At 52.1% G+C, this 57,671-nt stretch carries 51 protein-coding genes, 1 tRNA gene and 1 pseudogene (1 of these 53 running past the window's edge); 44 read left to right on the top strand and 9 right to left on the bottom strand.

All coding sequences use genetic code 11. The features are described from left to right. On the bottom strand, positions 1 to 426 hold the 5' portion of the coding sequence (locus C7459_RS06740) for a C40 family peptidase (protein ID WP_170119317.1). 330 nt of this gene lie to the left of the window's left edge; 426 of the gene's 756 nt are visible here — the first part of the coding sequence; it begins with the start codon at positions 424 to 426; its stop codon lies off the left edge, out of view. Positions 427 to 541: 115 nt separating this feature from the next. Then, positions 542 to 1,519 (bottom strand): asparaginase, encoded by a 978-nt coding sequence (locus C7459_RS06735; RefSeq protein ID WP_146200963.1) that lies wholly within the window; start codon positions 1,517 to 1,519, stop codon positions 542 to 544. A 125-nt stretch (positions 1,520 to 1,644) separates the two neighbouring features. On the opposite strand from C7459_RS06735, the gene C7459_RS06730 reads away from it, so the two are divergent. The 4 genes from C7459_RS06730 to ypeB all read left to right on the top strand — a co-directional run bounded on the left by C7459_RS06730 (position 1,645) and on the right by ypeB (position 4,842). Beyond that, complete coding sequence (locus C7459_RS06730) at positions 1,645 to 2,331, top strand: PrsW family glutamic-type intramembrane protease (protein ID WP_170119316.1); 687 nt, start codon at positions 1,645 to 1,647, stop codon at positions 2,329 to 2,331. A gap of 65 nt (positions 2,332 to 2,396) precedes the next feature. Beyond that, positions 2,397 to 2,561 carry a hypothetical protein gene (locus C7459_RS23225; protein WP_170119315.1) on the top strand — a complete coding sequence of 55 codons (165 nt, stop codon included), beginning with the start codon at positions 2,397 to 2,399 and terminating at the stop codon, positions 2,559 to 2,561. Between the two features lie 124 nt (positions 2,562 to 2,685). Then, entirely contained in the window at positions 2,686 to 3,489 is an 804-nt protein-coding gene (gene sleB / locus C7459_RS06725) for a spore cortex-lytic enzyme (RefSeq protein WP_109687689.1), read from the top strand. A 27-nt stretch (positions 3,490 to 3,516) separates the two neighbouring features. Continuing rightward, positions 3,517 to 4,842, top strand: coding sequence for a germination protein YpeB (gene ypeB / locus C7459_RS06720; protein ID WP_245884429.1), 1,326 nt, complete (start codon positions 3,517 to 3,519; stop codon positions 4,840 to 4,842). 95 nt (positions 4,843 to 4,937) lie between these two features. Here ypeB and C7459_RS06715 read toward each other — a convergent pair whose 3' ends face one another. Beyond that, positions 4,938 to 5,654 carry an N-acetylmuramoyl-L-alanine amidase family protein gene (locus C7459_RS06715; protein WP_109687687.1) on the bottom strand — a complete coding sequence of 239 codons (717 nt, stop codon included), beginning with the start codon at positions 5,652 to 5,654 and terminating at the stop codon, positions 4,938 to 4,940. Between the two features lie 142 nt (positions 5,655 to 5,796). On the opposite strand from C7459_RS06715, the gene C7459_RS06710 reads away from it, so the two are divergent. The 12 genes from C7459_RS06710 to C7459_RS06655 all read left to right on the top strand — a co-directional run bounded on the left by C7459_RS06710 (position 5,797) and on the right by C7459_RS06655 (position 21,998). Then, positions 5,797 to 6,474, top strand: coding sequence for a flagellar brake protein (locus C7459_RS06710; protein ID WP_109687685.1), 678 nt, complete (start codon positions 5,797 to 5,799; stop codon positions 6,472 to 6,474). 89 nt (positions 6,475 to 6,563) lie between these two features. Beyond that, a complete protein-coding gene (locus tag C7459_RS06705) occupies positions 6,564 to 7,070 on the top strand; it encodes a hypothetical protein (RefSeq protein WP_109687682.1) in 507 nt (168 codons plus the stop codon). Positions 7,071 to 7,168: 98 nt separating this feature from the next. Next, entirely contained in the window at positions 7,169 to 7,849 is a 681-nt protein-coding gene (gene cmk, locus C7459_RS06700) for a (d)CMP kinase (protein WP_211320353.1), read from the top strand. Positions 7,850 to 7,863: 14 nt separating this feature from the next. After that, positions 7,864 to 8,472, top strand: a complete 609-nt coding sequence (locus C7459_RS06695) for a lysophospholipid acyltransferase family protein (RefSeq protein WP_109687680.1) — start codon at positions 7,864 to 7,866, stop codon at positions 8,470 to 8,472. Positions 8,473 to 8,575: 103 nt separating this feature from the next. Further along, positions 8,576 to 9,754, top strand: a complete 1,179-nt coding sequence (gene rpsA / locus C7459_RS06690) for a 30S ribosomal protein S1 (protein ID WP_109687678.1) — start codon at positions 8,576 to 8,578, stop codon at positions 9,752 to 9,754. 49 nt (positions 9,755 to 9,803) lie between these two features. Beyond that, a complete protein-coding gene (fni, locus tag C7459_RS06685; RefSeq protein WP_109687676.1) occupies positions 9,804 to 10,862 on the top strand; it encodes a type 2 isopentenyl-diphosphate Delta-isomerase in 1,059 nt (352 codons plus the stop codon). 22 nt (positions 10,863 to 10,884) lie between these two features. Next, positions 10,885 to 11,595 (top strand): DUF1028 domain-containing protein, encoded by a 711-nt coding sequence (locus tag C7459_RS06680; RefSeq protein ID WP_109687674.1) that lies wholly within the window; start codon positions 10,885 to 10,887, stop codon positions 11,593 to 11,595. Between the two features lie 228 nt (positions 11,596 to 11,823). Continuing rightward, entirely contained in the window at positions 11,824 to 13,461 is a 1,638-nt protein-coding gene (locus C7459_RS06675; protein WP_109687672.1) for a hydroxysqualene dehydroxylase, read from the top strand. A gap of 46 nt (positions 13,462 to 13,507) precedes the next feature. Then, positions 13,508 to 18,841, top strand: coding sequence for an AAA family ATPase (locus C7459_RS06670; RefSeq protein ID WP_109687670.1), 5,334 nt, complete (start codon positions 13,508 to 13,510; stop codon positions 18,839 to 18,841). A gap of 10 nt (positions 18,842 to 18,851) precedes the next feature. Further along, on the top strand, positions 18,852 to 20,525 hold the full coding sequence (locus C7459_RS06665; protein ID WP_109687668.1) for a PPC domain-containing protein: 1,674 nt from the start codon (positions 18,852 to 18,854) through the stop codon (positions 20,523 to 20,525). A gap of 8 nt (positions 20,526 to 20,533) precedes the next feature. Beyond that, positions 20,534 to 20,875 carry a DUF3307 domain-containing protein gene (locus C7459_RS06660; RefSeq protein WP_109687666.1) on the top strand — a complete coding sequence of 114 codons (342 nt, stop codon included), beginning with the start codon at positions 20,534 to 20,536 and terminating at the stop codon, positions 20,873 to 20,875. A 4-nt stretch (positions 20,876 to 20,879) separates the two neighbouring features. Further along, positions 20,880 to 21,998: an HD-GYP domain-containing protein gene (locus C7459_RS06655; protein WP_109687664.1), complete on the top strand. Its 1,119-nt coding sequence runs from the start codon at positions 20,880 to 20,882 to the stop codon at positions 21,996 to 21,998. A 479-nt stretch (positions 21,999 to 22,477) separates the two neighbouring features. Here C7459_RS06655 and C7459_RS06650 read toward each other — a convergent pair whose 3' ends face one another. The 3 genes from C7459_RS06650 to C7459_RS06640 all read right to left on the bottom strand — a co-directional run bounded on the left by C7459_RS06650 (position 22,478) and on the right by C7459_RS06640 (position 25,591). Continuing rightward, positions 22,478 to 22,909 carry a DUF4760 domain-containing protein gene (locus C7459_RS06650; RefSeq protein ID WP_245884427.1) on the bottom strand — a complete coding sequence of 144 codons (432 nt, stop codon included), beginning with the start codon at positions 22,907 to 22,909 and terminating at the stop codon, positions 22,478 to 22,480. 5 nt (positions 22,910 to 22,914) lie between these two features. Beyond that, on the bottom strand, positions 22,915 to 24,165 hold the full coding sequence (locus C7459_RS06645; RefSeq protein ID WP_109687660.1) for an MFS transporter: 1,251 nt from the start codon (positions 24,163 to 24,165) through the stop codon (positions 22,915 to 22,917). Positions 24,166 to 24,229: 64 nt separating this feature from the next. After that, positions 24,230 to 25,591 (bottom strand): coproporphyrinogen-III oxidase family protein, encoded by a 1,362-nt coding sequence (locus C7459_RS06640; protein ID WP_109687658.1) that lies wholly within the window; start codon positions 25,589 to 25,591, stop codon positions 24,230 to 24,232. A gap of 325 nt (positions 25,592 to 25,916) precedes the next feature. Here C7459_RS06640 and C7459_RS06635 point away from each other — a divergent pair, with 325 nt between their 5' ends. The 17 genes from C7459_RS06635 (at position 25,917) to C7459_RS06555 (ending at position 42,394) form a co-directional block, all read left to right on the top strand. Further along, positions 25,917 to 26,567, top strand: a complete 651-nt coding sequence (locus C7459_RS06635) for a YphA family membrane protein (RefSeq protein ID WP_109687656.1) — start codon at positions 25,917 to 25,919, stop codon at positions 26,565 to 26,567. Then, positions 26,560 to 27,450 carry a YIEGIA family protein gene (locus C7459_RS06630; protein ID WP_109687654.1) on the top strand — a complete coding sequence of 297 codons (891 nt, stop codon included), beginning with the start codon at positions 26,560 to 26,562 and terminating at the stop codon, positions 27,448 to 27,450. The genes C7459_RS06635 and C7459_RS06630 overlap by 8 nt, the downstream gene beginning before the upstream one ends. A gap of 21 nt (positions 27,451 to 27,471) precedes the next feature. Further along, positions 27,472 to 27,666, top strand: coding sequence for a capping complex subunit for YIEGIA (locus C7459_RS06625; protein ID WP_245884426.1), 195 nt, complete (start codon positions 27,472 to 27,474; stop codon positions 27,664 to 27,666). A 124-nt stretch (positions 27,667 to 27,790) separates the two neighbouring features. Then, the gene (der, locus tag C7459_RS06620; RefSeq protein ID WP_109687652.1) at positions 27,791 to 29,128 is read left to right on the top strand and encodes a ribosome biogenesis GTPase Der; all 1,338 of its coding nucleotides are present in this window, start codon (positions 27,791 to 27,793) and stop codon (positions 29,126 to 29,128) included. A 57-nt stretch (positions 29,129 to 29,185) separates the two neighbouring features. Then, positions 29,186 to 30,229, top strand: a complete 1,044-nt coding sequence (locus C7459_RS06615) for an NAD(P)H-dependent glycerol-3-phosphate dehydrogenase (RefSeq protein WP_109687650.1) — start codon at positions 29,186 to 29,188, stop codon at positions 30,227 to 30,229. A 59-nt stretch (positions 30,230 to 30,288) separates the two neighbouring features. Then, positions 30,289 to 30,672, top strand: a complete 384-nt coding sequence (gene gcvH, locus C7459_RS06610) for a glycine cleavage system protein GcvH (protein WP_109687648.1) — start codon at positions 30,289 to 30,291, stop codon at positions 30,670 to 30,672. A gap of 23 nt (positions 30,673 to 30,695) precedes the next feature. Then, a complete protein-coding gene (locus C7459_RS06605) occupies positions 30,696 to 31,523 on the top strand; it encodes a lipoate--protein ligase family protein (protein ID WP_109687645.1) in 828 nt (275 codons plus the stop codon). 317 nt (positions 31,524 to 31,840) lie between these two features. Continuing rightward, on the top strand, positions 31,841 to 33,319 hold the full coding sequence (gene spoIVA, locus C7459_RS06600) for a stage IV sporulation protein A (protein ID WP_109687643.1): 1,479 nt from the start codon (positions 31,841 to 31,843) through the stop codon (positions 33,317 to 33,319). A 127-nt stretch (positions 33,320 to 33,446) separates the two neighbouring features. Continuing rightward, positions 33,447 to 33,719, top strand: coding sequence for an HU family DNA-binding protein (locus C7459_RS06595; RefSeq protein ID WP_109687641.1), 273 nt, complete (start codon positions 33,447 to 33,449; stop codon positions 33,717 to 33,719). Between the two features lie 146 nt (positions 33,720 to 33,865). Beyond that, complete coding sequence (locus C7459_RS06590) at positions 33,866 to 35,467, top strand: acetate--CoA ligase (protein ID WP_245884424.1); 1,602 nt, start codon at positions 33,866 to 33,868, stop codon at positions 35,465 to 35,467. 123 nt (positions 35,468 to 35,590) lie between these two features. Next, entirely contained in the window at positions 35,591 to 36,469 is an 879-nt protein-coding gene (locus C7459_RS06585; protein WP_109687638.1) for a DUF1028 domain-containing protein, read from the top strand. Between the two features lie 125 nt (positions 36,470 to 36,594). Then, positions 36,595 to 37,917: a hypothetical protein gene (locus C7459_RS06580; RefSeq protein ID WP_146200962.1), complete on the top strand. Its 1,323-nt coding sequence runs from the start codon at positions 36,595 to 36,597 to the stop codon at positions 37,915 to 37,917. A gap of 69 nt (positions 37,918 to 37,986) precedes the next feature. Then, a complete protein-coding gene (locus C7459_RS06575; protein WP_109687634.1) occupies positions 37,987 to 38,754 on the top strand; it encodes a fumarylacetoacetate hydrolase family protein in 768 nt (255 codons plus the stop codon). A 163-nt stretch (positions 38,755 to 38,917) separates the two neighbouring features. Continuing rightward, positions 38,918 to 38,994: transfer RNA gene (locus C7459_RS06570), tRNA-Pro, on the top strand. A gap of 164 nt (positions 38,995 to 39,158) precedes the next feature. Continuing rightward, positions 39,159 to 40,199, top strand: coding sequence for a tyrosine-type recombinase/integrase (locus tag C7459_RS06565; RefSeq protein WP_109687632.1), 1,041 nt, complete (start codon positions 39,159 to 39,161; stop codon positions 40,197 to 40,199). A gap of 437 nt (positions 40,200 to 40,636) precedes the next feature. After that, positions 40,637 to 41,941, top strand: coding sequence for a hypothetical protein (locus tag C7459_RS06560; protein ID WP_109687630.1), 1,305 nt, complete (start codon positions 40,637 to 40,639; stop codon positions 41,939 to 41,941). Positions 41,942 to 41,950: 9 nt separating this feature from the next. Beyond that, on the top strand, positions 41,951 to 42,394 hold the full coding sequence (locus tag C7459_RS06555; RefSeq protein ID WP_109687628.1) for a hypothetical protein: 444 nt from the start codon (positions 41,951 to 41,953) through the stop codon (positions 42,392 to 42,394). 771 nt (positions 42,395 to 43,165) lie between these two features. On the opposite strand, the gene C7459_RS06550 is transcribed toward C7459_RS06555, so the two are convergent. After that, positions 43,166 to 43,708 (bottom strand): hypothetical protein, encoded by a 543-nt coding sequence (locus tag C7459_RS06550; RefSeq protein WP_109687626.1) that lies wholly within the window; start codon positions 43,706 to 43,708, stop codon positions 43,166 to 43,168. Positions 43,709 to 44,758: 1,050 nt separating this feature from the next. Here C7459_RS06550 and C7459_RS06545 point away from each other — a divergent pair. The 11 genes and pseudogenes from C7459_RS06545 (at position 44,759) to C7459_RS06495 (ending at position 55,902) form a co-directional block, all read left to right on the top strand. Beyond that, the gene (locus C7459_RS06545) at positions 44,759 to 45,946 is read left to right on the top strand and encodes a helix-turn-helix domain-containing protein (protein WP_146200961.1); all 1,188 of its coding nucleotides are present in this window, start codon (positions 44,759 to 44,761) and stop codon (positions 45,944 to 45,946) included. Beyond that, positions 45,947 to 46,078 (top strand): hypothetical protein, encoded by a 132-nt coding sequence (locus tag C7459_RS23960; protein ID WP_281272745.1) that lies wholly within the window; start codon positions 45,947 to 45,949, stop codon positions 46,076 to 46,078. 176 nt (positions 46,079 to 46,254) lie between these two features. Beyond that, complete coding sequence (locus tag C7459_RS06540) at positions 46,255 to 47,547, top strand: helix-turn-helix domain-containing protein (RefSeq protein WP_109687622.1); 1,293 nt, start codon at positions 46,255 to 46,257, stop codon at positions 47,545 to 47,547. Next, the gene (locus C7459_RS06535; protein ID WP_109687620.1) at positions 47,544 to 48,119 is read left to right on the top strand and encodes a hypothetical protein; all 576 of its coding nucleotides are present in this window, start codon (positions 47,544 to 47,546) and stop codon (positions 48,117 to 48,119) included. Before C7459_RS06540 ends, C7459_RS06535 begins: the two co-directional genes overlap by 4 nt. Positions 48,120 to 48,135: 16 nt before the next feature. Further along, the gene (locus C7459_RS06530; RefSeq protein ID WP_109687618.1) at positions 48,136 to 48,606 is read left to right on the top strand and encodes a tyrosine-type recombinase/integrase; all 471 of its coding nucleotides are present in this window, start codon (positions 48,136 to 48,138) and stop codon (positions 48,604 to 48,606) included. A gap of 59 nt (positions 48,607 to 48,665) precedes the next feature. Continuing rightward, positions 48,666 to 49,145: pseudogene (locus C7459_RS23795) on the top strand (tyrosine-type recombinase/integrase). Positions 49,146 to 49,377: 232 nt separating this feature from the next. Further along, positions 49,378 to 50,646 (top strand): hypothetical protein, encoded by a 1,269-nt coding sequence (locus C7459_RS06515; RefSeq protein WP_109687612.1) that lies wholly within the window; start codon positions 49,378 to 49,380, stop codon positions 50,644 to 50,646. A gap of 129 nt (positions 50,647 to 50,775) precedes the next feature. Beyond that, positions 50,776 to 51,444 (top strand): hypothetical protein, encoded by a 669-nt coding sequence (locus tag C7459_RS06510; RefSeq protein WP_109687610.1) that lies wholly within the window; start codon positions 50,776 to 50,778, stop codon positions 51,442 to 51,444. A gap of 537 nt (positions 51,445 to 51,981) precedes the next feature. Then, positions 51,982 to 53,694, top strand: a complete 1,713-nt coding sequence (locus tag C7459_RS06505) for a hypothetical protein (protein WP_109687608.1) — start codon at positions 51,982 to 51,984, stop codon at positions 53,692 to 53,694. Positions 53,695 to 53,979: 285 nt separating this feature from the next. Continuing rightward, positions 53,980 to 55,503: a pre-toxin TG domain-containing protein gene (locus C7459_RS06500; protein ID WP_109687606.1), complete on the top strand. Its 1,524-nt coding sequence runs from the start codon at positions 53,980 to 53,982 to the stop codon at positions 55,501 to 55,503. Positions 55,504 to 55,515: 12 nt separating this feature from the next. Further along, positions 55,516 to 55,902 carry an immunity 22 family protein gene (locus tag C7459_RS06495; RefSeq protein ID WP_109687604.1) on the top strand — a complete coding sequence of 129 codons (387 nt, stop codon included), beginning with the start codon at positions 55,516 to 55,518 and terminating at the stop codon, positions 55,900 to 55,902. Between the two features lie 270 nt (positions 55,903 to 56,172). On the opposite strand, the gene C7459_RS06490 is transcribed toward C7459_RS06495, so the two are convergent. Then, a complete protein-coding gene (locus C7459_RS06490; protein ID WP_146200960.1) occupies positions 56,173 to 56,970 on the bottom strand; it encodes a hypothetical protein in 798 nt (265 codons plus the stop codon). A gap of 58 nt (positions 56,971 to 57,028) precedes the next feature. After that, the gene (locus C7459_RS06485) at positions 57,029 to 57,223 is read right to left on the bottom strand and encodes a hypothetical protein (protein ID WP_109687600.1); all 195 of its coding nucleotides are present in this window, start codon (positions 57,221 to 57,223) and stop codon (positions 57,029 to 57,031) included. Between the last annotated feature and the right edge of the window lie 448 nt (positions 57,224 to 57,671).

The raw sequence follows: 57,671 nt of genomic DNA, 5'->3' as shown, positions 1-57,671 counted from the left end.
GACATAGCGGTATGTGTCGGCGACCAGTCTCCGCTTGACGAGCGCGTGTGACAACGCGGTGCGTGTCAACGGACCATATGTACCTGTGACGGGCACGCCGTATACCGCTTGAAACCTTTTCACCGCAGCGGCTGTGTACCAACCATAGTATCCGGTGGCGTGTGGGTAGGTGAAGAAGCCTAGCGTGGCGAGGTTTCGTTGCAACAGCGTCACCGATGCACCGCGTGAGCCATAGTGCAAGTTGACCGCTTGTGCCGGAACCGCTTCCTCCTCAAAGCCCGGCATCGCATTGGCCCATGCCGTCGCCAGATCGTGAGCGGCTTCCGTCGTCTCCGGTCGGGGGGAAGCCAGCGCTTGCTGTCCTGAATCGGTTAGCAACATCGTGGCGAGCAACAGGCCGATCAGCCCTTTTTTGGCAGAGTTCATGAGTGCCAATACCTCCTCTGAATTGCAAAACTCTCCCCCTACCATGCCCGCAACCCGCTCTGCACATGCAAAAAAGCCGTGACCACCTCGGTGGCGCACGGCTTTTTTGGGAGTATTATTCTTGGTCGAAGTACTTGCTGAGATCTGCAATCACAGGCGTTTCGCGCAACGCGGTCATCAATTTGATCCGCGCTTTTTGCCCGTTCAGGCCGTTGGAGAACAAAACCCCCAAGTCGAGGAGTTGCTTGCCTCCGCCTTCGTAGCCGTAGACGTCCTGCACAATTCCATTGTAACAGCGCGACACCAACACGACCGGGATGTCTTGGGCCAGCGCTCGTTTGATACCCGGCACAACGCCCGGAGGCACGTTGCCAGCGCCTAACGCTTCGATGACGATCCCCTTGGTTCCGTGATCGAGCAGGCAGTTGATCAGCAGGTCATCCATGCCGACCGCCATCTTCAACAGGCCGACTTCAGCGACGAGGTCGTCGACCGGGATGTGGGCGTGCGGTTTCGGCACGTGGCGGATCTGTACCGTCCGCTTGTCGAGGAACCCGATCGGCCCGACCGTGGGGGATTGGAACGTGGCTACGTTTGACGTGTGCGTCTTGGTGACGAAGCGCGCGGCATGAATGTCATCGTTGAAGACGACGAGCACGCCTTGTCCATGCGCTTCCTTGGAAGCGGCAGCGCGCACGGAGTTGAGCAGGTTCAACGGGCCATCGGCACCCAATTCATTGCTGGAGCGCATCGCACCTGTGACGATCACCGGTTTGCCAGGCGGCAGGATCAGGTCGAGGTAGTACGCGGTCTCTTCGAGCGTGTCGGTGCCATGTGTGATCACAATTCCGTCCACATCATCGCGCTGTAGGCGTTCCAGCACGGCACGTCCCAGCTCTCCCATCATCGCGGGGGTTAAGTGCGGACTGGGTACATTGCTAATGGCTTCGACCGAAACGGTCGCGTATTCAGCGAGCTTCGGCACGGCATGGGTCAGATCGGCGGCATTGGCGACGGGACGAACGGTCTGTGTCTGGGGGTCTTCGATCATCGCGATCGTGCCACCGGTTGTCATAATGATGATATGTTTCAAGAAAACATCCACCTCTCGTGGTTTGCATACGGGCTTTAGTGGATATTATGCCCTTCACCTGTACGCCGTGTCAAAGCAGGAATTTAAATCGTCGAGTCAGAATCTATAAGCGGGAGGGGTCTGCCTTGAACATTGTCTTGCTTATCGGGTGTGCAGTGGCACCTGCAATTGCCCTCATGTCCTTTTTCTATATTCGAGATCGCTATGACTCGGAACCGTTACAGTTGGTCGGCAAGCTGTTTTTGGTCGGCATGTTGTCCGCGCTGCCGGTGATGTATTTCGTGAAGTGGGTCAGTACGTCGATCAGTTCCCCGTATGTGCACACGATTCTCGTGGTCGCCGTGGTGGAGGAGCTCTCGAAGTTGTTGCTGACCTATTGGTTTGCGGTGCGCCACCATGAGTTTGACGAGGAGTATGATGGAATTGTGTATGCTGTCGCGACCTCGCTCGGGTTCGCGACCATCGAGAACATCATCAAAGCTCTGGCGCTCGGGTGGGATGTGATTCCGTTTCGCACGCTGTTCACGGTGCCAGGTCACGCACTATTTGGTGTGATCATGGGGTACTATTTGGGCAAGGCGAAGTTCACCACATCACGCCGCAAGCGGGTGCTCCTCGGTCTGCTGGCCTTCGGGTCGCCTTGGCTGGTACACAGCACGTATGATTCGTTGCTGATCTCCGAGCAGACGTGGCTCATCGCGTTGTCGATCCCGTTCATGGTCGGCCTCTGGATCAACGGCCTGCGCAAAGTGCGCGAGGCGGCGGAACGTTCGCCTTTTAAACCGCTGGAGAAAAACGCACCCGATGTATAAACCGACATCGGTGTGGCTACACTGTCTCTCATCACTTCATGCAAGTGCAAGGAGGCGGACTGTAGATGCCGGAACAAATCGACCGTGTCAAAGTACACATTCGTTGCAAGCAATGTGGCGAATCGTTCATTCTGCGTGGCGCACGCGACTACCGAGGTCACATCGACACCGGATTCAAGCGTTGCCTGTGCGACAACGAGACGCAATTTGATATCGAACCCCTCATCTAAATTGCGGGGTGTTAAAAAAGGGAGGGCCCGACGGGGCTCTCCCTTTTTTTGCCTCGGATACAGGGTGGGTACTTTCTCCACAATAAGACAAGCACACCGATTTCACACAGATGGAGGGGGTACTATGAGGAAAAAGTGGAGGTTGCTGATGGCGGCCTTGACTGTGGCGACGGCAGTTGCTTGTGTGGCCGTAGAGCCTGGGCTGGTGCAGTCAGGCACTCATGAATCCACGTTTACGCAACGTACTCTCGTACGAGGCAGCGCCGGTACCGATGTCCGCGAACTGCAAGGTCGACTCAAGTTCCTCGGCTATTATAAGGGCAGTCTGGACGGTTCGTTTGGGTACGGTACATACTGGGCCGTTCGCAATTTTCAGTACAAGTTTGGCATGAAGGTCGACGGCGTCGTCGGCAGCACCACCAAGACCAAGCTCGTAGCGGCCAGTCGCGGGTACAACCCGAACCAAGCGACTGCTTCGATTCAGCGAGCACAGGGCGGAGGAACTGCGAAGAAACCGGCCAGCAAAGCGACGGCTACCGCTACCCCGACACAGTCCTACGGCGGCAAAAACGTCTCCGCCAACGACATGAAATTGCTTGCCAACGCCGTCTACGGTGAGTCGCGTGGGGAAGTGTACATCGGGCAAGTGGCGATCGCGGCGGTCATCCTGAACCGCATGGACAACCCGAACTTCCCGAATACGGTTCCGGGGATCATCTTCCAACCCGGCGCGTTCACCGCGGTCGCAGATGGTCAGATCTGGCTCAGCCCGAACGACCAAGCGAAAAAGGCTGTCAACGACGCCCTGCGTGGATGGGACCCGTCAAGCGGCGCGATCTACTACTTCAACCCCGCGACGGCTACGTCCAAGTGGATCTGGGGCCGTCCGCAGATTAAACGCATCGGCGCACACATCTTTTGCCGATAGCACCTTGTAGAGAGAGGAGGGCTCTGCATGATGTTCTCTCGTATCACGTCCTTTGTTGTCGTCTTGGCGCTGGTGGTGGCCGGGTTCTGGGGCTACCGCGAGCATCGTGAAAAACAAGCGCTGCTGCTCAAAGCGGAAAACCAATACCAGCGCGCGTTCCATACTTTGAGTGACCATATGAACCTGTTACAAGACGAGCTCGGCAAGTCGCTCGCCGTCAACTCGAAATTGCAATCGACCTCGTCGCTGACCGAAGTGTGGCGACTATCCGCACAAGCGCGCAGCGATGTGGGTGAACTCCCGCTGTCCCTGATGCCGTTCAACAACACGATGAATTTCCTCAATGATGTGGGGAACTTCTCCTATCGGGTCGCCGTCCACAAAGACGAGAAGCAACCGCTGACCGATCAGGAATGGAACACGCTGCAGACGATGTACAACCGCTCCAAAGGGTTGGAAAAGCAACTGTCCAGCCTCCAGACGGCCGTCATCCAGAAAAACCTGCGCTGGATGGACGCGGAACTTGCCCTCGCGCAGACTGACAAAAAAACGGACAACGTGATCGTCGACGGCTTCAAAGCGATGGAAAAGCAAGTTCGCAACGCCAAGCCGCTCAATTTTGGCCCGACCGCCAACGCGTTGAAGACGCGCAACAACACAGATGTGAACAAACTGAGCGGCACGGCGGTCAACCCACAAGGGGCGGCGGAAGCAGCAGCTCGCTTCCTCGGACATGCCAATACACAGGGCATCTCCGCCAAGCGCAACGGGCAAGGCAATCTCTATCCTTCCTACTCGGTCACCGCCAAACTGCCAGGTGACGGTCAAGCCTACATGACGATCACCGAAAAGGGGGGCCACATCACCAACTACATGAACAATCGCGGAGTCGGCGATCCGAAGCTCGACCTCGATCAAGCGTCAGCGAAGGCTACCGCGTATTTGAAACAAAAGGGGATTGCGGGGGACACGATCATCCGCATCGACCAGTACGACAACGTTGGGGTCTACGAGATCGTGCCAACACAGGACGGGGTCCGCATCTACCCAGAGAAAACCACCGTCAAAGTCGCGCTCGACAACGGCGAAGTGGTCGGTCTGGTCGCACAGGATTATGCGTTCAACCACGTGGCGAACCGGCAGATACCGGCGGCCAAGATCTCCGAAGCGGAGGCGCGCAAGTTCGTCTCACCGAAAGTGCAAATTCAAGAGACGCACAGATCGATCGTGCTGGACGATCTAGGTCGCGAGCAATTCTGCTACGAGTTCATCGGCACGATGGACAACGACACCTACAAGGTCTACATCAGAGCGCTCGATGGCAAGGAGATCGGTGTTGAGAAGCTCAAGTAACTGGACAATCAGACAGCGTAACAAAGAGAGGGCCGGTCGCAACCGGGCCCTCTTTTTATGAACCTAGCGTTTGGGCGCTCGATTCTTTTTGGCGGTTACTGTTGCGTTTGCAGCCAACGTTCAACGCCTGTAGCAATCGCTTCAGCGAGTTGCTTTTGGTAATCGGCTGTATTCAGCCGAGCTTTCTCCTCGGAGATGTTCAGGTAGCCGCACTCGATGATCAGGCTGGGAATATCCTGTTTGCGCAGGAGGTAGTAGGTGCCGGGCTTGCTGTCGCGCTTGGACATTTCCGGCACTTGGTGGAGTTCCGCTTGTACGAGCGCGGCCAATTCCTTGGTTCCTTCGTTTTGCTTGGAGTAGAACACCTCTGCACCACCGCGTGTGGCGAGGGGCGAGTTGTTGATGTGCAGAGAGATAAACATCGTGGCTTGTTGTTCTTGGGTCATCTCGATGCGCTTGTCGAGGTCGCTGCGCTTGGAGGAGCTTCCTTTGCTGCCGTCGTTCGCGTAGTCGATATCCGACTCTCTGGTCATCGCGGTCTGGATGCCGCGCGCTTGTAGGGAGGCGTTCAACTGATGAGCGATCGCCAGCGTAATGTTTTTTTCCTCAATCCCGCCTGCCATGACACCGGGGTCGTAGCCGCCATGTCCAGGATCGATCATCACAAATGCAGGAAGCGGTGGCACGGTGGCATGTCGACCGACGATGGAATAGGAGGTCGTGGTGAAGACGAGCAGCAAGATCAGCGGTAGGAGCAACCTGCGAAAGCGCGGCAACCGCATGGTATGAAAAAAGATGGGGTGACGTTTCAAGGAAGTACCTCCCGTCCACAAGTTTCTGTACACTCTATTCAAAGGTCGTCCGCAACATTCGTCTCTTTCATTAAGGTAGAAACGTATCTGAAAATGTTATATACTTTTCATAGGTCGATACTCACCGGAGCGTGGTTTAAATATGGCATACCCAGTGATTGGGCAGAAAATCAACATCGAAGTGAAAGACGGCTCCTACGTGGGTCGCTACTCAGCACGGGTTCAAGACATGGAAAAGACAAAGATCTTTATCGACCTGCCGATGAAACTTGAAGCGAAGTCGCCGACCGTGTTGCCAGAGAAGATGACAATTATGGTGCGATATCGGTCGATTGACGGGGCGCAATGCAGTTTCGTCACCGTGGTTCTAGGTCGTGAAAAGCGCAACATCGACCTTTTAGGTCTGCACAAACCGAAAATCGAGGATGTACATCGCCAGCAACGCCGCGAGTTTTTGCGTGTGCCATTTCATCTCGACTTGGACTTGGTGTATATGGATTCGGTCACCAAGAGCATCATCACAGCCCAAGCGCGGGGGCAGGACATCTCCGGTGGAGGTCTGTCCTTTGCGATCCCGGCAGACTTGCCGATGCAAGCGAACGACATCATCGGATTCCGTTTCCGCATGAATTTAGAAGGCAAGGGCTACGACATCGTCGGCAAGGCGCGGGTGATTCGGATCGCGCCACCGAATGAAACAGGCTACAAAGCCGTCTCGTTGAAGTACTTCGAACTCAATGAGACAGACCGACAATTGATCGTCCAGTACTCCTTCAAACGTCAGATCGAGATGCGTGAGAAGGGCGTGCTCGGCAACTAAATTGCATACGAACGCGTGGCGCCGACGAACTCCAAGTATGAAACCCCCGGGACTAGCATAGGATGAGAAGTATCCGGGGGTGGTACAAGATGGATCAACGTCGGCGTCTTACATATGAAGAGCGTTTTCTGAAATCCTACGAGCGGTTGGAAAAGCCACTCTCTCGCATCGTGTTGTTGGGCTTTGTGCTGATCGTCGTCGCTCAAGTGTTGCTGGCGTTCCCGTCGGGACGGCATCTGCTCTCCTTGACCGACCGGCTGGAGGGCACACGCCAAAGCGGCGGTGTCATGCCGACCGCTGCACAGAGCGATGAACCTACACAAGTCACGATCACCAACGTCGACCAGCAGCAAGCATGGCCGAACATCTGGGTCAAACTCAATGGCGTGCCGGTCGTCAACTTCATGAAGTCGGAAGTCACCGTGCCCGTCAAGGAAGGCGATGTCCTGACGCTGGACTCCTCCAGCGTGGAGGGAGTTTTCCGGTTTCAAATTGATCACAACAGCCCGCACATCTCGTTTCCAGTGCCAGGAACGCTGGTCGAGTCCAATCAGGACCGTGCAGCGGAAGTCGGTCCGATTCACTTGATGAAATAGGGCCTTTTTGGTACTATCATAGTTGAGAAAACTTGCAACAAGCGGGCGCTGGCCTGCTTTTTGTCTATTTGGTCGCAACTTGGAGGCATAAACTACTGATGAATACTTTACGCGTGGCACTCGATGGACCGGCTGGCGCTGGGAAAAGCACCGTAGCCAAACGTGTGGCTGCAGCTCTTGGGGTGGCTTACGTCGATACAGGTGCAATGTATCGGGCTATCACTTGGAAGGCTTTGCAAAAGGGAATTGGACTTCATGATGAGGCAGCGCTCAACGAAATGGCCCATACCATTCACATCGATTTCAAGCCGCAACCTGAACGGCAAGCCGTCTTTGTGGACGGGCAAGAAGTAACAGACGCGATCCGCACCTTCGAAGTGACGAACAACGTATCGGCCGTCTCCGCAGTGGCTGGCGTCCGAGATGCGATGGTAAAACTTCAGCGCGACATCGCTTCCCGAACCGGCGTGTTGATGGACGGACGTGACATCGGCACCGTGGTGTTGCCCAACGCTGATGTGAAAATTTGGCTGACCGCTTCAGTCGAAGCGCGTGCGATGCGCCGCTACCAAGAGATGCTCAACAAGGGTGTGGAGTGTGACCTTGAACAGATCAAGGCTGACATTCAACGTCGTGATGAGTACGATGCATCCCGCGAACATTCCCCGATGGTGAAGGCAGAGGATGCTAGGGTCGTGGACACGACTGGCATGTCGATCGAAGCAGTAATCGGCGAAATTCAAGCGATTTGTCGCTCTGCCCAAGCACAGAAATCATAGGAGTTTTCATACAGATGAAGCTATATCGTATTTTCCGTGCTCTATTTCGTGGTTATTTTACAGTCGCCAATCGCTATGAAGTGATCGGGGCTGATCACATTCCCGCGCAGGGGAGCGTCATGCTCTGCTCGAATCACATTTCCAACTGGGACCCGATGCTGATCGGGAGCGGGGCGAATCGTACCGTTCATTACATGGCCAAGTCGGAGCTGTTCAAGATCCCGGTGTTCAACAAACTGATCACCGCGTGGGGTGCCTTCCCAGTCAACCGTGGTGCTGGCGACCGCCAATCCTTGCGTGTGGCGCTTCAAGTCTTGGAGGATGGCAAATGCATGGGGCTGTTCCCGGAAGGCCATCGCAGCAAGACTGGAGAGCTGGGCGAAGGTCAAACGGGCGTGGCGTTTTTTGCGTTGCGTTCTAATTGTGTGGTGATTCCAGTTGCGATCGTGGGTTCCTACCGTCTGTTCCGCAAAGTGCGCATCGCCTACGGGAAACCGCTGGACCTGTCGCGCTATCGGGAGGGCAAGTCTTCCAAGGAGACGCTGACACAGGTCACCCAGGAGATCATGAGCGCGATTGGCGAGTTGCAAAAAGCCAATCGCATGGAAGTTCCGAAGCGGTAACATACTAAGGGAGCCAATCTACACCTAGCAAGTTGTGGTTACAGAAACTTCTTTTGTTCAACTCTGCGATTTCAGGCTTCACCAAATAGAGGAGGTTGGAACAATGATAGAAGAAATGAAGGATCTCGACCTGAACACCTTGCAAAAAGGCGACATCGTCAAAGGCAAGATCACCAAGATCGAAGACGGTCAAGCGCTTGTAGACGTCGGGTACAAATACGACGGGGTCATCCCGATCGGCGAACTTTCCGTATTGCGCGTTGACAATGTCAGCGATGTGGTACAAGTCGGAGAGGAGCTGGAACTGAAAGTCATGCGCCTCAACGATGAAGAAGGCAAGATGATTCTCTCCAAAAAAGCGGTCGACAGCGTCAAGTCTTGGGATGAGCTGGAGCGCAAGTACGAACAGGGCGAAGTGCTGGAAGTAAAAGTAGCGGATGTCGTGAAGGGCGGTCTCGTCATCGACCTTGGCGTGCGCGGTTTCATCCCGGCCTCGCTTGTGGAGCGTCACTTTGTAGAAGACTTCAGCGATTACAAAGGCCGCACCCTGCGCGTGAAGATCGTGGAGTTTGACCGCAACGAGAGCAAGGTGATCCTCTCGGCCAAAGCGGTGCTGGACGAAGCGTTCGAATCGCAAAAAGAGGGTCGAATGAGCGCGATTCAACCGGGTCAAGTACTGACCGGTACCGTGCAACGGTTGACCAACTTTGGTGCGTTCGTCGACCTCGGCGGCGTAGACGGTCTGGTACATATCTCAGAGATGGCGCACCATCGCGTGAATACACCGGCAGACGTGGTGAAGGAAGGCGACACCGTCCAAGTCAAAGTGTTAAAAGTTGACCCGTCTGCAGGCCGCGTTTCGCTGTCGATCAAGGCCGCATCTCCCGGTCCGTGGGCGAACATCGGGGCAAAGTTCAATGCCGGCGACATCGTGACGGGCACGGTAAAACGCCTCGTGTCCTTCGGCGCATTTGTCGAACTGTTGCCTGGCGTGGAAGGTCTTGTGCACATCTCGCAAGTGGCCAATCGCCACGTGGCGACGGTTGACGAAGTGCTGGAAGTCGGCCAAGAGGTCAAAGTGAAAATCCTCGATGTCGTGGAAGGCGAACAGCGCATCTCCTTGTCGATCCGTGAAGTAGACGGCGACAACGAGCGTCGCGACGTGGAGAAGTATACCAAGCGCAGCAACAACAGACAGCCGATGAACTACTCCTCCAACGATGAGGGCGGTAGCGGCCTCGGCACGTTAGGTGATGTGTTTGGCGATCTGTTCAAAAAGTAAGGCAGGTACAACGTAGAAACTAGAGAGTGAAGAGAAGCGAGGGAGACACGTGTCGATTGAACAGCGCAAGTTGGATCATGTACGGTATGCCTTAGCATTGAATCCAAGCCTTGACAACGGATTCTCGGATTTGAGGTTCGTACACCGCGCGTTGCCAGACTTTGATCTGGGAGATGTCACCCTTGCGACCACCCTTGGCGGACTGAGTTTCAGTTCGCCTCTTTTGATTAACGCGATGACCGGCGGGGCCGGACGCACGGAGGAGATCAACCGAGGGTTGGCGGAGGTGGCGAAGCGAACTGGATTGGCGATGGCGGTCGGTTCGCAACGGGCTGCTTTGAAGGACCCTGCGCTGGCACGCACCTACTCGGTCGTTCGGGATGTGAACCCAGCGGGCCTCCTCATCGCGAACTTAGGGGCGGGTGCAAGTCTGTCAGATGCACAGCGTGCTGTCGAGATGATCGGGGCCGATCTGATGCATCTGCATCTCAACGCGGCACAGGAATTGACGATGCCTGAAGGGGATCGGTCGTTCCGCGGGCTCTTGGAGAAGATCCAAGCCGTCGTGGAAGGATTGTCCGTGCCCGTGATCGTCAAGGAAGTCGGCAACGGGATGTCGGCAGAGACGTACCGCAAACTGGCTGCTGTCGGCGTGCGGGTTGTGGACGTCGCGGGGATGGGGGGCACCAATTTCGTGTCGATTGAGAACCGCAGGCGATCAGGCTTGATGTTCGAGCAGTTGGAGCGCGAGTGGGGGCAGACGACGGCGGTTGCGCTGTTGGAAGCCCAACCGTTTCTCGGCGCGTTCGACGTGATCGGCTCCGGTGGTGTGCAGAGCGCACTGGATGTCGCCAAATGCCTCGCGCTCGGTGCTAACGTCGTCGGGGTGGCAGGAGCGATCCTCCGCCCGCTGATGGAGCACGGTATTGAGTCGGCGGTGGAGATCGTCGAGCACTGGCACGAAGAATTGCGCGTGATCTTGACCCTGCAGGAATGCCACTCCGTGGCTGAGTTGCGCGAACGCCCGCTGATCGTGCGCGGGCAGACGGCTGAATGGAGTCGCTTGCGTGGAATTGATCTGGAGCGGATCGCTCGACGCGGGCTGTAACCAGTGAGGAGGTCGTTTTTGAATGATCGAGCATGATCTGAATACATTCTCCATCGTCGCTCGCGACCCGATGACCGGGCGGTTTGGGGTGGCGGTGACGACCAAGGCGTTTGCGGTGGGATCGCTGTGCCCGTTCGCGAAGTCGGGTGTCGGCGCGATTGCGACACAGGCGCGCGTGAATCCGACACTGGGTCCGAAAGGCTTGCGCTTGTTGGAGCATGGGCTTTCTGCCGAAGAGACTTTGGAAGCGCTGCTCGCCGATGATCCGGGCCGTCAGTACCGTCAGCTTGGCATCGTCGACAAGTATGGTCATGCCATCGCCTACACGGGCGAGGAAACCAATGCGTGGACGGGGCATATCATCGGAGACTCCTTCACCGTGCAAGGCAACTTGCTGACGGGCGAAGAGGTTGTTCAAGCTGTGGCGGCGACGTATTCTGCGTCGACGGCATCTTTTGAACAACGGTTGATCGCGGCCTTGGTGGCAGGTCAACATGCTGGCGGTGACAAGCGCGGCAAGCAATCGGCAGCGCTCCTGATCGTCGATGAGGACGAGTTTCCCTATGTGGACATCCGAGTTGATGACAACCCGGAACCGCTCAAGGAACTACAACGGCTCTACAACATTCACAAAAACGGCCTCCTCTCCATCTATCAGGATTGGGTCGAAGGCGTTCGCTCTGGCAAAGTCCCTGAGGACATAGCCAAAAGCGATGAGCATAAAAAAAGCTGACAGGCAGCCACGCGCTCCTGTCAGCTTTTTTTATGTGCATTCACTTGGGCATTCATAGAGGAAAAAGGGGAGGTCAAGAAATAAATCTTCATATCCAGTCAACTTTTTCACTCTAAATGATAAAAATCTCGAAATTTTGGTCTGATGTAGTTTTTCAAATCACCTGAAAATGATATAAGTAAAGGAGTGAGAAACAACGTGTAACGGGGAAAGGGTGGCTTACAGTAGATGCAGAAAAAAGTAGTGATTCTAGGTGGCGGCGTAGCAGGGATGACAGCGGCGCATGAATTGATCGATCGCGGGTTCGAAGTCGTCCTGTATGAGTACAAGGACATCGCGGGCGGCAAGGCGCGCAGCATCCCGAAAAAAGGCACCGGCACCGACCAGCGCCCTGACTTGCCTGGCGAGCACGGGTTCCGGTTCTTCCCAGGCTTCTACCGCCACGTGCCGGACACGATGAAGCGCATCCCCTTTGGACAAAACGCCAACGGCGTGTTTGACAACCTCGTTTTTGCAACCCGCACCGCCACGTTGCGCGAGGCGGGTCCGATGGTCGTATCGCTCGACAACTTCCCGAGCAACCTCTCGGACATCAAAGTGATGTTGCGTTCACTATTTGATAACAACATGGGGCTGACCCTTTCCGATATCGATAACCTCGTCCACAAGACGTGGCAGATCCTCACCTCTTGCGACGAGCGCAAGGACGAGGAGTATGAAAAAATCGCGTGGTGGGAGTTCGTCGAAGCGGACGAACAATCCGAAGCGTTCCAACATTTCATGACAGCTGCGACACGCGTGCTGGTCGCTGCGAAGTCACGCGAGGCGAGTACGAAGACGATCGGCAACGTGTTCGCGCAACTTTGCCTTGATTTGATGACGCCGGGCATCGGTGATGACCGCCTGCTGAACGGGCCGACCAACGACGTCTGGATTGAACCGTGGTTGCATGATCTGCGCTCGAAAGGCGTGGAATATCACATGAACGCCGAAGTCAAGCAGATTCATTGTGAGAACGGTGTGATCACAGGTGCCACCATTTTCATGAACGGTGAGGAGTTTGTCGCGACGGGCGATTACTTTATCAGCGCCCTACCTGTCGAGATCATGGCACAGAAGCTGACCGACGAGATGTTGCTGGCAGACCCGACCTTGTACTACATCAAGCAACTCGCCGGATCGGTCGCTTGGATGAACGGCATCCAATACTTCCTCAACGAAGATCTGCCCGTTGTGCATGGTCATCTGTTGTTCATGGATGCGCCGTGGGCGCTGACCGCTGTCTCGCAGGCGCAGTTCTGGCCAGACTTTCCGATGCGGAGTTTCGGGGACGGGCAGGTCAAGGGCATTCTCTCCGTCGATGTCTCTGATTGGGACACTCCGGGCGTTCTATATGGAAAAACGGCGATGGAGTGCACCGCCGAGGAGATCAAAAACGAAGTCTGGGCGCAGATGAAGACGTCGATGAACCAAAATGGCGACTGGTTGCGCGATGAGATGATCCACGATTGGTTCCTCGACCCGGACATCCAGTTCGAGAACCCGTCCGGTCAAGTCGAGACCAATCTGGAGCCGTTGCTGGTTAACAAAGCGGGCACGTGGCAATTGCGCCCGGATTCCTATACGCAGATTCCCAACCTGTTCCTCGCGTCCGACTATGTGCGCACCAACACCGACCTCGCCACGATGGAAGGGGCGAATGAAGCGGCGCGTCGGGCGGTCAACTCGATCCTCAACCGTTCGGGTTCGGATGCAGAGCCGTGTGAGATTTTTGATCTGTACGACCCGGCTCTTTTTGCGATCTTCCGCCATCATGATCGCACCCGCTTCAACGAAGGGCTGCCTTGGGACGGGAAGTTATTCTAAGCAGAGACAGCATGAGATCGCTCCGGAACAGTGAGGTGAGGCTTTCTTGTTTTCCATTGGCAACTACGAAGTGTTCGAACAACTGTCGGAGGGACCGCACACGGTTGTCTACCGTGCGTTGCATGTCCCGACGCAGAATCGCGTCATCCTCAAAGCGTTGAAAGCCGAGTACCCGCCCAAGGACGAGATCATCCGACTCAAGCGGGAGTATGAGATCGCTCGAGAGATCGGGGGCGAAGGCATCGTTCGTCCGATCACGCTCGAACCGTACCGCAATGGGTACATGCTCGTGTTGGAAGACTGTGGCGGCGATTCGCTCTATCATCACCTCTCGTACCGCCCGTTTGACCTGAACACGTTTCTACAGGTGGCAATCCGCGTCACAGAAGCGCTGGGCCGACTGCACCAGCACGGGATCATCCACAAAGACCTCAAGCCACACAACTTGATCGCCAACCTCGACACCGGTGTGGTGCAGATCAGTGATTTTGGGATCGCCTCGTTGCTCTCAGCGGAGCGTCAAGAGATCATCAACCCGGATCAGTTGGAGGGCACGCTGAATTACATGTCACCGGAGCAGACCGGGCGCATGAACCGCATGATCGATTATCGCACCGATATGTACTCATTGGGCGTCACGTTTTATGAACTCCTGACCGGGCAGTTGCCGTTCATCGCCAACGACCCGCTGGAGATCGTCCATTGCCACATCGCCAAAACTGCGACCGTACCGCATGAAGTGCTCCCCTCTGTGCCTAACGCATTGTCAGAGATCGTCATGCGCTGCCTCGCCAAAAACGCGGAGGACCGCTACCAGAGCGCCTATGGACTCAAGCGCGACTTTGAGGAATGCCTGCGGCAATGGGAAGAGACCGGGGAGATCCGCGAGTTTCCGATCGGACGCAACGACAGATCGGAAATTTTTCAGATTCCCGAAAAATTGTACGGGCGTGCCGACGCCATGCTGACGTTGCAGACGGTGTTCAACCGTGTTACACAAGGCACGCGGGAACTGTTGCTCGTCACGGGGCCTTCGGGGATCGGGAAGTCGTTTTTTGTCCATGAGATTCACAAAAACGTGGCGCGGGAGAAGGGATTTTTCCTCACGGGGAAGTTTGACCAGTTCAAGCGCCACATTCCCTACCATGCGCTGATCCAAGCCTTGCGCCAACTGATTCACCAACTGCTGACGGAGAGCGAGCAGAACGTTCAGCGTTGGCGGGAGCAGATCACGGCATCTCTTGGATCGAACGGTTCGGTGATCGTCGAGGTCATCCCCGAGTTGGAACTGATCCTCGGCAAGCAACCGCCGGCACCGCTCCTGCCACCGACCGAGACGCAGAACCGCTTTCAGTACACGATGCAGAAGTTTATCACCGTGTTCACCGGACGCGAGCACCCCTTGGTGCTTTTTCTCGACGATTTGCAGTGGGCGGATGCAGCGACGCTGATGTTGTTTGAACAGTTCTTGGAAGATGCGGGCACGTCGCATCTGCTGTTGATCGGAGCCTATCGCGACAACGAGATCACGGCGGCCGACCGCTTGATGGTCATGGTCGAGGAACTGCGGCAAAAACGCAACACGATCTCGCAGGTGCATCTGGCACTGCTCAATGAGCACAACGTCAAGAGCTTGGTCGCGGATACGTTGCAGTGTGAGTCTGATGAATCCGCTCCGTTGGCAGAGTTGGTGTTTCAAAAGACGAACGGGAATCCGTTTTTCGTTAAGCAATTTTTGCAGACGCTCTATGCGCAGAAAATGGTGAGATTCGACTCCGAAGCGGGCGCGTGGAGGTGGGACCTCGACGGCATCCGCGAGATGGACATCACGGACAATGTCGTGGAGTTCATGCTGGAGAAGATTCGCCAACTGCCGGAGCGAACGCAGGAAGTTCTAAAGATCGCGTCCTGTATCGGCAGCGCGTTCGACCTGCACACGCTGATCGAAGTGATCGGCAAGCCCACTGCGGAGACGGCGCTCGACTTGTGGGATGCCTTGCAGGAAGGTTTTCTGGTGCCAGTGGGAACGGCGTATAAGCTGTTGTTCAGCATGTGGCAAGAATCCAGCCATGATATCTTGCCAGAGGAACTGCGCGCATCCTTCAAGTTTCTCCACGACCGTGTCCAACAGGTCGCGTATTCGATGATCCCGGAGGAGAGTCTGCCCGCCGTGCATCTGCGCATCGGGAAGATCATGCTCCGCCAGAGTCGTGCGGAGGAGCAAGAGGAGAACCTGTTCGACATGGTCAACCACCTCAACGTCGGCAGTAACTTGCTGACCGCGCCGGAGGAACAGCTCCAACTGATGCGCTTAAACTTGCTCGCCGGACGGAGAGCAAAAGCATCGACCGCCTATGAACCGGCGCTGAAGTACTTGCGCCAAGGGGTCGATCTGTTACCCAAAAACCCGTGGCAGTCTGCCTATGACCTGTGTTACGAACTGTACATGGAGCGCTCTGAGGTCGAGTACCTCTGCGGGTATTTCGGCATGGCGGAAAATCTGTTCGACTACATCCTCGCCAATGTCAAAACGACGCTGGAGAAGACCAACGTCTATCACATCAAGTCGATCCTCTACATCAACCAAGAGAAGTACGAGGAGGTCTGCCGCCTCTGTGCAGAGGCGATCCCGATGCTTGGGATGAAGATCCCGTTAACGTACAGCCGCACGCGGATGTTCGCTGAGATCTTGAAGTCCAAGTGGTACCTGCGCGGGCGCACCTCCGAACAGTTGCTCAACATGCCGATGGCGAGCAACCCGTACCAAAACCAAAAAATGCGCCTGCTGATCAACTACCTGAACGCGGCCTACTTTATCGACCAGGAACTGTTTGCGCTCTTGAACTTGATCTCCTTGACCACGACGTTGAAGCATGGCAACTCGATTGGCTCCGGGCTCTCCTATGGGGGCTACGGCATGCTACTCGGGTCTGTGCTTGGCGATTACAAGCTCGGATACGAGTTTGGGCGGTTGGCGATGCAAGTTCACGAGCGGATCGAGTATGACCTTTTAAAAGGGCAGGCGTACTTCGGCTTCGCGACATTCATCAACCACTGGACGCGTCCGATCCGCGAAGGGTTGGAGCTGTTGCGCGAAGGCTACCAAGTTTCGATCGAATCGGGCGACCGTGTCTATGCGGTGTACTCCTGCACGAACACCATCCACTATTTGATGATGTTGGGGACACCGTTTGAAGAAGTGGAGCGCGAGATCGACAAATACCTCGACTATGTCATGCGCACCAAAGTCGAGATGACAGCGAACAATCTCCGCGTCGTCCGCGCCTGCCTCGCACGATTGAAGGGCGAGGACATCGGCGGTTACGACTATCCGGAGCACATCCGCCGATGCATGGAGAAGGGCGATCTGTTCCAAACCGGGTTCACGCACCATTACCAACTGCGCGCCGCCTATCTGCTGGGCGAGTATCGGGAAGCGTTGCAGATCGCTGAAGCGGCTGAGCGTGTGATCGGTGGGGCGTTTGGGCAGGTGCAATTGCCTGAACACTATGTCTTTTACTCGCTGACCCTCACCGAACTGTACAGCAGCGTATCGGCGCAGGAGCGTCGACGCTATACTCGCTTGTTGAAAAAGCACCTCGCGAAACTCCGCAAGTGGGCAAAGCACGCTCCTGAGAACTTTCTAGGCAAAGTCCAACTGCTAGAAGCGGAGCTCGCCCGTCTGCAAGGCGACCTGCCACGCGCGATGGACGCCTACGAAGCGGCAATTCAGCACGCGAGCGAGCAAGGCTTCCTGCACTATGTCGCCATCGCCAACGAATTGGCGGCGAAGTTCTACCAGCAACTTGGCAAGGAGCGCATCGCGAAGACCTACCTGTTGGAAGCGCGCTACCTGTACCTGAAATGGGGCGCATTGGAAAAAGTGCGCGTCCTCGATCGCGCCTACCCGGAATGGCTGACGAGTTCCCGAACGGACGTGGACAACCGCTTGGAAGTGGCATCGGCCGTCGGATCGATGTCGACGACCGGGGAACACAGCATGCAGCAAATCGACTTGCAAACGGTCTTGAAAGCATCGCGTGCAATCTCCGGCGAGATCGTCCTGAGCAAGCTCTTGGAAAACATGATCCGTATCGTCGCGGAGAATGCCGGGGCACAGCGAGCCAGCCTCCTGATCGAACGCGAGGGCGAACTGTTGCTCGTCGCGCAAAAAGAGCCTGGCCGCGAGGACGTCACCGTCCTCCAGTTGCGCCCGTTCCACGAGTGTGACGACCTCGCCGCTTCGGTGATTCAGTACGTGCGGCGGATGAAGGAACCGGTGGTGTTGCACGACGCGTCCAAAGAAGAGATGTTCGCCAAGGACCCGTACATCGAGCAACACCGCCCCGAATCGATTTTCTGCATGCCAATCCTCAACCAAGGCGGGCTGGTCGGTCTGCTCTATCTGGAGAACAACCTGACCACGCACGCATTCACCGAAGGGCGTTTGCAATTGATGGAACTGCTCTCCTCGCAGATCGCCGTCTCGCTGCAAAACGCCGAGCTCTACCAGCACCAACTTGCCTTGAACCGCGCATATGAAAAATTCGTACCGCATCAATTCTTGCGCTTTTTAGAAAAAAACAGCATCCTCGATGTCCAACTCGGCGACCACGTCCAGACCAACATGTCGATCATGTTTGCCGACATCCGCTCGTTCACCACGATGTCGGAAAAAATGACGCCGGAGGAGAATTTCGAGTTTCTCAATGAGTACCTGCGGCGCATGGAAGCCCCGATCATCGAGAACCGCGGCTTTATCGACAAGTTCATCGGAGACTCGATCATGGCGCTGTTCGACAAGGGCGCAGACGATGCGGTCCGGGCAGCGGTGGCGATGCTCCATCAACTGGGCCTCTACAACCACGAGCGCGTGCAAAAAGGCCTCGCCCCGATCGAGATCGGGATCGGCCTCAACTCGGGACGGATGATGCTCGGGACGCTTGGGGGTCATCACCGGATGGACTCCACCGTCATCTCGGATGCGGTGAACCTCGCTTCTCGGTTGGAGGACTTGACCAAAGTGTACGGCGTGCCGCTGTTGATCAGTGAGCACACCTACGTGCGGCTGGTCGACCCGAACCGCTACTGCATTCGCATTCTCGACCGCGTCAAAGTCAAAGGCAAGACGGAGCCAGTCTCCGTGTATGAGGTGTTTGAAGCGGACCCGCCGGAGATCCGTGCAGGAAAAATAGCGACGAAGTCGCTTTTTGACGAGGCGTATGAGCAGTTCCAGCGTGAGGAGTACGAAACGGCGCAGGGGTTGTTCGCCAAGTGCTTGAGCAAAAACCTCTACGACAAGACAGCCGCCGCCTACATCCAGCGCTGTGAACGTTTGCAAAAAAAGACAGAGAATGAGACGGAAATCTCGCAGGGGTGAGACAAGGGTGATGGACGCAACTGTTAGCGAGCGGGCGATCAACTTGGTCAACGGAGCCAAGTTCCGGGCGGTGTTGCCGACGGAGGATACGTCCGACTGGTACAAATTCTGGCTGCGGGCTGGGGAAGCGGTGGAGATCGAACTCAGCGAGATGCCGCTCGGGGTGCTCTATGACCTTGAAGTGTACGACTCCAGCGGCGATCTGTTCCTCGGCACAGCACCGCTAAACGACCGCGTGCGATTCGCCAGCTATGAAGCGAACGCGGACGGGGAGATCTACATCCGCGTGTTCTCGTCGGTGGGGAGTGATCCCACTCACGAGTACGCGCTCCACGTCGACCGCTACAAAAACCTGAACGGTACGATCTCAGGCGCACAGACCCTCTACGCGTTTGAAGGGCCGTACCGCATCGGGGGCGGTGATCTCGTGATCGTCTCCGGCGGGGTGCTTGACATCGAGGCCGGGACGATCCTGAACGTGCGTTCGCAGAACGTTTTGCGCGTGTTGGGCGGAGGTGCGTTGAATCTGCTCGGGGATGCGGCGCAACCTGTGGTGATCCTTGGCGCGACGGCACAGGGGGAGGATGGATTCTGGGAAGGCTTGGAGCTGGAGGACGGCGGAAGCATCAAGCGGCAGTTCGTGACGATCTACTACGACGTGGTGGAGTCGCAGCTGCCACCAGAACCAGGCCGGATCGTGAACATCCTGCCGACAGAACGCCCGGCGTTGATCCGCCAGTGGTACCAGTTGGCGAGTCCGTATCTTTCCTCGATCATCGAGGGGGTGGAGAACTCGGGGAAGTGGTATGACCCGTGGGCGATCAAAAAGCGCGATCTGTACTTCGGCATGGATGTCGAGATGTTCGCCCAGTGGGAAGTGGACAGTGGGCGCCTCTGTGACCAGCGCTTCCAGCAGGGCGAAGTCAACTATTGGGAATATGTGAACGCGGGGTTCCTGCACGACATGCTGATGGCCCGTCAGTGCTTTGACAACGACGAACCAGCGTCGCACTTTCGCATCCAGCGCATGATCGACTACCTCCGGCACGGCAAGTCGTGGCGAGAGAAGCACGGGGTGCTGAAGTCGACGCACATCCTGCCCAAACTCGACGACGCGTTGGAACAGGACTCGGAGTTGCACCAGCACATGAAAGAGATGAGCACGCTGTTCTGGTGGTCACACAACACGTCGATCGTCTACTGGGATCACTTGGCACGCGAGATTGGCCTGCACACGCAGGAGGAGCACCCGGAGAACCAATTTGTGAATGGCGTGATCATCCGCCTCGACTTTTCCAGCGACCTGCCGTATCAATTTCTGAGCTTCGGCAACCAGATGCCACCTGTCGGGATGATCGGGATCTTTTTGAACCACGGACCGTTCAAGTATCCAGATGTGTACCCAGCCCCGCCAGCACCGCCGGTGCCGGAGGGGACGGTGGATTATCATGACGAGACGACGATCGGGTTGCTCAAAACGTACTTTGAATTCCTACTGCATGACGGCACCAACCCGGTCTTCACGTGGTGGTTGCCGACCCCAGCCGACCGCGAAGCGCGGCAGATTTTGGAGACCACCGGGCTGACGCTGGACGCTTCGATGCAGGATTGGAAGCGAGAAATACTCGATCCGGCCATCCAGACCTTGCATGAAATTCAGGAGAAGTATCTAAAAAGTGAGTAGGTGATAGCATGGACTGGCTGATCGGCCATCTCGTGGGTGACTACCTCCTTCAGAACGATTGGATGGCGCTGAATAAAAAGAAAAGATTTTGGAGTGGGGAGTTAGCCTGTAACGTTCACTGTCTGTTGTGGACGCTGAGCGTGCTGGTTTTCACCGGGTGGTGGGATGTGGTGCACTTCATCTTGGTGTATCTGTCGCACTACATCCTCGACCGCTCTTCGATCGTTTGTACCATCGTCGATTTCATCAACGTCAAGAAACCACAAGCGTGGGTCTACATCGTGTACGACAATGTCTTGCACCTGTTGTTCCTCTATTTGATTGCCAAATACCTACCGTTTACGGGGTGAGAGAATGTTACGCCCAGAAGATATGCTCAAGGTGATCTTTGGCTATACCGCGAAGATCGCCAATGAGCGCAAACTTGACAAGATCCTGTTGCTCATGGCGGACATGGGCCGTGAGATGATCCAAGCGGATCGTTGTACGCTGTGGCTGTTGGATCGAGACTCCAACGAACTGCGCACCCAAGTGGCGCACGAAGTCGGGGAGATGCGCATCCCTGCCACGTCTGGACTCGTCGGACACACGATCCTAACCGGCCAATCGATTATCATCGAAGACGCCTACCAAGACAGCCGTTTCAACCAAGAGGTCGACAAAGCGACCGGGTATCGCACCAAGTCGATCCTCGTCATCCCGATCCGCGACAGTGAAGGCGAGATCATGGGAGCGTTCCAAGCGATCAACAAAACCACGCCAGAGGGTGTGTTCGAAGACCGCGACATCGAGTTCCTGACGCTCGCGGCGTACTACTCCGGCAAGTCGTTGGAAGCGGCAATGCTCGCCAACGAGATTGAAGAGACGCAGCGCGAGATCATCTTTGTCATGGGCGAGGTGGGAGAGACGCGTTCGAAGGAGACGGGCTATCACGTCAAGCGCGTCGCCGAGTACTCGAAGATTCTCGCTCTCGGCATCGGCATGAGCGAGGACGAAGCTGAGTTGATCAAGACCGCTTCCCCGATGCACGACATCGGCAAAGTCGCGATCCCGGACTCGATCCTGCTCAAACCAGGCAAGTTGACGGAGGAAGAGTTTGAGCACATGAAGCAGCATACCTCGATCGGCTACAACCTGTTGCGCAACTCCAAGCGCCGCATCCTCAAAGCGGCCGCGGTGATCGCCATCCAGCACCACGAGAAGTGGAATGGCAGAGGGTATCCGTGTGGTTTGCGGGGCGAGGAGATCCACCTCTATGGCCGGATCACGGCGATTGCCGATGTGTTCGACGCCCTTGGTAGCGACCGCGTCTACAAAAAGGCGTGGGACCTTGAGCGCATCCTCACCCTCTTCCGTGAAGAGCGCGGGGAACACTTCGACCCGCAGTTGGTCGATGTGTTTTTTGACAACCTCGACAAGTTCCTTGAGATCAAGGAAAAGTTCCAAGACTCTGGGGAGCCGGTGGAACTATAAAAAACCCTCTTGACGAGGGCGTGGAATTTCTGGTATATTCTTCACTGTCGTCATTTTTCGACAGCCTTCCCCCCGCCTTCGGGAGGATCATTATAGATTTCCCCGGATCCAGCCCTCGACTTCGTGTCGGGGGCTTTTTAGGTTGAAAAAAGACTTTGTTTGCAGGCAATCGGAGTACTAAATCGAGCGCTTCGATAATAAATATTTAACATGAAGAACGAGAGGAGGTGCTGTACATGACCCGTGAATGGATCGCAGTAGAGCCGCAATGGATCGCAGTTGAACTGTCGTGGATTTCGGTAAATGAGCCGACGTGGCTCCCGGTTACCGAACTGTAAGGAATCTTGGGGACCGCATCATGTTCAGTTGCAGGAGGTACCCTCATGAGACGCGAACGTGAATGGATTTCGGTCGAGAAGTAAGGGCACGAGCACCCAAGAACATACTGGAGGCCGAGGGAGAAATCCCTCGGCCTCTACTTATTTGCGACGATAAGGAAGGTCCGGAACGATGTCCGGCCCCTTCGTTTTTTCTATCCAATCCAACTCGGCCATCGCCAAGTGCTCGAAGTTCTCTGCGACATGCTTGTCACCGTGGGAGCGGATGCTCTTGATGATCGGATAGCAGGCGAGATAGAACTCGTTGATATACCAGATGTCAAACACCAAGTCCGGGTGCAGCAGGCCGTTTTTGAAGAGCGTGCCAGCCATCTCGAAGAACTTGTAAACCCGATAGAAGTGGCGGTTCTCCTCGCTCTGCGGCGGGTAGTGGCGGTGGAACTCCTCGATCGTGGTCACTTGCATTTTGTGCAACAACCACTGGCGGGAAGCGTACATCGGTTCGGATTCGAACTCTTGGAACAACTTCAGCAACAGTTCAGCGTCTTGCAAAGTCGGTCGTTCAACAGCCACGAAGGTCATCCTCCAATCGGTAGGTCAGGTTGGGACTCCGGTTGTTGCTTCAACAAACGCGATTTCAAGTAGGCAATTAATACCAGTGTAGACACTGCAAGGATCACAGTCAACAGCTTGCCCCCTTGCGAGATCGGAATCAAGCCACCGATGGCGGAGAACAGCGGCAGGGAGATCCCGTAGGCGAGGCGGGACATCGACAGCCACGACGCGTAGACCCGACCACGGATCGTTGCGTCCGAATAGGTGAGCAGCGAAGTCTCGGTGATGATGTTCACCCCGGACTGGAAGATGTTCGTCACGAGCAGAAGCGCCAGGAACCAACCCCAGTTATGGACCGAGAACGTCACGCCGAGGCCGATGCCGTAGAGGATGTTGAACGGGAAATAGATTTTGAAAAAAGCCGAGTCGTCGAACGGCTTTTTTTTGAAATAGCGCTTGATGAAAAACGCTCCGATGATGTACGCGACGGCAGTGATCGAGTAGCCGATCCCGATGCCGGAGTTGCCAGCTTGCAGTTCATTCAGGATGTACAAAGAGAACAGGATATACACATAGCCGAGGCAGAAGTCGCGCCAGAATTGCAAGTTGTAGACCGCAACCAACTGGGGCCGGCTCTTGATGTAGTGGATGCCCTCCATGACTTGCTTCAGGTAGGGGACACGAACTTTAGTTTCCGGTTTCGTCCAGTTGTAACGGATGAACATCAGACAGACCGCTGAGAAAATGTAGGAAGCTGCGTCATACCACAGCACCGCATACGGCCCGATCCAATCGGTGACAAATCCTCCAAGTGCTGTGGCGAGTGCCATCGAGACGCTGGTCAAGAGCGCGAAGGAGGAGGTCGCCTGAACGATCTGCCCCTTGTCAACCAACTCCGGCGTGATCGAGGCACGCGCTGGGGCAAACAGAGCCGAGAAGGTCGAGGACAGGGCGATAAATAAGTAGACGATCCAGATGTTTTGCAACCAAGCTCCGAGGATGACCCCTGTGGAGAGGACCGCACGGATGAAATCGACGGAGATCATCAGTTTTTTCTTGTTCCAGCGGTCGACCAACGGTCCCATGATGATCCCGCCGAACAGCACCGGCATGACGCTGGCGATGAACATACCGCCGACTGCGCTGGCATGCGGGTACAAGCTGTAGGTCACCCCGATCAGAGCGATCGTTTTGAACCAGTCTCCAAACTGTGAGATCAGTTGACCCAGATACAACAGGGTAAAGTTGCGGTTGGCAAAAAGCGATGTTTTCATAACATACCTCCTTCATTCAAAAGGACCGCCAGGGTCGCTGGCGGTCGTGAATTTCTGCGGTTGTCTACGAGAGGGAGATCAGGTTGGAGTCTTCGAACCACTGGCGATCTTGTTGCGTGCGGTCGACATAGCGATCGTAGTAGACGCGCTGTTCGGCCGGAATCAAGTCGATCATCATGTTCAGGTACCATTTCTTGCCTTCTTCGGTCATGACCAGATCGCTGCCATCGCGGGTGATCAGGCCCATCGTTTCGAAACGGGTGAGCGTTTCGAAATAGAACGGATCGAGGCCGAGGGTGTTCAGGTACTCCGTCGAGATGCGCATGACTTTCGGGAAGAAGATCAGCGCGCGCTCCTTGGCATGGTACTCATGCGCCGTGCGGATCGGCAGCTTGCCTTCGTTGATCGCCGCCACGTAAGCATCGAGCTCCACGTGGTTGTTGTGCGCCAACCCAGAGAGGGAGGAGGCAGCCGACAGACCGCAACCGATGTACTCGTCTTCGTAGCGACCGTAGATCGTCTCACCGAACTTGAAGCTCTTGTAAGCGGCATCTTGGCGGGTGAAGGTGTAGACATAGGTTTGGTCGTAGCCGTTCGTGCGCAGGTAGTCGACAGCGAATTGTTGGAGTGCCACTTTGTCCACTGCGTTTGGCGGCATCTCGATCTTGCCCGACTTGATCATGTTCAGGAAGCCTTTGGAGGTGACGAGGTATTCCAGCGGGTACGCATCGACGCTGGTGGTCGCCAGTTGCTTGGCGTGGTAGAGGTCTTGCTCCAACTGTTCCAAGGTCTGACCGGGCAGTTGGTAGAGCAGATCCATGTTGTGCGCCTTGAAATACTTCTCGCCGAGGTCGCGAGTGCGCTGAATTTCTTCTGAACTCGCGGTCAAATTGAACATCTTGCGGTAGGCTGGGTCGAACGTCTGCACACCAAAGGAGATGCGGTTGACGCCGATTGCGGCCATCGCTTTGAATTTGTCCTCGGTCGCCGATTTTGCTTCCACCTCGAATGACCACTCACAATCGGCGGCGAGGCGGAAGTTGGCGTTGATCACGTTGCCTAACTGCTCGATTTGCTCCGGGGAGAGAACAGACGGGGTCCCGCCGCCGAAGTAGATGGAGCTCAGTTCGAAGCCTTTGATGTACTCGGTGTTGCCAACCATCTGCAGTTCCTTCGCCAGCGCATCGACGTAGGGTTGCAACTTGTCTTGGTAATGGGTCGAGCGGATGAACGGACAGAATGTGCAGATCGTGTCACAGAACGGGATGTGTACGTAGAGCGCTTTTTTGCCGTTTTGTTGCGCTTGGGTGGCGGTCAGGAACTTGTGCGCCCGCTGTTCTGCATCGGTCAACGCACCTTCGCCTTGGAACGGGTAGAGGTAGTTCCACATCGTGGGAAGCTTTTTATACGTATTTTCAGTTGTCATTCAGGAAGTCGCCCCTTGTCATGTAGGTGTCCGGCACAAGATGGCATCGAGGGTTAACTTGTAAGTGTCACCCACAAAATACCATCCGATTTTTATGTTTGTCAATTATAAATCTTATGAATTTTCAAGTAATAACGAGTTTAATCCCACCCTCCGTTTGAATGTTTAGGAACCTTTTGTGCCAGCTACCTTAAACATACGCGGCTATCTACTAATCATGTGTTGAATTTTTCGACGCGCTGAAGAACCCTTGGTATAGCGTTCCTGCAGAGCGGCAAAACTGACAGCAGGCATTGTCTGTTTTTTCTTTGAGGAGGGTTTGCCTATGAATCCGGGCGTACAAGCAAACATCATCGCGCTCGTGCTCTTCATTCTCGTCCTGAGTGGATGGGGAGGCAGGACCTTGCGCGACGCCAAACTCACCCCGCGTCTGACGGCGGTCGGTCTGCTGTTGTTCGTGCTGTTCGACGGCTATACGGTGACGCTTCCGTACAGCGTACAAGTCGACGCGACCGGGGTGTTGCTGCCGTTGGTGCTCATCGTCCTCGCGATGAGAGTCGGCCCTCATGCTGGGGCCCGTTTGCAATGGTGGCTTGGCTGCCTGACCGTGGCATCCGTCACCGTCGTGTTGATGACGTTGGTTCCGCTCGACCCAGCGTTTTTCCCGCTGGAGGGTCCTGCGCTCTACCCGGTGAGTGCGGCGCTCGTCGCCGTGCTTTCGGTTCGTCGTCCCTTTGCCGCCGTCTCGATTGCGGTCTCTGGCCTCGCACTAGGTGCGCTGATCGACCCGTGGCTGCACAGTCGCGTCGATCTGCACAGCTACGTGTTTGGGGCGCGGGAGATGCAGGACTGGATGGCGTTCACCGCTCTTGGGGTGCTGCTGACACATGGTGTGTACAACGCGGCGACCCGCCTGGCCTACTCGTGGCTGAAACAACGCTTCCGTCGACCAGAGGAGGGCCCAGAGCATGTCTGAATCTACGCTGATCATTCTCGTCGGCACAGTGCTCGGCATCGTCTGCCGGGTTCTGCTGTTGAAAACTGATTATCGACAGTACCCGACCTACCCGCATGGCAAGATCATCCACTTGGCGCTGGGTGTGATCGCATCCGGTCTCGGGTCGGTGCTCGTCGCCACGTTGCTTGACAAAAACTACACCGCGGTCACGTTTCTGACGCTTGCCGCCTCACAGTTTCGCGATGTGCGCAATATGGAACGTCAGACGCTGAGCAATGTCGATTCGATGGAACTGGTGCAGCGCGGGCCCACCTATATCGAAGGGATCGCCATGGCGTTTGAAGGGCGCAATTACCTCGTGACGGCGACAGCGTTTCTCACCGGGATCGCGACACACTTCCTGCACTGGTATGGCGGTGTGTTGATTGGGGGGCTCTGCATCTTGATTGCCACCAAGTACATGTCCGGGCGCACGGTGGGCGACATCTGCGTCGTGCGCAAAGGGAAGGTCCACTTTGACGGGCCGAACTTGTTCGTCGATGACATCTTGATCTACAACACCGGGCTAGAAGATACCAAGAAAAAAATCCTCAAACACGGTGTCGGCTTGATTCTCGAACCTGACAATGCCAATGGCACCGTGACCTTCTCCAACCTCGGCCAACGTCAAGCGATCCTGCACGACGTCGCTACGATTCTCGGCGTCTACAGGGACAGCGGCGAACCGTCGCTCGTCCCGCTTTCCAAGCGCGACCTCGATTCTGGGAAGTTGGCGCTGTTCTTGCTCCCGCTCGACCAAGACGCGGACAAAGCGATGGCGATCGTTAGGCGAGTACCGGTGTTGGAGAACGCCTACCGTCGCCCGCTCAAAGCCGATGTCAAACCAGATCGACAGTTGTAAAAAAAAGGAGGTCTGACCTCGATGTCCAGCTCAGCCTTGACGAACTACATCCTCGCCGTCTGTACGATCACGCGGGACAGCGTGGGAGGTTCAGGCCCGATCTTTTACTGCAAGGACGAGGAGGAACTACAGAAAACGTCGTTGTATCTGGAAAAAATCCTCGACGCGATGGCACATGAAGTCCGCCCAGGCGTGATGATTCTGGTCAAGCATTGATGGTCAGCGCGGGTCGAATTGACTTCGCAGAGGAAGTGTAGGATAATGAATAGCTGATTGTAGAGAGGAAAAATTTACACTGGCGACTACCTGATATAGAGAAGAAAGGCAGGGATGAAATCTTATGCCAGCACCAATTGTTGCTATCGTAGGACGCCCGAACGTGGGCAAATCGACACTGTTTAACCGCCTCGCAGGAGAGCGTATCTCCATCGTTGAGGACAAGCCGGGGATTACCCGGGACCGGATTTACTCCAGCTCGGAATGGTTGGAACACAAGTTTCGTATTATAGATACGGGCGGGATCGAAGTAGGGGAGGAAGATGAGATCCTCTACCGCATTCGTGAACAGGCCGAGCTCGCGATGGATGAAGCGAACGTCATCATCTTCCTCGTCGATGGCCAAGACGGAGTCACGCCGCAGGACCAAGCGGTCGCTCAACTGCTGTACCGCACCCGCAAGCCAGTTGTGTTGTGCGTCAACAAGTTGGACAACCCGAAGATGATGCTGCAAAACACCTATGACTTCTATGAACTGGGCTTTGGCGAGCCGTTTGGGATCTCGTCTGTCCACGGTACGGGTCTGGGTGACTTGCTCGACGAAGTGGCCAAACACTTCCCAGAGGACTACGACGCGACCTACCCGGAAGACACGATCAAAGTCTCGCTGATCGGCCGTCCGAACGTCGGCAAATCTTCGCTGGTCAACGCGTTGCTTGGTGAAGAGCGCGTCATGGTATCTGAAGTCGCAGGCACCACCCGCGATGCGGTCGACACCCAGTTCAGTCGTGAAGGTCAAGACTTTGTCCTGATCGACACCGCCGGGATGCGCAAACGCGGTAAAGTCTATGAAACGACTGAGAAATACTCCGTCATGCGTGCGATGTCCGCGATTGAGCGCAGCGATGTCTGCCTGCTCGTCATCTCCGCAGACGAAGGCATCATCGAGCAGGACAAGCGCATCGTCGGGTACGCGCTGGAAGCCGGCCGTGCGGTCGTGTTCCTCGTCAACAAATGGGACTTGCTGGAGAAGGACGACAAGACCTCGATCCGCTTCGAACAGCAGATCCGCAAGGAATTCCCGTTCATGCCGTGGGCACCGATCCTGTTCGTTTCGGCTGTCACGAAGCAGCGTGTACATAAGATCTTGGAGAGCGTGCAACTCGTCGCAGAGAACCACTCGATTCGAATCCCAACATCTACAGTCAATACGATCATCGAGGATGCTGTGACGATGAACCAACCGCCGACCGACAAAGGTCGCCGTCTGCGCGTGTACTATGCGACCCAAGTCGCAGTACGCCCGCCGTCGTTCGCTGTATTCGTCAACGATCCGGAGATCATGCACTTCTCCTACGAGCGTTACTTGGAAAACAAACTGCGCGCTGCATTCGGCTTTGAAGGCACACCGATTCGTATGTTCACCCGCAAGCGTGCACAGAATGACGACCGCAGACGTTAGAACTCCTCGTCTCTCTGGGAGAGGGAGACCAGTGGGAGTGTAAAAGGGGGAAACCGTATGGCGCTAGAAGTTGCCGTGATCGGTGCTGGGTCGTTTGGAACAGCGCTGGCGCAAGTCTTGGCGGACAAGGGTTGCCTCGTCGATCTCTATGCCCGACGGGCAGAACAGATCGTCGAAATCAACGAGAACCACACCAACGCCCGCTATCTGCCGGATGTAATGCTTCATGCAGACATCCGTGCGTCCTCTGATTTACAACACGTAGTACACAACAAAAAGTACGTCATCCTCGTCATGCCGTCGTCCGCGTTCCGGGACACGGTGCGAGCGATGCGTCCCTTTCTCCACCCCGAAGCCCTCGTCGCGCATGCGACCAAGGGCTTTGATGTTGAAACGGGACAGCGCATGTCGCAGGTGATGGAGGAGGAATTGCCCAGTCACGCCAGCACCAAGTTTGCGGTCGTGACCGGCCCCTCACACGCTGAGGAACTTTCACAGCGCATCCCGACCACGATCGTGGCGGCGAGTCGCTCCCGAGCTACGGCCGAAGCGTTCCAAGACCTGCTGATGACGTCCTACTTCCGCATCTACACCAACCCCGATGTCGTGGGAACGGAACTGGGGGGCGCGTTGAAAAACATCATCGCCCTCGGCGTTGGTTTCACCGATGGACTGGGGTATGGCGACAATGCGAAGGCTGCGCTGATGACGCGCGGCCTCAGCGAGATCTCGCGTCTTGGCGTCCATCTAGGGGCGGCCCAACTGACCTTTGGCGGATTGGCAGGCGTCGGCGACTTGATCGTCACCTGCACCTCGAAGCACAGCCGCAACTGGCGTGCTGGGTACGCGCTCGGACAGGGCAAGACCTTGGACGAAGTGCTGACCGAGATGGGGATGGTCGTCGAAGGCGTGCGTGCGACCAAGGGTGCCTACCAGATCGCCCTGAAAACCGGGATCGACATGCCGATCACGACGGCGATGTACCACGTGTTGTTTGAAGGCAAGGAACCGCGGGCCGCTGTCGAGGAATTGATGGGCCGACGCCGCATCCACGAGATGGAGGAAGTGGCCGAGGCACTCCGCATGGACTGGGAGATGTAACAATGGTACAATTGTGTGCGTATGAGAATATTCATTGTCAGGCTTAGGAGGAATCATTCGTGAGCAACGTACCGAGCAACCTGAAGTACAGCCGTGAACATGAGTGGGTGAAGGCAGAGGGCAACCGTGTAGTCATCGGGATCACCGATTTCGCACAATCCGAACTGGGTGACATCGTATTCGTGGAACTGCCGGAAGTGGGCGCGGAACTGACCGCAAACGCAACCTTCGGCACCGTCGAATCTGTCAAAACCGTTTCGGACCTCTACGCACCCGTCAGCGGCACGATCGTCGAAGTCAACGCTGCGTTGGTCGACTCCCCGGAAAAAGTCAACGAAGCTACGTATGAAGACGGTTGGATGATCGTCGTCGAGCTCAAGGACGCATCCGAACTTGACAGCCTGTTGGACGCTGCTGCGTACAACGAGCACATCAATAAGTAAGGCACCGTCAGGAATCTGTGCATATGGAGACATGGCGCCTCTTACATACTGGGTACTCAGATCCAGCCGTCAACATGGCGGTGGATGAGGCGATTCTGCACGCGAACAGTCGGGGGTTGGTACCCCCGACCGTTCGTTTTTATGGGTGGAATCCGCCGACGCTCTCGATCGGGTACTTTCAACGCGCGACCAAGGAAGTCGACTTCGACGCCCTGCGCGCGCAGGGACTCGGCTTTGTACGCCGTCCGACGGGCGGTCGTGCTGTTCTGCATGACAAGGAACTCACTTACAGCGTGATCGTGCCAGAGTCGCATCCGATGATGCCGACTTCGATCAACGAATCCTACCGCATCCTCTCGATGGGCCTGTTAGAGGGCTTCCGCGAGTTGGGCTTCTCCGCAGAGATGGTGTCACTGGCAGACGAAGAGGAAAAGAAAAAATTCGAAACGCTCGGCTCGGCCGCTTGTTTCGATTCGCCGTCCTGGTACGAGCTGGTCGTCGAGGGCCGCAAAGTCGCGGGCAGTGCCCAAGTCCGTCAGCAGCATACGATCTTGCAACACGGGTCGATCCTGCTGGACATCGACGTGGAGCAATTGTTCTCCGTTCTGTCCTATTCTTCGGAGCGCACGCGTGAACGGATGGTGCGGATGTTCCGGGACAAGGCCGTCTCGATGAAGGACCTCGGACGCGATGTTACATATGAAGAAGCAGTTGACGGGTTCACCAAGGGCTTTGAAAAAGGACTTGGGATCTCGCTGGTTCCCGCGGGCCTCACGCCGGAGGAGCAAGCGCACGTCGAGCAACTGGTTGCCGAGAAGTACGGCACAGAAAGCTGGAATTTTAAAAAATAACCAGGCATAGGATGACATTCGGGAAGCGCGATGGCGCGACTCGGATGTTTTTTTTATTTCTAGGGGCTTGGTCTACTCTTGCGTACAGGCTCATAGAGTAATAACAACAAGACCCCGACTGGATGTCGCAAACTCCTCTCATCTCAGGTGGACATCCGGCGACATAAAGTCAAGCCGCCGTCATATACATGTACTGTCCTGCTGGAAGAGTTTATAGACTATCGGTTTTCCGATAGAGCGACCGCTGTCCAGGGGAGGGGATCGGTAGAAGGGGTTCGCGTACCAAGTTACGCCGATCACGTTAAGGAGGGAACAGAGTGGAAAAGTTCGATATTTTTAAAGACATTGCAGAGCGGACGGGAGGCGACATCTACCTAGGTGTCGTGGGTCCGGTTCGCACAGGCAAATCGACCTTTATCAAGAAATTTATGGAGCAGATCGTCCTTCCGAACATCAAGGAAGAGGCGGACCGCATACGCGCGACCGATGAACTGCCCCAGTCCGCAGCGGGTCGCACCATCATGACCACAGAACCCAAGTTCATCCCGAACCAAGCGGTGGAAATCGCAGTGGCAGAGGGACTAGAAATTAATGTACGCCTCGTGGATTGCGTCGGCTACTGCGTCGACGGGGCACGCGGCTATGAAGACGAGAACGGCCCGCGCATGGTCAGCACCCCGTGGTTCGATGAGCCGGTTCCGTTCCAAGAAGCGGCAGAAGTCGGCACTCGCAAGGTCATCGCCGACCACTCCACGCTCGGACTGGTGGTCACCACCGATGGCTCGATTGCGGAAATTCCGCGCGAGAACTACATCGAAGCGGAGGAGCGCGTCATCTCCGAATTGAAGGAACTCGGCAAGCCGTTCGTGATCGTCATCAACTCCGTCGAGCCGACCTCGCAACGTTGCGAAGGGCTGCGTCAAGAACTGATGGAGAAGTACGACATCCCGGTCATCGCCCTGAGCGTCCAGCAACTCAACCAAGAGGACATCATGAACGTCCTGCGTGAGGCGCTGTACGAGTTCCCGGTGCACGAAGTCAACGTCAACCTGCCAAGCTGGGTCATGGTCCTCGACCAAGACCACTGGCTGCGCGCAAACTTCGAAGACTGCGTGAAGGAGACAGTCAAGGACATTCGCCGTCTGCGTGACATCGACCGCGTCGTCGGACACTTCTCCGAATTCGAGTTCGTCTCCCGCGCAGCTCTCGCGAACATGGATATGGGCCACGGCGTGGCGGATATCGACCTGATGGCACCAGATGAGCTGTACGATCAAGTGCTGACCGAAGTGGTCGGCGTGGAGATCGGTGGCAAAGACCATCTGTTGCAACTCATGAAGGACTTTACTTACGCGAAACGCGAGTACGATAAAGTAGCGGAAGCGCTGCGCATGGTGAAAATGACCGGCTACGGGATCGCGCCGCCGGTGCTCGAGGAGATGACCCTCGACGAGCCGGAATTGATCCGACAAGGCTCCCGCTTCGGCGTCCGTTTGAAAGCGACCGCACCGTCGATCCACATGATTCGCGTGGACGTCGAGTCCGAGTTCGCTCCGATCGTCGGCACCGAGAAGCAATCCGAAGAACTGGTGCGCTACTTGATGCAAGACTTCGAGGAAGACCCGTTGAAGATCTGGGATTCCGATATCTTCGGCAAGTCGTTGGCGGCGATTGTGCGGGAAGGCATCTCCGCGAAACTCAGCATGATGCCGGAAAATGCACAGTACAAACTCAAGGAAACCCTGGAGCGCATCATCAACGAAGGCAGTGGCGGACTGATTGCCATCATCCTGTAGTCCTATAAAAATGGGGAAAAGTCAGGTCAAAAGACCTGACTTTTCCTTTTTTCTTGTTTTTCAAATCTCCTGTGGTATAATCAGCCTAGATTTGGACAAAAAGGTACTAGCTAGAGGAGGTGAGGTCATGAACAAAACGGATCTGATCAACCTGGTGTCCGAAAAAGCCGAACTGACGAAGAAAGACGCGGGCAATGCAGTGGACGCCGTCTTCGATGCAATCGTCGAGGCCCTCGCCAGTGGTGACAAGGTGCAACTGATCGGCTTTGGGAACTTCGAAGTTCGCGAACGTTCGGCTCGCAAGGGTCGCAACCCGCAAACTGGCGAGGAGATCGAAATCGCCGCTTCCAAGACTCCGGCATTCAAACCGGGCAAGCAATTCAAGGATTCCATCAAGTAGGAACCACTCATGATACATAGAAAAAAGAGTCCGCATCTGCGCGACTCTTTTTTTTCTGGGAAAATGGGGGGGCAGGAATCGATCGGAAAGATGTGGAATAGTTCTGAATAAGTATTCAGACAGACCAGTTCAAGGAGGAATCCACCATGTCAGAGATCACCCTGAACCTTCCGACCCACTATAACTTTGCCGCTCAAGTCGATCAGTACGCCGCCGAGCACCCCAAACAGCTCGCCGTGCACTGGGAGAACGAAGCGGGTGACGTACATACACTGACCTACGGCGAGTTGCGCGCTCTCTCCGCACAATGGGCGAATGCGCTTACAAAGCTCGGGGTCACACACGGCGACAAAGTCATCGTGCTGGTGCCGCGTCTGACCGAAACCTACGCCATCTACCTCGGGTTGATGAAAGTCGGCGCGGTGGTGATGCCCGGTTCGGAGATGTTGCGTTCCAAGGACATCGAGTACCGCGCCAACCATGCCGGTGCCAAAGCGGTGATCGCCCACGTCAACATCCTCGACCAAGTCGAGCTTGTGCGCGAGGCGTGCCCGACACTCTCTACGTTCGTGATCGTCGGAGGTGAGCAGGAAGGGTGGACCTCCTTTGAAAACGTGATCGTGGGGCAATCCACCGAGTTTGAAGCGGTACAGACGGCATCAGACGAGATGGCGTTCCTCTCCTACACCTCCGGGACCACCGGCGGCCCGAAGGGCGTCGTCCATACGCATGGCTGGCCGTATGTACACCAGCGGATCGCAGCGACGTATTGGTTCGACGTGCAGCCGGGCGAGATGGCATGGGCCACAGCAGGCCCTGGCTGGGCGAAGTGGGTCTGGAGTCCGTTCGTGGCGGTGCTGGGCAAGGGCGGAACGGCGTTTGTCTACGCAGGGCGCTTTTCAGCGGAGAAGTATCTGGAGTTGTTGGGCAAGCACCCGATCACCGTGCTCTGCGCGACACCGACCGAGTATCGGATGATCGCCAAGGTCGATGGTTTGGAACGTTTCAAGCTGGCGGCGTTGCGCTCAGCCTGTTCGGCTGGCGAACCTTTGAACCGCGAAGTGATCGATACGGTGGAGAAGTACTTCGGTGTGACCGTTCGCGACGGCTACGGGCAGACGGAGAACTCTCTGCTCGTCGGCAACTTCGTCGGAGGCGCCGTACGAGCGGGTTCGATGGGATTGCCGGCACCGGGTGTACGCGTGGCGATCATTGACGAGGATGGTAAGGAAGTTCCGCGTGGTCAAGTCGGTGACATCGCCGTCGACCGTGAAGCTCCGGTGCTGTTCAAAGGCTACCTGAACGATGCCGAACGCACGGCGCGGGCACACCGTGGAAGCTGGTACATCACGGGCGACCAAGGCAAGATGGACGAGGATGGCTACATCTGGTTTGAAGGCCGTGCGGACGACATCATCATCTCATCGGGTTACACGATTGGGCCGTTCGAAGTCGAGGACGCGCTGGTGCAACATCCCGATGTTGCGGAGTGTGCAGCCGTCTCCTCGCCAGATCCGGATCGCGGTGCGATCGTGAAGGCGTTCGTCGTCCTGAAGCACCCGGAACAAGCGGGAGACCAGAAAGTGCGCGACCTGCAAGAGCATGTCAAACAGCTCACCGCGCCCTACAAGTACCCGCGTGAGATTGAGTTTGTCGATGCACTCCCGAAGACCACATCAGGCAAGATCCGTCGCGTCGAACTTCGCGCTGCGGAAAAAGCGAAAAAGACCGAACCCGCCAACCACTAAGCAGCAAAAAACGGGCGTGTCCGCAAACATGCGCAACGCCCATTTTACATAAAAATCGCAAGGTGCAACTAGATCGCGTGTCAGCGGTCTCGTCGCTTCTGAAATCAGGAGGACATCAACTTTATGATCATCGTACCGAACAATCGACTCGTACATACCTTCTCGATCGTCGCCTGTGACCCGAACACCGGGGAGATGGGCGTTGCCGTCGCTTCCAAATTTCTCGCGGTAGGCTCGATCGTACCGTGGGCACAAGCTGGAGTAGGTGCTATCGCGACCCAATCGTGGGCGAACACCAGCTACGGTCCGAACGGACTGCGGATGCTCGCAGAAGGCAAGACGGCGCAGGAGACGCTGGAAGCGTTGATCAAGGACGATCCAGGCTACAGACTCCGTCAACTCGGCATCGTCGACAAGCACGGAAATTCTGCCGCCTACACGGGCATCGACTGCCATGACTGGGCGGGTCAAGTGACGGGTGAAGGCTTCACTTGCCAAGGCAACCTGCTGACCGGCCCGGAAGTTGTAGATGCGATGGGCATCGCGTTCCAATATGCCAAAGGCGATCTGGCCTCGCGCATGCTGACCGCACTGGTCGCGGGCGATGAAGCAGGTGGCGACAAGCGCGGCCGTCAAGGAGCGGCGCTGTACGTGGTGAAGGACCAAGGTTCCTACGACGGTCACATCGACCGCTACGTCGATCTGCGCGTCGACGACAATCCGCACCCGGTTCGTGAATTGCAGCGACTGCTCGGCCTGCACCGCCTCTACTTGGGCGAAACCGACCCGAACCGCCTGCTCCCGATCACGGGCGATACACTGGCGGAACTGGCATCGCATCTCGTGCGTTTTGACTACTTGCCGCAGGGCCAGTACTTCAGCTACGACGAGCAAGTCAAAAAAGCCCTCAACGACTACTGCGCCGTTGAGAACTTCGACACCCGCTGGCGGGAGGACGAACAGATCGACGAGGAGATCCTCGTGTTTATGAGAAACAAATAGTCATGACTAGCACCCTGTTGAAGGTCTGCCAGTGATTGCTACGCAGTAAAAAAGCCGCCCCTAGCTGGGTGGCTTTTTTTCCCTCACGCGATTTATGGTATCATGAAGTGAAGGAGGGAGAGCACATGATTCGCATCTTACGTCGACCTATGGCCGTGCTGCTCCTGACCGGGCTGCTCGTTGGCAGTGGAATGCAGGCGGAGGCGAAGTCGCCCACGGTCGCGGAGTACACCGCCCCAGATGGTCTCAAAGTCATCAGTACCTCTCCAAATTGGTCTGACCCCAACAAATTGAAAAGCCTGCACGACGAACTCCTGCAGAACGTCCACGGTGACGAGATCAAACTGTTGAAGGAAATCGACATCTACGACGATTACCCAAGTGGTAACGGGGTCGCAGGTCAATATATTTTTCAAACGCTCAGTTCGGTGTTGCCAGTCAAGCAGAAAATGCAACCGGGCAAGATCGAGCTCTACGGAGGGCACGAGCATCAGGATGTCGCTTCGTTCGCCCATACGCTCAGTCATGAGTACGGTCACCATGTGACCCATTACTATACGTTGCAGACAGACGGTTACGCGCTGACCGATCCCAAGCGGTGGAAGGAGACGACGTATGCCCGCATGCGCGGACTCTCCAATGACGAGCGGGTCGCCGTCGACGATGTGGACCACCGCTGGCAGATCGCAGAGATCGCGGCGGAGGACTACGTGCAGATGTTTGGCTCGCCGTTGGCCCATGAACCGACGAAGTTTGAATCGAGGGTGGAACAAGCGGTGTCCGGCAAGGAACCGGCTGCGATGTCATGGAGTGCCTCGATGTACAACGTCCAGCCGCAGGAGAACTTGGCGCTGCCGCTGGCGAGTGACGTGCCAGGGTTGTATTCGTTTTTCTACAAGCAGATCAAGGGAGACGATGGCAAGTACGCACCGCCTGTGAAGCCTGTGTTGAACCTCGCTTCATATGCCAAGCAAGGGGATGTCGGCTACCAACTGCAATTCTCGTGGAGCCTAGAAGGGGAAAAACCGAACGTCGCGTACACGCTCGTGACGTACAGTGACAAAGACCTGCTCGCCGAGCCAGTCGTCACCAAGACGGCACAGCAGAAGCATGAGGTCAAATACGGACCGGTCGTCACGCGGCGTGGAGGGTACATCTACACCTACCAAGAACCATCAGCGAAGGGTGTGCGACATTTTAAGCTCTACGCGTTCGGTGACAATGGCTGGGTATCCGAATCGCCAGTGCTGACCGTGGACCTGAGCAATCCGACGCAGGTGCAAGTCGTGGAGAAGGACAAGGTCGTTCCGGTTGCAAAGTCTGCGGTGCCCGCGATGGCCGAACCGACATTTGAACTGCCCAGTGGTGGGTGGATTGAAAGCGTCGTCGGGAACTTGAAGCGTGTGATCGATGCGATGAGTTCATTTTTACATGAGTTCTTTGCTTAGAACATTTCCGAGGGAATGAGAAAAACCGCAGGAACCTACAGTCATTTGTCAAATGGAGGGGAATCTTATATGGTTCGCAAGTATGTCCGATTCGAAGTAGCAGGTCAGCAGCGCTATGGCGTTCTGGAAGGCGAGACGATTCACGCGCTGGCAGGGAATTTCCTGATCACCGATGAACAGACGGGAGAGACGTTCGCAACGGGTGATGTGCGCCTGCTGGCGCCGACGCGCCCGACGAAGGTGATGTGTATCGGCTTGAACTACAGAGCACACGCAGCGGAGCGCAACAAGAAGATTCCCGAGGAGCCGATGCTGTTCCTCAAGCCACCGTCTGCGGTGATCGGGACGGGTGAGCAGATCGTGCTGCCGAAGATCGCGCAGAACGTGGAATTCGAGGGCGAGCTGGCGATCGTGATCGGCAAGCGGGCGGAGAACGTCAGCGTCGAGGAGGCGCGTGACGTGATTTTTGGCGTGACGGTGATGAACGATGTCTCTGAGCGTTACTACCAAGACAAAGACGGCCAGTGGGGCCGTGCCAAGGGCTTCAACACGTTTGCTCCGGTGGGGCCGTGTGTGGTGGCAGGGTTGGATTATCAGGACTTGCAGATTGAGACCAAGATCAATGGCGAAGTGAAGCAGTCATCGCGGACAAGTGATATGATCTTCCCGGTCGATCTGCTGGTGTCGTTCGTCTCGCAGGTGATGACGTTGGAACCGGGGGATGTACTGACGACGGGCACGCCGGAAGGTGTGGGTCCGTTGCAGGCCGGAGACCGCGTGGAGATCACGATTGAAGGCGTCGGGACACTGGTGAATACGGTTCGCGCTCAAGCGTAGAAATTCAACGAGATCGCGAGGGAGGGGCAGGAGGAAGTATCTCCTTCGCGATTTTGTTGCGTTTTGCCGTGGATTATTATCCAAGTGTGCTTGCATTGGGGCGTGGAGTTCGATATACTTACTCTTGCTGAATGACATTTGATTGTCAGCACGAATACAGCATCGGAATATAGCGCAGCCTGGTAGCGCGCACCCTTGGGGTGGGTGAGGTCGTGGGTTCGAATCCCGCTATTCCGACCAGATGAGTAGAAAGTGCGTCAGAACTAGGTTTTTCGGACTTTTGACCTGATGAGGAGAAGCCTTGAACGAGCCGCAAGGGTGCGGTTGTCCGTTCAACAAGGGTTCGCTCCTACACAACGCCTTTCCATTCGGTTTCAACATCGAAATGGGGAGGCGTTTTTGTTATGTCTGATAAGAGAACGGGTAGAAGACCGAGGTTTGAAAGGAAGGCTGAGAAGGTAACGAGATCATTGGAAGAACTGTTTCAGGTGTTTTACGATGCGAAAGTATCTGAGGGAGTATCGAAGCGTACCCTTGAAACATATCGTGAGAATTTTAGGTTTCTGTGTGATTTTCTCGACAGAATTCAGCTTCCTCATGACGTTTCTCATGTGGATGCAGAACTTCTCAGACGTTATCAATCATGGATGCTCACCGCAAAGTTGCGTTTTGATGGTCATGAACACAAGTCTGACAAGGAAAAAACGGTGGGGCTGTCTCCTGTTACAGTTAACACGAGAACGAAAAATCTACGTACCATGTTTCGTTTTCTCCGCACAGAAGGTTTGATTGAGGTCGATCCTTGGGAGCATGTGAGGAAGGTGGAGGAGCCTGAGAGCGAGATCAAGGTGCTAACTGTGGAACAGCTTCAAAAGCTCCTACAGGCTCCAAATCAGCGTAGTTATGCAGGGTTCCGAGATTTTGTACTCATGTACGTATTGATCGACGGTTTCATGAGAATCAACGAAGCGGTGTCGTTGCAGATTGGCGACATTGATTTCGATCTAGAGATGGTTTCTCTTCGGGCAGAGGTGACCAAGACGAAACGCTCTCGAATGGTTCCCTTGCAACGAAGCACCATGAAGCTGTTGAAGGAACTGATAAATGAGAGTGAGGAGTTTGGGAGCGATTACGTTTTCCTCACCAATTATGGCGAACCTCTTACGGCCAACCAGTTTCGTCACAGACTAAAGGAACACGCTAAACAAGCGGGATTGAGCATCCGAGTCCATCCTCATCTTTTCAGACACACATCAGCAACCATCTTCCTTGAGGAAGGTGGGGAAGTAAGACACCTAGCGAAGATTCTGGGACATGCTGATCTACGGATGGTGATGAGATATACACATCTGTCCAACAAGTCAATTAAGAGCCAGCATGAACGTTTTTCACCGTTAAATGCTGTAGCAGGGAAGCTAGAGAAGGATCGGAAAATACTAAGATAATAGCTCAACGGAGTGGGTCAATTCGACCCGCTCTTTTTCTTGTGTTGGGATCGAGATATAAAGTAAAAATATCATATCGTGATAAATTCACATTTACAATACTTGTTTACAAAACGCGGAGTTGAGAGTATCATCCTATGTAGAGATACAATCTATTAAAGGGTTACAAGTCGGGCAATGTTAGATACTCCGTATCTAAATGCTCAAATGCCGCGAACTCGCACTTTGTAACTTTGTCTTTTACAGCGGAAAAACAAAGGCAAAAGCTCAATCTCACGGTCAACTCTATATAAAAATATATTGAAAGTGTGAGATGTTTTTTCTGTAAAAGTGATGGTAGTAAAATTGCGTGTGCGCATAAATTTTATCAATTGTTCGTGGGGTTCGAACAACTTTGGCTGACTCGTAACCCGCCTTGACAAGAAGGAGCAACGAGAATGACGAACGAGGAGTTACCAATCTTATTTCGAAATGATCCCTACGCCAAGCATTACGGAGATCAGTACATCAAGAAAATGAGGTACTTGGAGGAAGTTGTCACGTCCTATGAGACAGGAGAGGACAATTTTCTCGTACTGAACTTTGAAGGCGGGTTGGGGAAATCGTTTCATCTCTTGAAGGTACTAAATCAATATCTATCAGATCCAACATGGCAACGGAATGTTCTCGTCGTCAAGAAGTTCAAGGCAGAGATCGACAAGGCAGTTGACTATTTGAGCGGTCAAGGACAGTGGAGTGTCCTTGGAATCACCGCTGATAATTGGACATATGAGTGGGCAAGGAAGGCCGCACAGCTTCAAACCATACGTGTCCTTTTCATCACACATGACAGGTATATGAATCTATGCCTGAATGACAAAGAGAGACAATACTTCACAGAAAATCGGCACGTACTAGTGATCGATGAGAAAGTGATATTCCCCATCTACACTTTCAATAATTCCCTCTATAATTTGGTTCGAGGAGCATTCAACAGGTCGATCCAAGAAGTGTTTGATTGTGTCTGCGAACCTCTTCGTGACTGGCTTGATAAGTTCCAGGATTTCAAGAACCAGTGTTATCAAGTGAGGGCGAAGATCAAGCCTGATATCGTGACTCAATTCAAGTCCATTGTGGAAGCGAACTGGTCGAGTATTCCTAAGAAAATGCAGGAGGATGTGAATTATTTCCTTCGAGGGTTAGACGTGTGGTACGGCACTGTATGCGTATACAACGCAGGGAACATCTCCGGTGTCCATCCGCTTCATCGTCATTGGGGATTAGCAAATAATCTGATACTCGACGCATCTGCCAGCATTGATGGAGTCTACAAAATGAATCCGCGCAAATTTCAGATCATGAATCAAGGCTTGGTCATTGACCATGAAAAATGCAGATTCAACGTGTATAAATTCAATACGAGCAAGAGCAATATCCAACGAAATGAAGCTGAACTGTTCCCAGAGATCGCGAGAAAGATCAAGGAAACCTTGCAGCCCAACGAAAAATTGCTGATAATCTGCCACAAGAATTACGCCGCGAAACTGCGTACCCATCTCAGCCGTGTGGAGATCGAGGATGTACTCCTGCATGAGAAAGATGTTGAGTATAGCGGTCAACAAGTGGTCATCAACTGGTACGGGAATATCGTCGGAAAGAATGACTACTCCAAGTTTCAAAAGTGTTGGCTGATCGGAACGCCTAATCTCCCGTTTGAGCAATACTTAGTGCATTACCAGCAATATTCATTCACAGGGCTATGACGAAAAGGGATGACCCTCCATAATGGTCGTTTTGCTAATAAAAAGTACAAGACTGTACAAGTTGGATACATTGCCGCCGGGATGTATCAAGCATTGAAACGGATTCAACGTATCGTGGAGCCGGAGGGAGAATTCAATATCGTATCGAATGATACTGAGGTCGTGAAGCTGGTGTTGCACCGATTCAAAAACGTAGTCCAATGTGAGGAGTTTGAATTTGGTTTCAAGGAGAGGGAGGAGGCGGAGAAGGATGAAAATCGTAACAAGCGGGTGATTGAGCTTGCTAAATACTTGGAAGCCCTGCAAAAAGGAGTCTATTCGAAACGGGAAATTCGCGAGGCGGCAGGAATCGATCAAGCACATTTCTCCGACTATCTAAAGAACGAGAGAATCGTTAGGTTGGTACAGAACAAAGTCATAACGATGACGTATAGGTCTATTGAACGGCTATGAGTATGAGAGATCGCCTCTATATGCCCTTATACGCCGTTTTAGAAGTCGAGGGGTAATCTGTATACCCCTCCTTCTTTTTGTGCGTTACAAAGCGAATTTTTGGCATAAAACTACAATTTTATTAGAATCCAATCGGAGGAGGCAGATGCCTTCTCTTTTTTTGGACAAGGAAATCGTCACTTTCTGCTAGGTGTGTCCGAATGCTGGCGATCTTGCCTGTCGGATGATTGACGGAGTGAATGTCCAAGGAAGAAATCATTCGATTATATTACTGGCCTGCAATGTTGCCATTTGGTCAGCTTATTTGTCAGTTCGTGGACAAGAAACTCCGTCATTTTTGGGCATTGGAATCGACTTCATCTTTGTCGCGGTGAAAGTGCAGATGGTCGTGGCGGAAAAATTGATGAAATAGAAAAATTCTATAAACATGTAAATTAATTATTCTTAAAAAGTATTGAATGAATACGTCGATATTCTCTGAAAAAACAAAACTAGCACCCATAGAGTGCTAGTAAAAAAACTACATATTGGTGGTTTGATCTGGTGGTTGCTTGAATTTTACTTCGATCATGCTCTCACTCGTCAGGTCAATAATATGTGAGTTTTCATCTACAAAACGCCTGATTTGTGACTGAGAGGCATTTTTTAGTAAAATATAATATCTTTCTTTATGGAACACAATTATATCTCGCCCTACGAATTGCATCAACTCTTGTTCATTAAATTTCCACCAAGTAGTAAGTGCAAGGGGAGGAAAGTTTTGTTTCGACATTAGAAGTTTGCATATGCGGGGCTCACAGTTACAACAGCATTTCCGGGAACTTGATAGGAAGAGTTGAATTGCCAAAACATTCGATATCCCCAATGTGAATAAGATAGTGTTTTGATATCGAAGCCTGAAGTAAAGGCAGCTGGAATGTAGCCTTCATTGGCGCTAGCGGATACAACATATGCATACTGGCCCGTATTGAAACCAGTTTCACGGTAAATGTTAACAAGTCCAACAAAATCAATCAGCGGATCGAAACCAAAATTATACACCGTAGGATCAGCGTAGCAAAAGAAATCAGTACGTATTTGATTTGCAAGTGAAGTAAATACCACGCCAGTCATCGGACGTGCTGCCCCCATCATGTTGTTAATTTCTTTTTGTGATAGCACTTTGGGTACATGATTCTTGGATAACGCCAGTTCCTGCGAAGCCTTAACACTGGCTAGCGGTACATTTGGAGAAGCATTCGCTGGTAAAATGGATACCATGCTAATTGAGAGTATGATTGCACCGATAGAAAGACACTTAGCAATTTCTTTCATAAGTCACCTCTTTTTATTATTTAATATAACAATATATGAAGAAAGAAAATTTGTCAATTTGAAAATCGGAGGTAAAGTATCAATGAGAGTGACATTTTCCAAGAGAGTGACATTTTCCAAAAATGGTGATTTCATATGGAATTGTGGTGGAGTGGCAAAACGCCGCTCCTTTTTAATTGGACAGTTGATCGTCACTTTTCTAGAAGGCTTGTCCAATTGCTGGCGATCTCTCCTGTCTGTGGAATGACGGTGTGATTGACCAAGGGAGAAAAAATGTCTCTTGCCCTAGCTGGCCTGATTCGTTGCCATGAGGTCAGCTTGTTCGTCAGTTCGTGGACAAGGAGCTTCGTCACAAATGGTCAATGAAATCAACATCGCGTGTCGCGGTGGAGTTATGCAGAATATCGCGGCGAGGAATTGTAGCGGTGAATTTGAGGAGAACCAGCGTTGCGAATTTGCAGATCACAGAACAACGAGTAGTCGAAGATGTGAATGATAGCATGAGAAAAATGGCATAAGAACACATCAATCTCCTTGCTCCTGTTATCTTCCGATTCCGATTAAACATGCCTTTTTCGGGTGTGAAAATGCCTCTAAGACAAGGAAAATAAGTGTTCCCTCGATTGCGTTGAAAATTGCAATTTTAGCATGTCGATTGCGTTCAACCATACGAAACTATTCAGACCATCTCAAAAACACTGTACAAGCCAAATACGAGGCGAATAAATTGATTAGGGGAGCCTACAGCGGGCTTCCTTTTTTGTTGTTCGATCCGAATTCAACCACTCGCTGCAAATGCCTTCTACGCCATCTCATAGGTCACAGACCATACGCCAAGCCCGTGCCCTACCTCAACTAGCCCGCCAAGTCTGAGAAGCTGAGACGAGCGTGTAGAAAGCGAAGTACAAGACTGAACGAAATACTTACTACATTCAGAATCGCAGTAACGAATTGTATACTTCTTTTGTATAATTCGCTATAATTGAAACGGTATGTTGTTTGATCAGCGATTTATCTTTAAAGACAACTCGTTCATGGAGGTACTGACTAATGAGTACAGTCGAATATACATCTGCTATGTCAATTGGGAAAATCCCCATTGGAAGACGGATTCTAGAACTGATGCATGAGAAAGGGAGCGCATTTACCATTCGTGCATTTGCAGATAGACTTGGAGAAAATCGAGAAACCTTTCGAATTACTTTAGCTGGTGAGCGACCAATAACACTTTCCTTGATCGAAAGGATTTCAGGAGGATTACGTGTGTCGGAGGAACGCCTGCGGCAACTGGATACATTTAAGAAGGAGGAAGAATTGGTCACTCTCCTTCAAGCAAGCAAGAGAAACAAAATAATGTTGATGCGAGCGCATTCACTTGCATTGGAACTGGCAGAGGTTGCTCTTGGGGCAACAGAACGTGGATTTGCATACAACAACCTTGGGAGAGTCCAGTTTCTTTTGCAACAATATGTGGACGCTAACCGATCTTGGAAACAGGCATTCCAGTATGCCAAAAAGATCCACAAGACATTTAGCGATTCCAGATTGTTAAAAATTGTGCCAGCTAATTTCATGATGACCTGTGCTAGAATAAAGGATTATGGCGGGGCTGACGAAATGCTTCAATTGGTTGAAGAGGTTTCTACTGACGACTATCAAGCGTTGGGCATTGTTGCCTATACTCGAATGGTCATGTATGGAGATCGTGGCGATCTTGAACTTGCAAGAAAGTTCGCATATCAGTCTCTTGAACACTTTGTCAAGTCAAGTAACAAGAAACAGATTGGGTATGGACATCTGAACGTAGCCAAGGCTGAATATATTTTGGGTAACTACGTTGTTTCGGCTGAGATTTTATGCACTGCTACTGAGGTAGTTCAAGATGTGGATTACATCCTTGTTTTAGTTGTAAAAGATTATGTTCGTTCCCTGATTAAGTTACGTGATTATCACACGGCAAATCTAGTAGCAGAGAAATACGAGGAAGTCATACAGAGGTTTCCAGACTGTTGGAACAAGTTGAGAATCATGTATACAGTTTTCAAGGATGACCCGACATATGCTTACGAGATCAGTCAGGACTTACATGCAAGTTTAGAGAGTCGAACTCTCGCTTGTAAATGCCTTTTCGAGTACTATGCGAAACGTGGTGACTCCGAAACCGCATTGGGTTACTATGAACTTGAACGCAAGTATTTGCGTGATGAATCCGAGTTCATTGACAGGGAGGGTTTCTAAGTGAAGAAAAAGATTGCGTTAGGGCTGTTGTTGTGCGCTATGGTTGGAAGCTTTCTTGGAGGAATGACAGTCACGAAGACGGCGGCATGGTATGACCCAGAGCCGCTTGGAATTGTTGCAATCAAAAAGTAGATTCTTTATCCCCTCGTGAAAGGCTTTCGAGGGGATTTTTCATGTCACAAATGAACTTGACATAGATGAACTGTCTGGAAACTTACACCAAAATCTAAAGGGGATATAACCACCTGATTTCCGTCGGGTGGTTTATTGTGTTTATAAGAAATAAAACAAATTAAGAGGTGGTTAATGTGGAAACTTTCGGTCAACGTCTCCGTCAACTACGGATGAAAAAGGGCTTGAATCAAATGCAATTAGCAAAGGGGATCATCACACCATCAATGGTTTCTCAGATCGAATCTGACAAAGCAAAGCCAAGCTATCATGTTTTGGGAAAGATCGCTGAGAAACTTGAGATCCCACTAGACGAACTGATTGGGAACTTGGAAATGAACCTTGTCATCATCAGCGAGTACAGATTGGCGAAAGGCATGTTATCTGCCGGTGAATTTTCAGGTGCGCTGCCGTTTTTGAAAAAAGTTATCCAAACAAACAATGGCAAGCTAGACCCGTTTGAAATTCGCTACGATTATGCATTCTGTCTGCTCCAGTTGAACCAACTTCGAGAAGCAGAGGAGACATTCCAGCAATTGTTAGAACACGCGCAATCAAAGAGTGGTAGTCTGATCTTGGTCGTTCGTGTCTATCACCAACTAGGGCAGGTTGAATTGAAGCGTCGATGCTTTCAGATTGCGGAGCACTATTTGAAGAAAGCAATCACGCAGTTGCAGTCTTCCAATTTGAAGGACGTTCATCTTCAATGCTCGTTGTTGCTGGCGATGGCGGAGATTCAACAAAAGTCGGGTCAATTGAAACAAGCAGTTGTTACGCTTCAATTGGCCTTGCCGATCTTTGAGGAACGTGAGGACATTCAAGGACTGGGGAATCTCTATATGAAACTGGCTCAGTCCTTCCACGTAGCCGACCAGTACGAGCAAGCAACAGACTATGCCCAGCGTGCGCAGTGGTGTTTCGAGGCGTTGAACAACAAAAGTGAAAAGCTGACTCTTGAAGTACGGCTTGCGGTTCTTCAAGGGGAGATGGGGAATAGAGACAAAGCGATAAGTGCTTTAGAGTCTATCGTGGAGGACTACAGAAGACTTCGGCGGGATGAAGAAGCGGGGATCACGGTAACGGAGCTTGCGAAACTTTACCTTGCTGGTGGGAAACTCGATCAGGCAGAGGAAGCCTGTCAGACCGCTCGTAAACTGTTGCCCACTGTTCATTCCAACCAAGCATGGGTAGCCAGGATTCAAGCCGGTATCTCTCAGGCCCGAAATCAACAGACTGTCGCGGTCAAATACATGAAACAGGCGGCAGATTGCTTCAAACTCACTGAGTGCCACACGGAATATGAGGAGACGATGCAAGAGCTATCTCGCTTGTACGAGTCTCACAATGACTGTCAGAGTGCATTACGTGTGATGCATGAGATGTGGTCTTTCAACCGTCAAGCTCGGGAGCAGAGAGGGATCGTGCTATGAGTCAGGTTGTATTGCCGAAGAACGTCAGCGAGTTTGTCCGTACTGAATCTGGCTCACACCTCCTCTTGTTACTATTGGAGCATTCGTTCGGGCATACCCTCCAGCGGATTAATCCCGTTGAACGTGCAAATATGGCACGAGAATACGGGAACGACTCAACCGTAGAATTGGACTTGGAGTTACTTTTAGACCATCTATCCTTGATTCGTGTGGTCTCCAACCTGATTAGTCATGCGGAGGAAAGTTTAATCAACTATTGGTCATCTGAGAATGGGTCAATCTTTCTGGCTGATGCGAGACGTTACGTAGCCGATGCCCTGCGAATCGCACCTCAGAAACACCCTGAACGTGGCAGAGCCTATAAGAACCTTGCTTATCTCCTGTTGGAACGGAACAAGTCGAAGGCGGCCTGTGAACTCATAGGCAAGGCTATGGAGATATTCCAGCAAAATGGACTGATGGAACAGATCGAGGAGCTTCTTGAAATGATCTCGATCCGTCCAGAGATGGAGTGCAGATTGTTGCAGGAAGATATTGCAGCGGTACTTCGGAAAATGGAAGTAGAGTTGTGAGGAAGATTGAAGCTGGATGGGTACGTTGGGGAAGAGGTCAAGTCAACTCCGGCGTAGTTCGAGGATACCTGTATCAGAATCGGCAGAATTCCAAGCGGTGGAAGTGGAAAGGGATCGAGTTCAAGGTGTGGCTGTTGGAAGGGGATCGGGGGGGGGGGAAACGATTCAAACTTATCTCTCCGTCATGCAAATGTTTGTGAAGTGGTTCGAGCAAACGGAAGGTGTCGAGTTTGATGTAAAGCAGATCACGCCAATCCATATTCATGACTATCGTTCCTATTTAGCCAACAACCTCGAACAGAAGCCCGCGACAATCAACAAGGCGATTGCCACATTGAAGACCTTTTTTGGGTGGGCAGTTGAGGCAAAACACATTGGCAGTAGTCCAGCGGCAAAAGTCAAAATGAAAAGTGTTCAGAAGAACCAATCCCCCAAGTGGTTGAGCAAAAACGAACAGAACCGTCTCCTCGTTGTCATGGACACTTAGAAGAACGAGTTTAAGCAAGCACGGGATCGGGCAATCATATATACGATATTGAATCTGGCTTGCGAGCAGAAGAGATCACCGACTTGAAGCTGAATCACATTGACTTGCGCCAAGGTACTGTGACAGTCTACAGCGGCAAGGGTGGGAAATTCAGAGTTGTGCCAATGAACGACGAGTTGAAGAAAGCACTTAAAGTTTGGTTGATGTTCCGCAACGAGAGCCAGAAGCCAGCTCACAAAGAAAGCCAGTATATGTTCGTCACAGAGCGTTCAGGGAAGATGACTGTACGGGCATTGAATTACATGCTGGACGTGTACCTAGAGTGATGTGGATTGCTAGAACGGTCTGTAGGCGGTGATAAGTTGGAAGGTCAATTTTCCTGTCACTCGCTTCGTCATTCATTTTGTCATGATCTTGCTTGCAAGGGTGTACCTATTGAGCAGATCAAAGAACTTGCAGGACATGACTCGATCCAGACCACGGCGATCTACGTTCAAGCGTCAACACACGATCTACGGAAGGCGGTCAATAAAATATAGTAGCAGAGCCATCCAATGGGTGGCTTTTTTCGTATGGGGGGGGGGGGTAAACATCTGTTACCCTGAACGACTCTTGCTACAGGCCAAGAGCAGATCCAGCCTCCCACCCTATGAATATCCTCGATTCGATTTATTTTGAAAGATAAAATCCCAGGAAATGAATATTTTATTTAGAAGAACAAGTATGATAGTATTGTTATAGGCAATTTCAATCAGAAATGAGGTAAGGGCGTTGAGGCATTATTTTGAAGAATGGTTAGATAAGATTGACGTATCAGAGTCAGCGAAAAATATAATGAATGAAGCAATCGTTTGCTATAAGGCATCTGCATATAAATCTTCATTACTGTTTTCTTATGTAGGATTTCAGACTATTGTAAGAGATAGAATATTATATTCACAAGTTCCAAACGGAATTCAGGATGGTCAATGGAGAGATATTCACAGAAAATTAAGAAATGACGACATTTGGGATAAGTACTTATTCGATTTAATACAGGATAAAAATAGTCTAATATTTTCTCTTGCTGAAGACATTCAAACACAAATAAGATACTGGAAGGATAGAAGGAATGACTGTGCTCATGGGAAAAACAATCTGATAGATTATTCTCATGTAGAATCATTTTGGCATTTTATTCGTTCAAACTTAGATAGGTTTGTTGTGTCTGGTAGTCGGAAGTCTATCTTAGAGCGGATACGGACTCATTTTGATGTTACACTAACAGCTCCCGGAAAAGAGTGCACATTCATACATTTAATACCTAGAGCGGTAGATGAGATTGAATTAACTTCATTTTTGGAGGAGATTCATGACATTTTAGAAGAACTGGATGGAACGTATACTTTATTCACAAACAAGCACTATATGGATTTTTGGGTTAGTTTGTTCAAGCTAGGCGACACTAAATTAAATAAAAGTTTGGTTGAAATGATGAAAAACAATGACGATTTGTTGAGGGTTATCATTGAAACGCGTCCAGAAAGTTTATTGTATTTTGCAATAGATCCAATCTTTATTCGAAATCTTTGGTATGAGAAGATGTATAAATCTTTTTCGATTCTTTCTAGTTCAATCCTCAGTAATTTATTGAGGAACAGCCTTATTCCTTTTGAGGAGATAGATGAAGCGTTTGTTCAGTATCTTCATAAATCTGATGACGACATCCCAAATGAAAATGAACTTGTAATCCTAGTTGACAATGGATATTTTGATGTTATTAAAAGGGAGGTTTTCCAGAAAAAATTTCCACTACTTAAATTCGAGAGGTTGGCGAAGAAACTAAAAAGAAAAATCATTCAATATATCATCAAAAACAAATTAGATGATGTTGTAGTTGGTGCGTTATGCAAACTTATAGACGCAAATAAAGAGGGTTATAGTGAACTAATTGAAGCATTGAGAATATTTTTTGAACAGAACAACGAAAAGCGAGATGAGTTTCTCAGGGTTTGTAATAGATCAGGATTTATCCCTCCTTTTTCAATAAACAAAAAGTGATATTAATAAAATACTCACTTTATGGGAAATCGTGTCCGATACTGGATGCGGTTTTTTGTTTTCGAGGAATGAAAGGTATTTGGAGAGTAGGACAGAATTAGTGACTTATCACTTTAGGAAGGTGAAAACATGGGGAAACTCGAACTCTGGAATGATTTTTGTCACAAACACAATGTCCTAGAAAGTGGAGTACCACTTTTCGATACAGTTGGCCAGCAAGTCATGACCTTACCGTTTGGAAGCGATCAACGTAAGGTATTGAAGCGCAATCCACTTATGGAAGCATTGGTCATCCAAGAAGTGAATAAAGTCCTCCAAGACTATGATGAAGGGACGGGGCATTTGGACGGCCTTATTTATATGATGTATTGGGTTCAGGAGGGTGCGGTCGTTCCTCTATACATAGGCAAATCGGAGAAGATCGGGAGGGGAGGAGGCAACCTCTCCATCAATATCAAAGCGATTGAGAAGAACCCAAACTTTTGCCGTTGGGGGTACAAGTACTCCTATCACCTTGGAAACCTGAGCGCCGTAGTTTGTTCGGGGCATGACGAGTCTAAACAAATACGAAACTACGGCAAGTGGGCAAATGCATTGTTTGAATCATTCCCTGCTGAGAGGCCGGTACTGAAGAAGCAGACCTATTTTTGGATGTCAGCATGGTCACATGAATGGACAGGTGTATGGAAGGAATTTGGAGCGACATCATTGACGTTCCTAGAATACTTGTTGATTGGGCTTGCAAGTGATGTGTTTGGCGATGTGGTTTTGAATAATGAAGGAGTCAACAGGAAGTAGGGATCTCATGATGAAGGAGATTGGGGAACTCGCCTATTTTTCAATAAAAAGTTTCGATATTGGGTGACATTACACAAAACAGGTATCCGCTTCTCAATCTTGCAGTAGTCCGCTCCTAGAGGTATAATGAGTTAAATCGAATGGAATTATAACGTTGAGAAATAGCGAACAAACCTATATGTGACAAGGATTCTTTCTTTCACTTAAACGTAACTTTCCCATCGCCTGGAAGCGCGCACCCTTGGGGTGGGTGAGGTCGTGGGTTCGAATCCCGCTATTCCGACCATATGAGTTAGAAAATGCGTCAGACCTTAGGTCTGGCGCATTTTTTTCGTTTTGAGAGCAGAGTTTGAAACGGTCGCAAAGGGTGCGGTTGTCAGTTCAACAAGGGTTCGCTCCTACACAACGCCCTTTCCATTCGGTTTCAATATCGAAATGGGGAGAGAAATATATAAAATTACAAAATATTGACTAATAAAAATGAAAGTGTATAATAGTGGATGTTAAAAAATAAAAACAGTAAAAGGAGTTAGTACAATGCAAAAATGGTCACGTACAGGCAAATTCCTGTTGTCGCTACTGCTCGCAGGTATGATGATGGTGTCGAACACAGTACAAGCGGCTGACATGAAGAGTGATGTAAAGGGAGTCATTCCTAAAAATCTCTCGCCGCAAACGTTTGATTTCTCGAAAGCACCAATCAAGTTGTCTCCGCAACCAGGGGACACGCTAAAAGGAATGGGTATGCTAGACCTCGAAAAAGCTCAACCCAAGTTATTGTCGCCCGGTCAAACACAACTGGCACAACACACAAGCAGCGCGGCAAATCTGGTCACGCCCAATGCTGCAACCAACCATGACCCGAACCACGCGATCCTGCTCAATCTGAACACCTGGTATCAAGACACTCTAACCACGACAGGGATGCAGAACTGGTATGCGGTATACGTGCCAACTCCAGGGAAATTGACGGCGTTGATGCAGACAGTCAACAACGCATCGATTGATTACGACCTACACGTGTATCATTTAAACCAAACGACCTACACGTTGGAAAATGAGATCGATTCCACTTACGGTCCAATGACGAACGAACAACTTGCCACGGTCACTCAGGCTCCCGGTTACTACTACATATGTGTAAATTCCTACCAAGGATTCGATGCCACGAACCTGTTCTATCTGAACTTGATCTTGTCCAGTTCCTATGATACGAACGAGCCGAATGACAACGCGATGCAAGCAAACGTGAAGCCTGGTACATTTTCTTTGGACGGCTCGATCGACAATCTCAACGACGTTGACTGGATGTCCTACACGGTGACACAGGATACCAAGGTAAATCTCTATCTGAGCAACTCCGGTGCTGGCACGTTCAAGTTTGATATTTTAAACCAATCCCTTCAAGGACTCGGTACGATCCCACAAAATGGCTCTTACTATGCAATTTTGCCTAAGGGTTCTTACTACTTTCGAGTGCGTTCCGAGAACGGCACTGGCTCCTATCACTTGGACGTGAATCCGCAATACGTTTTTGATTACACAGCCAGTGTACCCTCGACACCAAGCAACGAAAATATCAACACCGTATGGTCAAAGATCAAGGCAGCAAACCCAGGTGTGGAATTCTCTACAAACGTTCCGCTTGCCTCCATTTACAAAAACAGTACGGTGATGAATGGTGTCATCCAACATTACTGGTACATGGAAATTAGGTACACGACATCGTTTTACTACGATGACATTGGTTACATCATCTACAACGATCAATACAAGACGTTCCAACTGCTAGACAACGGTTTGTGGCTTGCCGGATATCCGGCCTCATTACGATTGTCGCTCGGAATCTTCTCCGATAACGAAAACTATAAAAAATACTCTTGGGCAAACCCTGGCGACTACCACCACTTCTATTTGTTTGACTACTATTACAAACGAGACTATACGGTGGAATACATTGATATCAGCGGAACTCATCCGTATTTCACTTCTGACAAAACCAGCAATGATAAACGCATCATTTATGGCGTTGCCAATTGGTTCAGCGACGGAAGCGGCAACAACGAATTGGTACGCATCGACCGAGCGACTGGTCAAATGATCAAGGTATCCAATATCCTGTTCGCGAACAACGCGGAGTTCGAAAACGGTACTTTTGAAAGTGACAATGTGTACACGTTCCACTCGACGAAAGACGGCAAAACGTACCGAATCAACTTGGATACGCTGTCGGTTCTCTCTGCCCAGTAATGCGAGAAGCAAAAAAGCGCAGTTTCCTTGTGGAGAGGAAATTGCGCTTTTTATTGGTCTTGGCAGGCTTAGTTGGGTCGAGTTCCCGTACTCTCACCAAAGTCCCTTCTACGCAAAACGGCTTATTTGTGTTCCCTAGGATTAACCGCCCTCCATTTTGGCGGCGTTTTTTGTCGATTCAATACCGACAGTGGCGATCCGTTGTAGATAAAAAAATGGGGAATGTAGCGTTGCGAAGGGGGTGTAATAAATATAAAATAAAAGTTACTGAAACGAGGTGATTGAATGGTACAAGCAGATCCGTATGCACTTCGGTATGCGGCTTCACGTTTATCTGCTGGTGCTAATGAGCTTCGGACACAAGCAACTCGACTTCTACGACGAAAAGCAGAACTTGTCTCAAACGGATGGAAAGGAACAGCCTCCCAATCTTTTGACTCGCAAGTGGAGCATCAAGTTTCCCATTTGAGAAAAAACGCCGATGTTTTGGAGCATGCGGCTACTGTTTTGAATAGCCTTGCGACCCAAATGGAACATGTCGTGGAGCTTCGTAGACAAGCGAAACAGTATGAGATAGCCAGTTGGGAGTACAGTGGAGATTCCCAAGACGATCTCCAACATAGGCAGAACTTAGCGCGACAAGCGGCGCATTACCGCCAACAAGCCGATTGGGAAGCGAAGCAGGCAGATTCATTGGCGGCGGGTCAGTTCCACCAGATTATCTCAATGATCCCGAACGTATTGAGCCATGGTGGTCATATCGTTGGACGTTCTGGTGACCTTGACGACCTGCCCGAACCCATGAGAAGCTACTATAGAAGGCATCCTGAATTGTTGGAAGATGATTCAAATGTGGAAGTTGCAAGCACGAGTTCTTGGGCTTCCGTGAAAGAGGCTGATGAGAGATCTCTTCAACAGGATGCGGAAGTAAAAGCAAGTTTACTGGGCTTGCTAAAACAATTGACCCAAAACGAAAGAATGGGCTATTGGGACGAAAGTACAGATCAACAAGTATTTGAGCAAGACTATGGAGACCTGTCTACAGACGAGTTGAAAGCGCAGGTTTTTGCCCGTCTACTCAAAAATCAAGATCAAGCTGATCGAGATGAAATAGCGATCATGAATGAAGGTATTTCAACAGGTGCAGACTTTATTCCGATTGTAGGAAACCTGAAAAGTCTCGTAGAAGCAGTCACCGGTAAAGATTACATAACTTCACATGATCTATCTTGGCTTGAACGTGGATTTGCATTAGCTGGAGTGTTTGTCGGTGGTTTTGGCAAGGTTGCGGGTAAGGTAGTAAAGGAAACCTCAAAGGAAGTAGCAGATCATATAGCTAAACATGCAGATATCCCTATCAGTGACAATATTTCTGAGGGAACGGTAAAAGTTCTTGATTCTGTACCGTCTGTTAGAAATGGGGAATTCAAAAAATGGTTTGATTCCTTAAGTCCTGATGAGTTTGATAAAGTATGGGCAGATCCTAAATTACGCGAGTTAATAAAAGACCGATTGCGTTATCCAGGTGGGATGCACGAATGGCACTTGGTTGCCCGTGCAGATATCTTTAAGCGCTGGGGGGTAACTGCCGAGCAAATTGCAGAAATGAGAACATTGATAAGTGAGACGAAGTTTGTAAATCCAAAGGGGAAACATGGTGGTAAAGGTTCAACAACAGCACATAACGAACTATTGGAGATTATTGATACATCGAAAGATTATGCTATGTTTAGAAGACGTTTGCAAAGCTGGGCAGACTACCGTTTCGAAGGTGGTTCTGAAGCACTACCACTGGGGTTAAGACCATAAAGGAGGTATCACATGCAAAAGGAAGGGTTTGTATCACTTTGGGTAGGAAATATAAAAACATCGGAGGAGTTGGACAATCTACTTAGAATTTCTTATACGGAGGATGGGGATTTAATTCAATCAATATTCGCTAGTAAATTTCATATTGAGAGGTACGATGATGCTTTTCGAGAGGCGGAGTTGTATGATGATACGGATAACTCACTGAGTAGATTACTGGAAGGTTTTTCATACGACGATGTCATTGTTCCAAAATTCGCGTCCTTATTAGGCGAACAATTGAATAAAAGATATAACGCAGCAATATTACTTTACAATTTCCAATATAATGGAGATGTAAAGGAAGCTACCGTTGGATCATCTCATGTCGAATTTTTAGCAACGACTGAATATCAGTAACAGTTTTCGTTAACTAATGTCCAATAGTTTAAGCCTTGTCGGGTTTTTTCTGATGAGGCTTTTCATTTTGCGTGGAGGATCGGTATACTTTTTATGTCGTGGTGGAATTGTGCAGACTGCTTCAACTCACCTCTTCGTTTCAGAGATATGTAGATGGGAAAGGCACCCAGACAGGGGTGCCTTTTGTTTTTCTCACCAGCAAAGTTGAAAAATTACCAATACGAACAAAGTAGGTTATTTCAATTGTGCAATTCAATCAGAACTTGCCACTCAGGAGACGGGGACCATTTTGCCGTTTTCGTACTTATACGTCGTGGGAGTTGTAGCGGTGGTGCCCTCTGGGCGTTGGCCGTCGGCTGCTTGGGGAGGTTCTCGGTAGGCATCAAACAAAACTTGGCCCTCTCGTTCGACTGGCATTACGGATTCGGCTTTTAGATTGAGTGTAACGTTGGCTTCCTGGAAGCGGTTTTCCTCCCACGTGTGAATCTTCGTTATCGAAGGGATGCCCCACACGGAGATGATCTCTTTGTCCTGGTCGTTGTCGATATCGACTTCGTGGATCGTGCCGTCGACCTCCAGCAGCAATTGCGGGTACTCTCGATCCATTCGATAATAGTAGGTTCGGATGGTGTTGGACCCGTAAGCCCCTTGAATTCGCAGGAAAGGGATCGACTGGTTCAAGAGCTTCACGATCTCGGCGCTGGACAGCTCCCATACCAGCAGGCTTGAGACAGGCACTAAGTCATAAACTTGTTCGGTTTTGCTGATGAACCCGGCGTACATATTTTCTTCATCGTTTTGTTTGCTGTAGAACACCACGGTTCCGTACTCGGTCGGGATTCGCTCCAAGACTCGGTTGAGGCGCGGGAGATGCTCTTCGGGAGAGGGGTTGAGTTTCTCTTTGGACGGGAGGGTTTTTTGGGTATCGAAATAGACTTTGGAGTCTTTGAATTGCAAGTCGTAGGATTGATCCCGCCATGCTTGTTTCAAGGTTTCACGTACATTTTCGGCGATCGTGGTGGCCTGCAGCCACGCATAGCGCAAGGGATCGCTCCTAAGTTCTAGCAACAGAGTCTCCTGCGGGGAACGTTGCTCGGATGTCCGTGCGAGCATCACCCGGCATCTGTCAGCTGCGCCCCCCCTCCTCAACGGTCACAATCAATTCCTCACGGGGGTCTGTTTCTGCAAAAAAGCGTTGCAAGTGGCCGACCATCGCTTCTGCGACGGAGGGGTTGGTTGTATGGTGAACCGGCAGTCCGTTCACGAGTACCAGATAAGAAGTATCGATAACGTGTCGGACAACCGCTGCATGTTTTTTCATTTTGGTTCCTCCTCCTTGCCTTTTTCTAGTAACACTGTAAGCGCAAAAGCTGAGAGGTGTGACAAATGTAACGATTTATCAACGAAATGATTATGGTGTAGTGTTACTAAGAGATGCTGCGGAGGTGAGACTTGTCGATGGCCAAAAATACAGCTTCCTTTCGACCGGTTGAAAAAGGAGGGGATACTTGTACACGTCAATGAGCAGGACATCTTTCAATTCGGAGATGAGACGCGTGCCAAAAAAATGGTGGAGCAACTCAATCGAATATTCGAAGATCCGGATCGGGACTTGAATTTTATTACGCCGACAGTCATGAAACACGACAACCGTGCGGAGGAAGTGACCTATGCTGTTACTACCGCCTTTTGATGTCCGAAAACTGACGGTAACTTTTGTCCAAGAGTTGACGTGAATCATGACCGCGTGATCATAGCAAACCCTGTTA

Origin of the sequence: Tumebacillus permanentifrigoris (assembly GCF_003148565.1) — a bacterium.
GTDB classification, from domain to species: domain Bacteria; phylum Bacillota; class Bacilli; order Tumebacillales; family Tumebacillaceae; genus Tumebacillus; species Tumebacillus permanentifrigoris.
Note: the sequence above shows the minus strand (reverse complement) of the source record. Positions and strands in the feature narration are given on the sequence as shown.

Coding starts and splice junctions, on each gene's coding strand:
- C7459_RS23225 (WP_170119315.1), top strand. CDS start 2,397: ATGCCGGAACAAATCGACCGTGTCAAAGTACACATTCGTTGCAAGCAA.
- sleB (WP_109687689.1), top strand. CDS start 2,686: ATGAGGAAAAAGTGGAGGTTGCTGATGGCGGCCTTGACTGTGGCGACG.
- ypeB (WP_245884429.1), top strand. CDS start 3,517: ATGATGTTCTCTCGTATCACGTCCTTTGTTGTCGTCTTGGCGCTGGTG.
- C7459_RS06710 (WP_109687685.1), top strand. CDS start 5,797: ATGGCATACCCAGTGATTGGGCAGAAAATCAACATCGAAGTGAAAGAC.
- C7459_RS06705 (WP_109687682.1), top strand. CDS start 6,564: ATGGATCAACGTCGGCGTCTTACATATGAAGAGCGTTTTCTGAAATCC.
- cmk (WP_211320353.1), top strand. CDS start 7,169: ATGAATACTTTACGCGTGGCACTCGATGGACCGGCTGGCGCTGGGAAA.
- C7459_RS06695 (WP_109687680.1), top strand. CDS start 7,864: ATGAAGCTATATCGTATTTTCCGTGCTCTATTTCGTGGTTATTTTACA.
- rpsA (WP_109687678.1), top strand. CDS start 8,576: ATGATAGAAGAAATGAAGGATCTCGACCTGAACACCTTGCAAAAAGGC.
- C7459_RS06680 (WP_109687674.1), top strand. CDS start 10,885: ATGATCGAGCATGATCTGAATACATTCTCCATCGTCGCTCGCGACCCG.
- C7459_RS06675 (WP_109687672.1), top strand. CDS start 11,824: ATGCAGAAAAAAGTAGTGATTCTAGGTGGCGGCGTAGCAGGGATGACA.
- C7459_RS06665 (WP_109687668.1), top strand. CDS start 18,852: ATGGACGCAACTGTTAGCGAGCGGGCGATCAACTTGGTCAACGGAGCC.
- C7459_RS06660 (WP_109687666.1), top strand. CDS start 20,534: ATGGACTGGCTGATCGGCCATCTCGTGGGTGACTACCTCCTTCAGAAC.
- C7459_RS06655 (WP_109687664.1), top strand. CDS start 20,880: ATGTTACGCCCAGAAGATATGCTCAAGGTGATCTTTGGCTATACCGCG.
- C7459_RS06645 (WP_109687660.1), bottom strand. CDS start 24,165: ATGAAAACATCGCTTTTTGCCAACCGCAACTTTACCCTGTTGTATCTG.
- C7459_RS06640 (WP_109687658.1), bottom strand. CDS start 25,591: ATGACAACTGAAAATACGTATAAAAAGCTTCCCACGATGTGGAACTAC.
- C7459_RS06635 (WP_109687656.1), top strand. CDS start 25,917: ATGAATCCGGGCGTACAAGCAAACATCATCGCGCTCGTGCTCTTCATT.
- C7459_RS06630 (WP_109687654.1), top strand. CDS start 26,560: ATGTCTGAATCTACGCTGATCATTCTCGTCGGCACAGTGCTCGGCATC.
- C7459_RS06625 (WP_245884426.1), top strand. CDS start 27,472: ATGTCCAGCTCAGCCTTGACGAACTACATCCTCGCCGTCTGTACGATC.
- der (WP_109687652.1), top strand. CDS start 27,791: ATGCCAGCACCAATTGTTGCTATCGTAGGACGCCCGAACGTGGGCAAA.
- C7459_RS06615 (WP_109687650.1), top strand. CDS start 29,186: ATGGCGCTAGAAGTTGCCGTGATCGGTGCTGGGTCGTTTGGAACAGCG.
- C7459_RS06605 (WP_109687645.1), top strand. CDS start 30,696: ATGGAGACATGGCGCCTCTTACATACTGGGTACTCAGATCCAGCCGTC.
- C7459_RS06595 (WP_109687641.1), top strand. CDS start 33,447: ATGAACAAAACGGATCTGATCAACCTGGTGTCCGAAAAAGCCGAACTG.
- C7459_RS06590 (WP_245884424.1), top strand. CDS start 33,866: ATGTCAGAGATCACCCTGAACCTTCCGACCCACTATAACTTTGCCGCT.
- C7459_RS06585 (WP_109687638.1), top strand. CDS start 35,591: ATGATCATCGTACCGAACAATCGACTCGTACATACCTTCTCGATCGTC.
- C7459_RS06580 (WP_146200962.1), top strand. CDS start 36,595: ATGATTCGCATCTTACGTCGACCTATGGCCGTGCTGCTCCTGACCGGG.
- C7459_RS06575 (WP_109687634.1), top strand. CDS start 37,987: ATGGTTCGCAAGTATGTCCGATTCGAAGTAGCAGGTCAGCAGCGCTAT.
- C7459_RS06565 (WP_109687632.1), top strand. CDS start 39,159: ATGTCTGATAAGAGAACGGGTAGAAGACCGAGGTTTGAAAGGAAGGCT.
- C7459_RS06560 (WP_109687630.1), top strand. CDS start 40,637: ATGACGAACGAGGAGTTACCAATCTTATTTCGAAATGATCCCTACGCC.
- C7459_RS06555 (WP_109687628.1), top strand. CDS start 41,951: ATGACCCTCCATAATGGTCGTTTTGCTAATAAAAAGTACAAGACTGTA.
- C7459_RS06550 (WP_109687626.1), bottom strand. CDS start 43,708: ATGAAAGAAATTGCTAAGTGTCTTTCTATCGGTGCAATCATACTCTCA.
- C7459_RS06545 (WP_146200961.1), top strand. CDS start 44,759: ATGAGTACAGTCGAATATACATCTGCTATGTCAATTGGGAAAATCCCC.
- C7459_RS06535 (WP_109687620.1), top strand. CDS start 47,544: ATGAGTCAGGTTGTATTGCCGAAGAACGTCAGCGAGTTTGTCCGTACT.
- C7459_RS06530 (WP_109687618.1), top strand. CDS start 48,136: ATGGGTACGTTGGGGAAGAGGTCAAGTCAACTCCGGCGTAGTTCGAGG.
- C7459_RS06510 (WP_109687610.1), top strand. CDS start 50,776: ATGGGGAAACTCGAACTCTGGAATGATTTTTGTCACAAACACAATGTC.
- C7459_RS06505 (WP_109687608.1), top strand. CDS start 51,982: ATGCAAAAATGGTCACGTACAGGCAAATTCCTGTTGTCGCTACTGCTC.
- C7459_RS06500 (WP_109687606.1), top strand. CDS start 53,980: ATGGTACAAGCAGATCCGTATGCACTTCGGTATGCGGCTTCACGTTTA.
- C7459_RS06495 (WP_109687604.1), top strand. CDS start 55,516: ATGCAAAAGGAAGGGTTTGTATCACTTTGGGTAGGAAATATAAAAACA.
- C7459_RS06485 (WP_109687600.1), bottom strand. CDS start 57,223: ATGAAAAAACATGCAGCGGTTGTCCGACACGTTATCGATACTTCTTAT.